The sequence below is a fragment of the Leptospira ainazelensis genome (genome assembly GCF_016918785.1).
In the GTDB taxonomy this organism is placed as follows: Bacteria; Spirochaetota; Leptospiria; order Leptospirales; family Leptospiraceae; genus Leptospira; species Leptospira ainazelensis.
The window spans coordinates 1-57,671 of sequence record NZ_JAFFPT010000087.1 but is presented as its reverse complement, the minus strand read 5'-3'; the positions used below and the strand labels follow the sequence as shown (position 1 = coordinate 57,671).

General features: G+C 40.3%; 57 protein-coding genes (1 of these 57 running past the window's edge). 21 read left to right on the top strand and 36 right to left on the bottom strand.

Annotated elements, in window-relative coordinates; all coding sequences use genetic code 11:
* The 4 genes in view from JWG44_RS21980 to JWG44_RS21965 are tightly spaced (at most 29 nt apart) and all read left to right on the top strand, a layout consistent with a single transcriptional unit that may run on beyond the window.
* On the top strand, window positions 1-12 hold the end of the coding sequence (locus JWG44_RS21980) for a hypothetical protein (RefSeq protein WP_205277166.1). Its footprint begins 657 nt before the window's first position; 12 of the gene's 669 nt are visible here — the last part of the coding sequence; its start codon lies off the left edge, out of view; it ends in the stop codon at window positions 10-12.
* Window position 13: 1 nt separating this feature from the next.
* On the top strand, window positions 14-1,426 hold the full coding sequence (locus JWG44_RS21975; protein ID WP_205277165.1) for an efflux RND transporter periplasmic adaptor subunit: 1,413 nt from the start codon (window positions 14-16) through the stop codon (window positions 1,424-1,426).
* A gap of 29 nt (window positions 1,427-1,455) precedes the next feature.
* On the top strand, window positions 1,456-4,530 hold the full coding sequence (locus JWG44_RS21970; RefSeq protein ID WP_205277164.1) for an efflux RND transporter permease subunit: 3,075 nt from the start codon (window positions 1,456-1,458) through the stop codon (window positions 4,528-4,530).
* 16 nt (window positions 4,531-4,546) lie between these two features.
* Window positions 4,547-7,300: an efflux RND transporter permease subunit gene (locus JWG44_RS21965; protein WP_205277163.1), complete on the top strand. Its 2,754-nt coding sequence runs from the start codon at window positions 4,547-4,549 to the stop codon at window positions 7,298-7,300.
* A gap of 16 nt (window positions 7,301-7,316) precedes the next feature.
* Here JWG44_RS21965 and JWG44_RS21960 read toward each other — a convergent pair whose 3' ends face one another.
* Window positions 7,317-8,486, bottom strand: a complete 1,170-nt coding sequence (locus JWG44_RS21960) for a hypothetical protein (protein ID WP_205277162.1) — start codon at window positions 8,484-8,486, stop codon at window positions 7,317-7,319.
* A gap of 224 nt (window positions 8,487-8,710) precedes the next feature.
* Between JWG44_RS21960 and JWG44_RS21955 the strand changes: the two genes are divergently transcribed.
* The 9 genes from JWG44_RS21955 to JWG44_RS21915 all read left to right on the top strand — a co-directional run bounded on the left by JWG44_RS21955 (window position 8,711) and on the right by JWG44_RS21915 (window position 20,358).
* Window positions 8,711-14,899 (top strand): TIGR04388 family protein, encoded by a 6,189-nt coding sequence (locus tag JWG44_RS21955; protein ID WP_205277161.1) that lies wholly within the window; start codon window positions 8,711-8,713, stop codon window positions 14,897-14,899.
* A 14-nt stretch (window positions 14,900-14,913) separates the two neighbouring features.
* Complete coding sequence (locus tag JWG44_RS21950; protein WP_205277160.1) at window positions 14,914-15,579, top strand: hypothetical protein; 666 nt, start codon at window positions 14,914-14,916, stop codon at window positions 15,577-15,579.
* A gap of 48 nt (window positions 15,580-15,627) precedes the next feature.
* The gene (locus JWG44_RS21945) at window positions 15,628-16,248 is read left to right on the top strand and encodes a hypothetical protein (RefSeq protein ID WP_205277159.1); all 621 of its coding nucleotides are present in this window, start codon (window positions 15,628-15,630) and stop codon (window positions 16,246-16,248) included.
* 262 nt (window positions 16,249-16,510) lie between these two features.
* Window positions 16,511-16,993 carry an Ig domain-containing protein gene (locus JWG44_RS21940; RefSeq protein WP_232371801.1) on the top strand — a complete coding sequence of 161 codons (483 nt, stop codon included), beginning with the start codon at window positions 16,511-16,513 and terminating at the stop codon, window positions 16,991-16,993.
* Between the two features lie 62 nt (window positions 16,994-17,055).
* Window positions 17,056-17,373 carry a metal-sulfur cluster assembly factor gene (locus JWG44_RS21935; protein ID WP_205277158.1) on the top strand — a complete coding sequence of 106 codons (318 nt, stop codon included), beginning with the start codon at window positions 17,056-17,058 and terminating at the stop codon, window positions 17,371-17,373.
* A gap of 141 nt (window positions 17,374-17,514) precedes the next feature.
* Window positions 17,515-17,850 carry a hypothetical protein gene (locus JWG44_RS21930; protein WP_205277157.1) on the top strand — a complete coding sequence of 112 codons (336 nt, stop codon included), beginning with the start codon at window positions 17,515-17,517 and terminating at the stop codon, window positions 17,848-17,850.
* 123 nt (window positions 17,851-17,973) lie between these two features.
* A complete protein-coding gene (locus JWG44_RS21925) occupies window positions 17,974-18,609 on the top strand; it encodes a hypothetical protein (RefSeq protein ID WP_205277156.1) in 636 nt (211 codons plus the stop codon).
* A gap of 161 nt (window positions 18,610-18,770) precedes the next feature.
* Window positions 18,771-19,418, top strand: coding sequence for an LBL_2463 family protein (locus JWG44_RS21920; protein WP_232371800.1), 648 nt, complete (start codon window positions 18,771-18,773; stop codon window positions 19,416-19,418).
* Window positions 19,419-19,434: 16 nt separating this feature from the next.
* On the top strand, window positions 19,435-20,358 hold the full coding sequence (locus tag JWG44_RS21915; protein WP_205277155.1) for an LIC10906 family membrane protein: 924 nt from the start codon (window positions 19,435-19,437) through the stop codon (window positions 20,356-20,358).
* Between the two features lie 65 nt (window positions 20,359-20,423).
* Here JWG44_RS21915 and JWG44_RS21910 read toward each other — a convergent pair whose 3' ends face one another.
* The 3 genes from JWG44_RS21910 to JWG44_RS21900 are packed head-to-tail and all read right to left on the bottom strand — an operon-like array spanning window position 20,424 to window position 22,870.
* Complete coding sequence (locus JWG44_RS21910) at window positions 20,424-21,662, bottom strand: Y-family DNA polymerase (RefSeq protein WP_332460822.1); 1,239 nt, start codon at window positions 21,660-21,662, stop codon at window positions 20,424-20,426.
* A 28-nt stretch (window positions 21,663-21,690) separates the two neighbouring features.
* Window positions 21,691-22,104: a LexA family protein gene (locus tag JWG44_RS21905; RefSeq protein WP_205277153.1), complete on the bottom strand. Its 414-nt coding sequence runs from the start codon at window positions 22,102-22,104 to the stop codon at window positions 21,691-21,693.
* 52 nt (window positions 22,105-22,156) lie between these two features.
* Window positions 22,157-22,870 carry an SOS response-associated peptidase gene (locus JWG44_RS21900; protein ID WP_205277152.1) on the bottom strand — a complete coding sequence of 238 codons (714 nt, stop codon included), beginning with the start codon at window positions 22,868-22,870 and terminating at the stop codon, window positions 22,157-22,159.
* A 684-nt stretch (window positions 22,871-23,554) separates the two neighbouring features.
* On the opposite strand from JWG44_RS21900, the gene JWG44_RS21895 reads away from it, so the two are divergent.
* The 8 genes from JWG44_RS21895 (at window position 23,555) to JWG44_RS22410 (ending at window position 28,896) form a co-directional block, all read left to right on the top strand.
* Window positions 23,555-24,265, top strand: coding sequence for a hypothetical protein (locus tag JWG44_RS21895; protein ID WP_205277151.1), 711 nt, complete (start codon window positions 23,555-23,557; stop codon window positions 24,263-24,265).
* Between the two features lie 163 nt (window positions 24,266-24,428).
* A complete protein-coding gene (locus JWG44_RS21890; protein WP_205277150.1) occupies window positions 24,429-24,614 on the top strand; it encodes a hypothetical protein in 186 nt (61 codons plus the stop codon).
* A 358-nt stretch (window positions 24,615-24,972) separates the two neighbouring features.
* Complete coding sequence (locus JWG44_RS21885; RefSeq protein WP_205277149.1) at window positions 24,973-26,199, top strand: SIR2 family protein; 1,227 nt, start codon at window positions 24,973-24,975, stop codon at window positions 26,197-26,199.
* A gap of 164 nt (window positions 26,200-26,363) precedes the next feature.
* A complete protein-coding gene (locus tag JWG44_RS21880; RefSeq protein WP_205277148.1) occupies window positions 26,364-26,717 on the top strand; it encodes a hypothetical protein in 354 nt (117 codons plus the stop codon).
* Window positions 26,714-27,340 (top strand): hypothetical protein, encoded by a 627-nt coding sequence (locus JWG44_RS21875; protein WP_205277147.1) that lies wholly within the window; start codon window positions 26,714-26,716, stop codon window positions 27,338-27,340. The genes JWG44_RS21880 and JWG44_RS21875 overlap by 4 nt, the downstream gene beginning before the upstream one ends.
* Before the next feature lie 271 nt (window positions 27,341-27,611).
* On the top strand, window positions 27,612-27,950 hold the full coding sequence (locus JWG44_RS21870; protein WP_205277146.1) for an ArsR family transcriptional regulator: 339 nt from the start codon (window positions 27,612-27,614) through the stop codon (window positions 27,948-27,950).
* A complete protein-coding gene (locus tag JWG44_RS21865) occupies window positions 27,943-28,494 on the top strand; it encodes a hypothetical protein (protein WP_205277145.1) in 552 nt (183 codons plus the stop codon). Before JWG44_RS21870 ends, JWG44_RS21865 begins: the two co-directional genes overlap by 8 nt.
* A 219-nt stretch (window positions 28,495-28,713) precedes the next feature.
* Entirely contained in the window at window positions 28,714-28,896 is a 183-nt protein-coding gene (locus tag JWG44_RS22410) for a helix-turn-helix transcriptional regulator (RefSeq protein WP_232371799.1), read from the top strand.
* A 92-nt stretch (window positions 28,897-28,988) separates the two neighbouring features.
* Here JWG44_RS22410 and JWG44_RS21855 read toward each other — a convergent pair whose 3' ends face one another.
* The 32 genes from JWG44_RS21855 to JWG44_RS21700 all read right to left on the bottom strand — a co-directional run bounded on the left by JWG44_RS21855 (window position 28,989) and on the right by JWG44_RS21700 (window position 57,455).
* Window positions 28,989-30,743 carry a hypothetical protein gene (locus JWG44_RS21855; protein ID WP_205277144.1) on the bottom strand — a complete coding sequence of 585 codons (1,755 nt, stop codon included), beginning with the start codon at window positions 30,741-30,743 and terminating at the stop codon, window positions 28,989-28,991.
* 120 nt (window positions 30,744-30,863) lie between these two features.
* Window positions 30,864-31,079: a hypothetical protein gene (locus JWG44_RS22405; protein WP_232371798.1), complete on the bottom strand. Its 216-nt coding sequence runs from the start codon at window positions 31,077-31,079 to the stop codon at window positions 30,864-30,866.
* A gap of 146 nt (window positions 31,080-31,225) precedes the next feature.
* Window positions 31,226-31,444 (bottom strand): hypothetical protein, encoded by a 219-nt coding sequence (locus tag JWG44_RS21845; RefSeq protein ID WP_205277143.1) that lies wholly within the window; start codon window positions 31,442-31,444, stop codon window positions 31,226-31,228.
* A 62-nt stretch (window positions 31,445-31,506) separates the two neighbouring features.
* The gene (locus JWG44_RS21840) at window positions 31,507-33,654 is read right to left on the bottom strand and encodes a Kelch repeat-containing protein (protein WP_205277142.1); all 2,148 of its coding nucleotides are present in this window, start codon (window positions 33,652-33,654) and stop codon (window positions 31,507-31,509) included.
* 6 nt (window positions 33,655-33,660) lie between these two features.
* Window positions 33,661-33,972 (bottom strand): hypothetical protein, encoded by a 312-nt coding sequence (locus tag JWG44_RS21835; protein ID WP_205277141.1) that lies wholly within the window; start codon window positions 33,970-33,972, stop codon window positions 33,661-33,663.
* Window positions 33,969-34,865 (bottom strand): hypothetical protein, encoded by an 897-nt coding sequence (locus tag JWG44_RS21830; protein ID WP_205277140.1) that lies wholly within the window; start codon window positions 34,863-34,865, stop codon window positions 33,969-33,971. Before JWG44_RS21830 ends, JWG44_RS21835 begins: the two co-directional genes overlap by 4 nt.
* Window positions 34,865-36,814 (bottom strand): hypothetical protein, encoded by a 1,950-nt coding sequence (locus JWG44_RS21825; RefSeq protein WP_205277139.1) that lies wholly within the window; start codon window positions 36,812-36,814, stop codon window positions 34,865-34,867. Before JWG44_RS21825 ends, JWG44_RS21830 begins: the two co-directional genes overlap by 1 nt.
* A gap of 3 nt (window positions 36,815-36,817) precedes the next feature.
* Complete coding sequence (locus tag JWG44_RS21820; RefSeq protein ID WP_205277185.1) at window positions 36,818-37,657, bottom strand: phage tail protein; 840 nt, start codon at window positions 37,655-37,657, stop codon at window positions 36,818-36,820.
* A 1-nt stretch (window position 37,658) separates the two neighbouring features.
* Window positions 37,659-40,979, bottom strand: a complete 3,321-nt coding sequence (locus JWG44_RS21815; RefSeq protein WP_232371797.1) for a primosomal protein — start codon at window positions 40,977-40,979, stop codon at window positions 37,659-37,661.
* A gap of 228 nt (window positions 40,980-41,207) precedes the next feature.
* Window positions 41,208-41,558 carry a hypothetical protein gene (locus JWG44_RS21810; protein WP_205277138.1) on the bottom strand — a complete coding sequence of 117 codons (351 nt, stop codon included), beginning with the start codon at window positions 41,556-41,558 and terminating at the stop codon, window positions 41,208-41,210.
* A gap of 29 nt (window positions 41,559-41,587) precedes the next feature.
* Window positions 41,588-42,097, bottom strand: coding sequence for a hypothetical protein (locus tag JWG44_RS21805; RefSeq protein WP_205277137.1), 510 nt, complete (start codon window positions 42,095-42,097; stop codon window positions 41,588-41,590).
* Window positions 42,087-42,905: a hypothetical protein gene (locus JWG44_RS21800; protein ID WP_205277136.1), complete on the bottom strand. Its 819-nt coding sequence runs from the start codon at window positions 42,903-42,905 to the stop codon at window positions 42,087-42,089. Before JWG44_RS21800 ends, JWG44_RS21805 begins: the two co-directional genes overlap by 11 nt.
* 196 nt (window positions 42,906-43,101) lie before the next feature.
* Window positions 43,102-43,479, bottom strand: a complete 378-nt coding sequence (locus JWG44_RS21795; protein ID WP_205277184.1) for a hypothetical protein — start codon at window positions 43,477-43,479, stop codon at window positions 43,102-43,104.
* 47 nt (window positions 43,480-43,526) lie between these two features.
* Window positions 43,527-44,027 (bottom strand): hypothetical protein, encoded by a 501-nt coding sequence (locus JWG44_RS21790; protein WP_205277135.1) that lies wholly within the window; start codon window positions 44,025-44,027, stop codon window positions 43,527-43,529.
* The gene (locus tag JWG44_RS21785; RefSeq protein ID WP_205277134.1) at window positions 44,027-44,350 is read right to left on the bottom strand and encodes a hypothetical protein; all 324 of its coding nucleotides are present in this window, start codon (window positions 44,348-44,350) and stop codon (window positions 44,027-44,029) included. The genes JWG44_RS21790 and JWG44_RS21785 overlap by 1 nt, the downstream gene beginning before the upstream one ends.
* Window positions 44,347-45,456 carry a hypothetical protein gene (locus JWG44_RS21780; protein WP_205277133.1) on the bottom strand — a complete coding sequence of 370 codons (1,110 nt, stop codon included), beginning with the start codon at window positions 45,454-45,456 and terminating at the stop codon, window positions 44,347-44,349. The genes JWG44_RS21785 and JWG44_RS21780 overlap by 4 nt, the downstream gene beginning before the upstream one ends.
* A complete protein-coding gene (locus tag JWG44_RS21775; RefSeq protein WP_205277132.1) occupies window positions 45,453-46,109 on the bottom strand; it encodes a hypothetical protein in 657 nt (218 codons plus the stop codon). The genes JWG44_RS21780 and JWG44_RS21775 overlap by 4 nt, the downstream gene beginning before the upstream one ends.
* A gap of 197 nt (window positions 46,110-46,306) precedes the next feature.
* Window positions 46,307-47,434: a P22 phage major capsid protein family protein gene (locus tag JWG44_RS21770; protein WP_205277131.1), complete on the bottom strand. Its 1,128-nt coding sequence runs from the start codon at window positions 47,432-47,434 to the stop codon at window positions 46,307-46,309.
* 12 nt (window positions 47,435-47,446) lie between these two features.
* Window positions 47,447-48,286 carry a hypothetical protein gene (locus JWG44_RS21765; RefSeq protein ID WP_205277130.1) on the bottom strand — a complete coding sequence of 280 codons (840 nt, stop codon included), beginning with the start codon at window positions 48,284-48,286 and terminating at the stop codon, window positions 47,447-47,449.
* Window positions 48,287-49,819, bottom strand: coding sequence for a YlbF family regulator (locus tag JWG44_RS21760; protein WP_205277129.1), 1,533 nt, complete (start codon window positions 49,817-49,819; stop codon window positions 48,287-48,289). It lies immediately after the preceding gene.
* 142 nt (window positions 49,820-49,961) lie between these two features.
* The gene (locus JWG44_RS21755; protein ID WP_205277128.1) at window positions 49,962-51,362 is read right to left on the bottom strand and encodes a terminase large subunit domain-containing protein; all 1,401 of its coding nucleotides are present in this window, start codon (window positions 51,360-51,362) and stop codon (window positions 49,962-49,964) included.
* Window positions 51,359-51,787 (bottom strand): hypothetical protein, encoded by a 429-nt coding sequence (locus JWG44_RS21750; protein ID WP_205277127.1) that lies wholly within the window; start codon window positions 51,785-51,787, stop codon window positions 51,359-51,361. The genes JWG44_RS21755 and JWG44_RS21750 overlap by 4 nt, the downstream gene beginning before the upstream one ends.
* Window positions 51,780-52,403: a ParB N-terminal domain-containing protein gene (locus JWG44_RS21745; protein ID WP_205277183.1), complete on the bottom strand. Its 624-nt coding sequence runs from the start codon at window positions 52,401-52,403 to the stop codon at window positions 51,780-51,782. The genes JWG44_RS21750 and JWG44_RS21745 overlap by 8 nt, the downstream gene beginning before the upstream one ends.
* A gap of 101 nt (window positions 52,404-52,504) precedes the next feature.
* A complete protein-coding gene (locus JWG44_RS22730) occupies window positions 52,505-53,809 on the bottom strand; it encodes a putative antirestriction adenine methyltransferase (RefSeq protein WP_205277126.1) in 1,305 nt (434 codons plus the stop codon).
* Complete coding sequence (locus tag JWG44_RS21735) at window positions 53,809-54,201, bottom strand: DUF488 family protein, N3 subclade (protein ID WP_205277125.1); 393 nt, start codon at window positions 54,199-54,201, stop codon at window positions 53,809-53,811. The genes JWG44_RS22730 and JWG44_RS21735 overlap by 1 nt, the downstream gene beginning before the upstream one ends.
* Window positions 54,198-54,389, bottom strand: a complete 192-nt coding sequence (locus tag JWG44_RS21730; RefSeq protein ID WP_205277124.1) for a hypothetical protein — start codon at window positions 54,387-54,389, stop codon at window positions 54,198-54,200. The genes JWG44_RS21735 and JWG44_RS21730 overlap by 4 nt, the downstream gene beginning before the upstream one ends.
* On the bottom strand, window positions 54,386-54,862 hold the full coding sequence (locus tag JWG44_RS21725; protein ID WP_205277123.1) for a DUF6908 domain-containing protein: 477 nt from the start codon (window positions 54,860-54,862) through the stop codon (window positions 54,386-54,388). The genes JWG44_RS21730 and JWG44_RS21725 overlap by 4 nt, the downstream gene beginning before the upstream one ends.
* 98 nt (window positions 54,863-54,960) lie before the next feature.
* Window positions 54,961-55,269, bottom strand: coding sequence for a hypothetical protein (locus tag JWG44_RS21720; RefSeq protein WP_232371794.1), 309 nt, complete (start codon window positions 55,267-55,269; stop codon window positions 54,961-54,963).
* A 226-nt stretch (window positions 55,270-55,495) separates the two neighbouring features.
* Window positions 55,496-55,726, bottom strand: a complete 231-nt coding sequence (locus JWG44_RS21715; RefSeq protein WP_205277122.1) for a hypothetical protein — start codon at window positions 55,724-55,726, stop codon at window positions 55,496-55,498.
* Window positions 55,723-56,136, bottom strand: a complete 414-nt coding sequence (locus tag JWG44_RS21710) for a hypothetical protein (protein ID WP_205277121.1) — start codon at window positions 56,134-56,136, stop codon at window positions 55,723-55,725. Before JWG44_RS21710 ends, JWG44_RS21715 begins: the two co-directional genes overlap by 4 nt.
* Window positions 56,137-56,151: 15 nt before the next feature.
* On the bottom strand, window positions 56,152-56,385 hold the full coding sequence (locus tag JWG44_RS21705) for a hypothetical protein (RefSeq protein ID WP_232371793.1): 234 nt from the start codon (window positions 56,383-56,385) through the stop codon (window positions 56,152-56,154).
* Window positions 56,382-57,455, bottom strand: coding sequence for a helix-turn-helix domain-containing protein (locus tag JWG44_RS21700; RefSeq protein ID WP_205277120.1), 1,074 nt, complete (start codon window positions 57,453-57,455; stop codon window positions 56,382-56,384). The genes JWG44_RS21705 and JWG44_RS21700 overlap by 4 nt, the downstream gene beginning before the upstream one ends.
* Window positions 57,456-57,671 lie beyond the last annotated feature (216 nt).

Genomic DNA, 57,671 nt, shown 5'->3' with positions numbered 1-57,671 from the left:
ATCATTCGTTAAGATGGGAATTGGTATCGGATTCAAAAATCGAAAGACGTTATTCTGGATTATTGGTCTTGGGTTTCTCATTGCGTTTACCTTTTTCGTAATTTTTCCAAAAATTAGGTCCGGTTTAAAGGCTGCTACGAACAAAAAAGTTTCCGTAAAAGTCATTCAGGCCAAATCGGTCGAAGTTTTTCCTTCCATCGAATCTACGGGATCGATCGAGCCGGAAGAAAAGTTGGAACTCTATTTTAAAGTACCGGGAAGACTTGATAAAACCTTTGCAGAAGAAGGTGACAGAGTCAAACAGGGTAAACTTCTTGCGTCGTTAGAAAAATTCAGTTTGGAACAGGAGAAAAATAGATACGAAGCCTCTTTGGATTCCGCAAAAGCGAATTTAAAACTTGCAGGAGAAAAGTATGAAAAGGCCAAGAAGGGAGTTGAGGCTCGATTTATCGAAATAAAAAAACAGACCGAGCTTGTACATAAATACAAAGAAGAATATGAAAAGGCAAAAAAAACTTACGAAGCAAAGGAAGCCGTCGTCAAAGACGGAGGTCTTAGCCAGGAAGAACTAAACGTTTCGAGAGTAGAAGTTGTCTCCAGATCGGCGGCTTATGAAAACGCTAAGAGAGATTTAGAAATTTTTCAAATAGGAATGCGGGATTCGGATATCAAGGATTCCGGTTTCGAAATCCCGAAAACGGAGTCGAAAAGATTAACCGTTCTCAAAGAAATCGGGACAAAAATCGAAAAGGCGGAGGTCGAAGTAGCTTCCGCGAGTGTTCGTTCGACAGAAGCCCTTTTGACGTCCGCAAAACAAAATCTTAAAGAAGCAGATCTATATAGTCCGATGGACGGAACGATTATCCGTAAACTCAAAACAAGAGGTGAAATTTTAAACGGAGCTTCCGCGCAAGGGCAGGCAGTTTTTAATATCGCTAAGGTGGATAAGGTTTTTGCGGTTTACAACGTAAGTGAAAAAGATTCGGTACACATTCAAAAAGGTTTAAACGTAGAAGTTACCGCAGATATTTTCGAGGATAAAAAATTCGAAGGTGTCGTGTCTCGAATTCAGGAATTTATTGAAGAAAAAACTCATACACTTCAAGTAAGCGCCAAAATTTCCAACCAGGATCATTTGTTAAAACCCGGAATGTTCGTAAGAACAAAAACGTTCAAAGGTAAAAAAGAAAAGGTGATTGAAATTCCGAGATCTGCATATACCGAAGCTTCCGAAAAAGAAGGGTTTGTTTTTGTCGTAAGGAACAAAATCGCGTATAAAGTTTCGGTAACGTTACACGAAACAAAAGGGGAAACTCTCCTGATTTCCAAGGGAATCCAAGAAGACGAATTCGTGGTTGTAGACGGTATTTCTAGATTGAAAGAGGGTTCCGAAGTGGAAATAGAAGAATCTAAAAATGCTCCTTAACGAAACTTTCATTTTGAACCGTACGAACTTTGAGTAATTTTTTTAAAAATCTACTTTCGAAAAGAGCGGCGATTCTATCTTTTTTTTCATCCTTAGTCCTATTCGGAATCGTTTCCTTATTCGACCTAAAACTTGCGATTTTACCCGATATCGGATTTCCTAAAGTTCAAATCGAAACCAAATTTCCTTTTGCGGGTATCGAAGAAGTCGAAACCCTAATCACAAAGCCGTTGTCGGAGAGGCTTTCCGGAGCAAGGGGAGTCAAACAAGTTACCTCTATCTCGGAACCGGGTGTGAGTAGAATCACAATTACATTTGCATCCAATCAGGATCTTGATTTTAAAATTTTAGAATTGAGAGAGAAGATAGAACAAGTAAGAGAGGTGTTACCGCAAAATTCCGAAAAACCGATTCTTACCCGTTTTGATCCGTCGGGGAGTCCCTTTTTGGAACTAGTTTTTTTTCCAAAAAAAATGGAGAACCCGATCGGTTTACGCAAATATTTAACCGATCATTGGAAACCGGTTTTAGAAAGAATTGAGGGAGTGGCGAGTCTTCAGATTGGAGGCGGGTATGATCGTGAGATCCTTGCAAAAATCGATTCGAAAAGAATGCTCTCCTACAATCTTTCTCCCGAAATCGTTGGAAGACGAATCGTTTTGTCCAATCGAAACGTTCCGGCGGGAAGTGTTCCTTCCGGAGATAAGGAAGTTTTGGTTCGAGTCAAGGGTGAGTCGGAAAATCTAAACGAACTATCCGATACCGTTATTTCCGTGGGGCAGAACGGGGAAGTCGTTCGGTTAAAAGATTTTGTCGAAACCACGGTTCACTACAGAAAAAGATCCGAGAAGGCATTGTTTAACGGCAAGGAATGCGTAATCTTCTATTTTTATAAAGAATCGGGAGCCAATCCGATTGCAGTGTCGGAAAAAATTTTGGAAGAAGCCGAACTACTTTATAACTCTTCCAGAGAGGAAATAGAATATGTCAACGGGTATGACGAAGCCTCCTATGTAAAGGAATCTATCAAGGGTTTAAGACTATCTCTCGTTATCGGAGCTTTACTGGCCTTTATAGTTTGTCTTGGAGTTCTTCGAAACTTTTCAACACCTTTAGTACTTGTGAGTATTGTTCCGGTGGCGGTCCTTTCCAGTTTTTTCTTTTTTTGGATCTTCGGCCTTTCTTTGAACATGATGTCGCTTGGAGGTTTAGCTGTCGGGATCGGTATGCTTTTTGATAACAGCAACGTGGTTTTGTCCGCGATTGAAAAAAATCATTCATCAAAGGTGAACGCTTCGGAAGCGGCCGTGCTCGGATTAAGCGAAGTGTATGTTTCGGTTCTTTTAGCCACTCTTTCCACACTTTTTGTTTTTATTCCTATGATTTTTTTGAGATCCTTTATCGGATCGATTTTTAGCGAGATGGCGCTGGCGATTTCGCTTTCCTTGTCTTTGAGCTTACTGATTTCTTTGACTCTTACTCCTGTTCTTTATTCTCTCTATCCGAAAATGGAAGCCAAAGAGGGATCTCGGTTTGATCGTTTTTTCGAGATTTGCGCTCGATTCGAACATTCGTTTTCCAACTGGCAAAGAAGAAGTTTGGAGGAAATCCTTCTGAATCCGAAAAAACTTTTTTGGATTCTGATTACTTTTGTTTTTGTATCAGGATTTTCGGTTTGGTTTGTTAGAAAGGAAATTCTTCCTCAAATGGAAACGGGAGAGTTTACAGTCAGCGTTCGGTTTCAACAGGGTATGATGAGAGAACGAATCGAGGATTTAAGTCTGGGGATCGAGTCGTATATCAAAGAAAAATATCCGATCGAATTCAGTCTTTCGCGTATTGGACGGGAAGACGTTTCCAAAAGATCAAGCGGTTTGACGTTGGATCCGGTTACGGAGATTCGATTTATATTAAATTCTTGGAATAGACGAGAAACGGCAAAAATAGTCGAAGGTATTAGGACCGATCTTTTAAATGAGTTTGGAAATTTAGAAACGAGTGTAAAATTTTCAGGCGACGTATTGTCCTCCTTACTCGGAAAAAAGAACGAAATCGAAGTGGAAATACGAGGTGAGAATCTCGAAGAATTGGAAAAACTTGGGAAACAGGTTCAAACTGACATTGCACAGGTTCAAGGGGTCAAAAAGGTTTCCATGAGCCTCGATGATAAAACGAGGTCTTATTCGTTAAAGTTAGACGAATCGAAACTCCTCTTGTATGGATGGTCCACCGAGTCGGTGAGCGAATTCTTAAAAATCGGAACCTTGGGTGGATACTTTTCGGGATTAGAAATCGCAGGTGAAGAAATTCCGATTCGTCTTGTGTTTAGAGACGAGGATATTCCAAACGTTCACTCCTTTAAAAACCTATTCATTCCATACTCCGGAAAACTTGTCCCTTTGGGTGAACTTTCAACGATGCAAGAAACGAGCAACTTCCGGACTCTTTACGGAGTCGGAACGAGTAGGGCTAACTTTCTAAATGTTTATACGGAAAAAAACCAAAGAGAAAACGTAGAAAAAGAAATTTCTAAACTCTTAGAGAAAAAAGTTGTCCCTTCCGAAATTACATTGGGTGTGAAAGACAACGAAGATTCAAAGGACGTATTGTTTGAACTTCTTTTTACGATTTCAATGGCCTATATCATTTTATTTTTGCTCATCGCAGGACAATTCGAATCGATCACCGTTGCGTGTAAAGTTTTACTTACGGTGCCATTTGTCATTATGAGCGCTCTTCCGATTCTTGTCGTAACTGGGAAAACGTTAAATGCGAGTTCGTTTGTGGGTCTTATTTTGCTTATGGGAATTTCGATCGATTCTGCGGTACTTTTTTACGAATATTTTTTGATCGAAAAAAAGAAAACAAAATCCTCTCAGAAAGCTGCGAAAGACGCCTCATCCGTGATCATTAAACCCGTTCTTATGAATTCCGCGACTACGATTGCGGGGTTACTCCCCGTGATGCTCGAACTTACTCCCGGATCGGAGTTCCAATCCTCTATGGCTCTCGCCGTCGGATTTGGTATCATACTGAGCGTTCTCAATGCCCTTTTTTGGATTCCACTTCTTTTTTCCAAAGAAGAAGGATTTAAAAAAATCTAATTTAGATTTTGAAACGATGATTTCTTTTTTTGAATCACTTGCACACACGAGACCCGGTTTTCATCTATCCATTCTCGTTTTGTTTCTTTTACTATCGATCGTAAGTTTGACCAAAACGAATTTGGAAGTTTTTCCTGCTCGTGTTTCAGGAACCGTTATCGTTACGACTCAGTTTCCCGGTGCGGATGTGAATCAGATGGAAGCGGAAATCACGTTTCCATTGGAAGAGGTCCTCTCTAGTGTCGGAGGAGTTTCGGAGATGAGATCGATTACCGAGGCTGGAAGATCTGAAATACGAATGGGTTTTCAAAATACGGATAAGATCCTACACTATATCGCGGAAATCAGGGAGAAAATTGAAAGAGTCAGTTCCGGTTTTTCGAGAGAAGTACGAAAACCTACGATCGAATCATCCGGATCTTCGGAAAGTCCCGCGATGGTTTTGTCCATTCAAAAAGACGGAGCGGATCCGAGTGATTTACGGAGGTTTGTACAAAAACAACTGAAAGCCAAAATGGAAACCGATCCAAACGTAGGTCGGGTAATTATAGTCGGCGGGGAGATTCAAGAAATTCTTATCTCATCCGATCGGGATCGATTGGAGGCTGAAGGTTTGACAATCGACGATCTGATTCGGAAAATAAAATCCAACAATACGTATTCTCTTGTGTCCTCATTGAAAGAAGGATTCTCAGAGAGAGGAATTTTTCTAAATTCTAAAAAAAACGAACCGAGTGACTTTGCTAGAATTCCATTGAGTTACAAAAACAACGGAATTCTTTATCTAAGGGACGTCGCAAGTATCGAGTATCAACCCAAAGAAAAAGAAAGTTTTTTTAGAAGAAACGGTAAGGAGGGTTTGAGTTTGTATATATATCCTTCCTTTAAAGGCAACCTCGGTTCCGTGCGTCATGAAATCGAGAAGATTCAAAACGATTTGCAAAAAGAAGGAATCCGTTTGGATGTCGTTTACGATCGCCATTCTCAAACTAAAAGTGAGCTCTTTCGGTATTTTCTTTTCTCCATTTTATTGTTTCTTTCGGCAATTCTCTTTTGCGCTCAAGGAAATGTCGTTACAAACTTTCTTACGATGATTCCGACTTTTGTTATCGCGAGCGGAATATTCAATCTTTGTTTTGGAAGTATCAACGCGCTCTTTTTTATTTCTTTAAACGTATTTACTTTGGTATTTCTTTTTTTGCCGAAGTTTTTTTTACGTTTAAATCGAAGCCAGGGACTTTACTCTTTTTTAAAAAAATTAAAACTCGATCGAATCTTTGAAAAAAAAGGAGGGATTCTATTTTTTCAATCGATATGGACGCTTGTTATTTTTTTACTACTTCGATACGAATTCGGACTTAGTTTAATTCAAATTTTCTTTGGAATTACGATCTTTTTTCTTGTTTGGAATTTTACGATTTCCACGAATACATTTCGGTTTCCAGGACTCTCGTTTATTTCGAAAGCCGATCTTTCTGCAAATCATTGGTTCCAGTTCCGGAAGGGAAAAATTCAGAGTAGAATCGAAAATTTGTCGATTCGTTGGTCGCGAATTGGGTCCGATCTATTTGAAAAAAAATTCTTCTTATCTCTTCTAAATTTAGTAAGCGTTGGAACTAATTATTTTAAAAAAAAACCGACCTATTTTTTAATTTTCAGTCTTTGTACTTTGGCTTTTATTCTTTTTTATACTCATAAAAGTTATACCATTCGTTCCAAAAGACAAACTTTACTCGGTATGATCGAGCTACCACCCGGAACCGGGGTTCTGGCGACCGACAAAGTTTCTAAAAAAGTAGAGGAACTACTCATACAATCGAACTTCACGGAAGAGATTATCGCAAAAGTAGAAAAAGACCATTCGAGAATTTTAATTCGTTTGAAAGAGGACTTGAGCGCTGATGGTGATCTGATTTTAAAACTTAAAAAACAAGTGGGAAAACAAAGTCCGGCATTCGTTTATTTTACGGGCGATTCTGAAGGAAATCGATCGGAAGAAAGCACATTCGAAATCTTAGGGAGTGATTCAAAGGAAATCAATTCTCTCGTTCAGCAGATCTCAAAGGAAGTTACTGCTTTTCCCGAAACGGAAGAAGTGGTTTTGCGATACAAAGGCCCCAGGGAAGAGCTGATTATGAACGTGGACCCCGGGAAATCTTCACAGTCTCTTTTAGACGCATCCCGATTAGGAGAGGATCTAAGACTTACGCTTCAAGGTGGAATCGCCGCTAAAGCGTTTTTAGAGGCCCGTGAGTTTGATGTGAGAGTGAGAGCCAATTCTGAGTTTCGAGGTTCTAAGGATTCTATCGAAAAAATACATGTTCGCAATTCCGAAAACAAGTTTGTTCCTTTGGGTGAAGTAACTTTTGGCAAGGAAGACACAACTCCCGTTAAAGTTTTTCACAAGAATCGTACGAGATATCTTTCCTTTAGCATAAAATTTAGGGAGAAGAGTTCGGACGATACCGATCGTTTGGAAAATAAGATCCTCTCGCTGCCTCTTCCTTCGGGGTATCGAATCGAAAAATCGGAGCATAAACAATCCAAAATTTTCGGTAAGCTGGGCGATTCCAATTTCGGTTTTTATTTTTTTGTTTTTGTTCTGATATTTACGAAAGGAATCGATCATTGGAAAAATGATCATTGGAAAAAACTAACAGGTCTTTATACTCTGAAACTCGGGATCTTGTTTCTTTTGGTTCGAGTTCTTTTAGGGGAGTGGAAACTCGACTCGTTTTTGTATTTTATTTCGCTCGGTCTTTTTCTTTAAAAGAGTTCGAGTTTTTTTAATTCACTTCCACCTTGCGGCCATTGTAAATAAAGTATTCGGGATATTGACCTTTGGGGTATTGGAAGTAGTAGATCCTTTTCATGGAACGTCTCGGTTCCAATACGAAACGATCGCTTGCCTCCCTAAAAATCAAAAGGGTTTTAGGATCGAAAGGTATAAACGTTATATGCTGCGGTTGTCCCGTGTGGATTTCCGCGCCTGGAAATTGAGCAGGGTCAGAAATTCTACGCTGCAATTCCCAAAGGCTGGGGAAGGGGATAAAATAAAACGGATGGACATGGGCGTTTGCATCGGATTCGTTTTCATATTCGACGGTTACTTTTACAAAATCGTCCGTTTCTGGGTGAGTGGGTAGTATCTTGGCCTTTCTAGGTGGGCCTCCGCCTCCTATCACACTTTTATAATACGAATCGACCTTTTGTACATCCTTTATCTTTGCCTTGAGTACATATGTTCCGAAATCCAATGGAGCGGTTTTGATCACTTTGTAATCCGCGATTATCTCTTCGGATAGCTTGGAAGAATATATAGAAGTTTCGGTTACAATCCGGACCGCTTTGTAGATGTTTGGATCTATTACACTTTCATTTTTGGAAAACCAATAAAACGGAAGTAAAAGTATTTCGGTCCAGTTTTGCACATAGATCGAATTTTCGGTGATTTCGGGAATCAATATAGAATTTCCATCCTTATCAAAGAGTTCTCCTGTCACTTGGAAGTCGCGGGTTTCGACTCCCGGTATTAGGAATAACGTTATTAAGGATGCGTAGAAAGACCAGTTTAATCGATTTGCGAATCTCGATAATCGCAGAACCAGTACGTTTTTTAATGTCCCTTCCGTTTTTGCATAACTTTCAGTCGAATGAATTCCGAGTAGTTTAAGTTTTGGATGTTCGCTAAATTCAGCGACGAGGTCGTCGCTTACGCTTAGCTCAGCTATGGGGCCGGGCCTATATACCACGGGGGAAGATTCGTAGATTACAATAACCCCCAATTTTGGAGCATTTTCAGAGAGTTTGGGTATTACGAAGTCAGCTTGTTTAGAATTTCTGAATACCGTTAGGCAAGATAGCGAGATGAATGTTACGGAAATAACTAAAGTATGGGATACGCCGAGAAGGAGCGCGCGTCTTTTTGAGTTTACGTTTGTTTGATTCAAATTCACGGATTTTTCCTACGTTTGAATATTTCACTCTTTGAAAAGAAATGAACTTACGATTTAATTAGTTTTGAAGCTAAATCTTTTGTCGCATCCGGCCAATCGTTGTGGTCCCAAAATGATTCCCGGAATTCTTTTCGATTTTTTAATTTAAAAAATGTTTTTTTGTTGTGTCAAATCTATTTGTGATATTAATCTAGCGAAAGCATCACAATTTGGATGGTTTTCTTATGTCGGGAACAAAGAAGAGAAGCAGTTTTAGGTTTTTAATTATACTTTTTGGGATCATTATTTTTTTTAGCCATGAAAAATCCAGACTTTTTGCTCAACCTGTCGGTCCGATTGACTTAAATACTACCGCTTATCAAGCAAACGACTGGGATTCTCTTTTCGAACAGGTTTTTCATTTATCCAATGTGGCTTCTTGGGATCAGAACGTGAATCAACAATTCACCACTTTCCGAGCGGATTGGGAAACTCAGGCAAATCTTGAATTTTCAAATATTCTTTCTTCGATCACTCAAACCGACGGCGTTTTGGGTAATCAGGCATATATCGATTACGTCACAAATTATCTGAAAATTGAGAAGGAAGACGCGGCAAAGGACTGGGAAGTTTTAGCTTCCACACGGATTCAGCAAGAAAGGACTTATTTTTTAACGAGTCTGCAAAATTCTCAGGTAGATGCCTTAGGGAATTCGATTCCGAACCAAACAAGAGCCGAAATTTCACAAGCGCTTGCCGAGTGGAATGCGAACGCTCAACAAAACGTTCAAGTCGGTCTTTATGAATTTCAAAAAACTCTTACCGATCTTCAATCCACATTTCAAACGATGTGGAATTCGATTTCAGCCACGGATGCGGAGTTTGCCGCCAATCTTCAGCAAATAGAAGCGTTTGAGGCTCAGGTTCGAGATACCATCAAAGGAAATAACGACGGCTTAAAAGCGTATCTCCTCCAACAGTCGCTTTTGCATAACAGAGACGCTACGGGTGTTTCCCAACTTGGGGATTTTAGCGCTCTTACAAGCGCGCAACTTTTGACTGCGTTTAACTCGATCGACGAGACAAAACTGAATACTGCCGGGAGAAGATTAAAGGATTTGATCGACGACTTGAGCACGGCCTTAGATCCGGCGAATCCCGCTTCTCTTACCGATATCGCCGATACGATGCAGGACTATCTTCAAGAACAGCTAACGTATGCAAATACAACCGCACTCGGCTACCGTGCCGCAGAATACAATAACTGGTCCTACGCCGATCCTGATAGTTCGGTTCACAATTACAATATCACGAATACTTTTTCGGATATGGTCAATCCGGGGAACGGTTGGACAAACAGCATCGCCATTGCCGCACGAAATTACATCGATTCTCCGTCTACCGCAAACAAAAACGCGCTTATGAGTCAATTGGGGACTCTTTTGGGAAACCCGAGTTTAGTGGTGAGCGATGTGAGTAACGTGGATTTAGTCGCAACTTCTACCGCAGCCCATTTGAGCGGTATCGATGAATGGAATTCCGATATTGGAAATCCTTTTTTGAGGCTGGGTGGAACCTATCGTAACGACGGAGCTTCCTTTTGGACTTTGGAAGGTCTCTATTGGGCCGTTTGGGGTCCGGTTGCCGTACCATATACCATAACCTTTGCTGAAAATCACGTTTATTTCCAAGGGAATATTCAAGTCCACGATCTCAACGCTCAGAACAACGCGGTTTTGTATGAAGGATACAAAGACGAGCTAAACGGGAAGTTCAATACTTGGCAGGGGACGTTACTTCCCGCGATTCAAAATTGGGAACAACAGGTCACCGATTACAAGGCTCGATACACCGAGTGGCAGACAAAAAAATTAGATCTTCAGGCAAATCTCCAAACACAATACCAATCTCAATCGGCTGAGTTATTTAAAAACAGAGACGAATGGCTGATCCAAGTTTCCAATCTGCAAGCCGATGCAAATGCGATCGCGAATAACACATCCGTTCCCACGTTTTCTTCAAACGTCAATACAAGTTCGCTTCAATCCATTTCCGATCAGATTTCTTCGTTTCATAATACGAATTTGCCCGACTCGAATATCATAAACCAATTCTCGACAAACATCAAACAGACGATCAACGGGGCCTATAACCTGAGTTTGATCGAAGCGAATCAGATCTCCGCCTTAGAAAGTCAAAAGGAGGCGTTGGAAGGTTTGGCGAAAAATCTCGAAAAACAAAGAGAGATGAACGACAACGTTTCCGAAGACGTTTATATCAAATTTACAGGTTTGAATTTCAAGGGTGATAAGTCGAATGCGGAAGGGGCGGGGATGTGTTCGGGAGATAATTTCAAAGCGAACAGATCCGCATGTGAAACTCTTCAAGGGGACGATAAGAATTTTCATAACAAATACAAGGATGTTTACACGGACGCTTCCGGAAATATCCATGTCGTTCAAGAAGTGAAAACCGGAGCGGCGATTTTGCAAGCGGGTAAGGACGCGGCGGAATACGACAGTTATCATCATGAAACCAGTATTGAAGATCGTGTGATCGGAAATGCGGGTACGGTGAAACTTGCGGATACGAGCAAACTCGGAGGGATTTTTAATTCGAACTGGTTGTCCGAAGAAAACGACGACGCGTTAGTCGCGTATATGAATCAATCTTATACGAATCGAACTCAAGATTATCTCAACGACGCTTTTATCGACTCTATAAGCAAGAATATTCAAAGTATCGATACAGCCGTCGCCGTAAATAATAAGGACGCTCAACAGAGTGCGGTCGCCCAATCGAGTACCGCAAAATTGGCGGTAAGTCTTGTTCAAACCATGTTTATGGGTGGAAGCGGAACCGCATGGGCAAAACAACAAGTACACGACATGACCGTTTCGGCGGTTTCGAAAGCGATTTCAAAAGCGTTCCCGAATCTTCCTCCCGATTTGATTGCCGCCTTTATCGGAAGTAAGGAAAACGAAAAGGCTCAAAGAAAAGCGCAACAAGAAATGCAGACCCGAACGATCGTTACCGCCGGAGTGATCGGAGCGGGGTTAACGGTTTTAGGTCCACTCGCTCTGATGGGGGGAGCAGGAACTATGTCCTTAGGAGCTGTCGCTACTTTTGCTGGAGCCGGGGTCTTTTCAGGCGTCGTTACCGCTTCCGCGCTGACATATGTTCCCGGTCTAAAAGAGATCGGCAAACCACTTGCGACGATCCTGAACAAAGGGACGTCGGAGCTTCTTGTAGGGACGACAAAACTACTTACCTCTTCGGATTTTGCATACGGGATGGCCGGTCTTGGACTTGTCTCGAAAGACACTTTAAAACATTATAATACGGAAGGAATGGAAACTGCGGAGTATGTTCGCGGTAAAGATCTACAAGCGGATCTTGCCAAAGCAGATTATCAAGCTCAGTACAAGGCTGCGTTTAAAGACCAATGGTATTTAGAAATTTCTAAAGTAGTTTCCAAAGCATCCGGCGGGGAAGTTGATCCGAAGCTACTCTCTAAACTTTGGCAGGACTATGATGCCAAACAAACGGCTAAAGCTGCGAAGAGGGAGCAAGAACAGCAAATGCTTTCCACCGCGGCATCAATAGCGGCGGCTGTCGCCATGCAGTTTCTTCCCGGACCCGGAACGGTTGCGGGAGCAAGTATGATGACTCAAATCGGAAATTTTTTCAGCTCTGCTCAAGGTTTTGTAACACTCGCAAACGCGGCTGTCCAAGGTGCGATCGCTTCCAGACATGGAAATATGAACGAAGTGTTTGCAGGAGTCGCGAACGGATTATTACTCGCAGCAACCGGACCCGGCGGTCTAGCAGGGAATATCAGCTATACCCCACCGACCAAGGTGAGCGGCCTGGGCGGTTTGATCGACCAAGGAATGAACGGAAGCGCGGCGTTTGGATGGGGCGGTGGTTTTGCTTTTGGAAGCTCCGCACTGAACGGAGGAATTGGCTTTGTTCCAGGAAGTGGAATCAGTATCAACGTAGGCGGAACCATCGGTAACGGCGGCGGTTTTGCAAACATATCGTACAACGTAGAAAGCGGTCACACAAGCGGCAGTGTTGGTATTGGTCAAGAATACGGAACAAACATAGGAGTGAGCTTTAGCACAGACCATAGCGTTCCCCCTGGAATCTTTGCCGGATTTGGTTGTGACGTAAAAGGCGACAACTGCGGAGGCGGAAGAAATGCTCTCGGAGCCGGAGGTTCGATCAATATTTCGGGAGACGGTAACGTAACGTTCGGAGCTGACATCTTAGGAAACCAAGCAGCGAGTATCAGCTACAACGTAAACACTGGAAGCTGGAGCGGAGTAGAAGTGAGCACAACTTGGGCTCAAGACTTTACATATATGAACGCCCAACAAGTGATGGATGCGAAGATCAAAGCTCAGGATGCTATACGTTCGGGTAAGGAAGCGGGCGTATTAGCGGATCCGAATATCATCAACAAGAGTGAGAAGCTGAAAGGATTTGCGTCACAAATGGGCCTGAGTCCAGAGCAGTTTAGTTCAGCGATGAGTCAGCTATCCAGTGATTTGAAGAATGGGAAGCTGAGTGGTAAGGAACAAGATGCCGCAATGGGACTAGTCAACCAGGGAATGAACTTGATTCACGGAGAAGCATACCCTGGAAAAGACAAGATCGGGAATGCCGCGTTACAAGATGCGATTCACGATTCCCCTGCGGTGTATGGAACTAACAACAACTCCGTTGATCCATCAAGTCCTCTGAGCCAGTTTCTCGGTCAGGCCACGATCTACTTCAATAACTTGGCTGGGAATGCGTTCGGTGAGTTCACATATGTAGATCAGAATGGTCATTTAGTGTTTCAGCAATGTTTTGTTGCCGGGACGTTAGTGCATACGAAGAGCGGTTTAGTTCCAATTGAAGAAGTAAGAGCTGGGGATATGGTCCTTAGTTACAACGAGTTTGGTGAAGAATTGGAATACAACCGAGTTCTCAAGACGTATGTTCGGCAAACAGAGACAATCTTCAAACTAACGTATGAAAACGGGAGAGTCGTAGAGACGACGGCGAGTCACCCGTTCCAGATTGAAGGGAAGGGTTGGATCGAAGTTAAAGATTTGCGAGTAGGAGACAGATCAATCCTTTCGAATGAATCTTCACTTTCTATCTCTTCGATTGAGATTTCGGAGAGAGAAGAAACCGTTTACAACTTAAAAGTAGAGGATGCTCATACTTACTTTGTTACTGAAGACGCGATTTTGGTTCACAACGCGAATTACAATGAGCAGACCGGCCTTTTTGATACTAATCGATTTACGTTAGAGAAAGCAGATCCGGCGGTGCTGAACAAGTTGTTTATTTCTTCTCAAGAAAGTCCGAGTCTATTTGACAAGTTAATGAACAAACTTGGAATGAAAGATATACATCAGGATAACGGGATACTGGAGAACAAGAGGAAAGCTGCTGCAGAAGCAATGGCCCAGTTCCCAGCCGATCACAAGTTTGAATACAAAGATGCTAGAGGGAATACCAAGTATATTACAAAAGCTGAGATATTAAAAGACGATAAACTTTTTTCTGCAAATAACCCTAAGAAATATACAGAGACCGTGCGAAGGGCATTCGATGTATTCTCGGCTCGAAGTATCAATAGTCTCCCTGAAAGCGAAAGAGGAGCCACCAGGGAAACACTTTACAACAAGTTAACTGACGTTGTTCATACAACGCAATGGGGAGCTAATAATGGTCTCAAACTCCAAATGATGGGAACAATCGAATACATGAGGGCTAAATATGGCGAGAACGGTGCCGGTTTTACTTACGATCCAACTGCACACGGAGCTGCTGGTGAGAAATACTTTAACGAAGTGAAGGCATTTATTTTTAGTGGAAAAGATTCTTCTGAGTTGGCAAACTCGTTCGGGAGCCCGGTTTGCAGAATGTATTCCAACTTCGTTCAAGGGGTTATGAACGGTTCATTTGAAGGAAGTTTTGCAGAATATGCGATGACGAAGTTCAGGCAAGGGGATGTGAGTGCTACCGACAAGCCCTATCCAGTCCATGACGCGATGGGTGTTCCACGACCTTCCAGTGTTTCATTGGTTTTCGATCGAGGTGGAATCAACGCTGGATCGAGTGAAAGAAGTGTTACATTACCTCCACCAAATATTATCGATCTCAATGCACCCTTGACAGAGGGAGAGATCCAAAACTTTATTAAAAGTGGAGTGGACAAAGGTGATATAAAAGAAGGTTCTGTAGTTCAGTTTTACGTGGACAATGACCATACAGCTGGTGCAAATCACTTTTTGACTGGAATAATTGTGAAGAACATAGATGGGACTTATGGAGTTAAGATTTCTGATCACACTGATGCGAATGTGCAGGGTAAGGATTTGAGCGATTATTTAAACAAGTTGAATAAGAAAATACATAAGGTTTATTTTTAATAACGAGGAAACAAATGAAGTTCAGAATTTTTATAGTGAGTATTTTGATTTTACAATTTAGTTGCAGAGAATCAAAAGGAACGAATGGTTCTTCGGAAAATCAAACTCAAAGCGAAATCCAAAAAGAGAAATTTGGGTCTCAAGAGAAAGCAGTATTTACTTTTGAAATGGGGCCTAATAAACTATTGAATGATTTATTCGAATTTTTTGGCGCTCCTGCGAACAAAAAAGGAGCTTTTTTTTGCGTCGAAGTTGATAGTTCGAAAAACCATCTTCAAATTGCTTATGAAGGTTTAAAGATTAATAGTAAGTTGCTGAAAGACGGCACAGATATTGATGCTGAGAAATCAATGGTTGAAGGTTCAATCCATTTACCGTTTGAGTATAAAAAAGAAGATCAGTTTTTTATGATCTCTAAAAACGGGAAAACTCTCTATTTTAAAAAATACTTGGAAGGCAAGCAGGAGCGACTTTATCTGTCTTTTGATTTAAATAGCATTAAAGATCAAATCGCAATTGAATTAAGTAGAAAAAAATCTTTTGGTGTCTATGACTATGGTACGAGAATTAATTCCCCCTATAAGATTGAACATATTGTAAATTGTATGATCGAAAGAGAAAACAATCGGCAATTCGAAGAAGAAAGCGGTTCAACTCCACAGGAAGATTTGAATCCATAGGCTCTATCCTCATTTAAGAAACTCACACAGAGCTAAAAGGAAAAAGGAATGTATCGATTGGTTTTAATATTCGTAATTGCTATTGGCACAGCGATTGGTTGCGAGAAGAAAGAAGATGCGTCACATAATATGTCTGTAACAGAAAGTAAAAAACGAGAAAGGTTAAAGTTGTCCGATCCGAGTATTTCCGGAGTTTATTGGTTAAAAGAAGCTGGCGCCTTGTATGAGCTTTTGGATTTGGACAGCAAGAATATCAATCCGGATGTATGTGGAGAGGTCGATTCAAAAAACAAAACTTTAAAAGTAAAGTTTTTTGATCATAATGAAAAGTATACGGTTAATATGGAAGAAACTTCGGAAGGACTGGTGCTTTTTAAATATCAAGGCAAAGTTCTCGATAAGGGATTCTTTAACTTAAGAGACAAATATTCTCCAATAGAATTGAGAACATTTAGACCGGATGCAAATCTCGATGATCCTAAAGTAGGATCTACGCGCGCAAGTAAAAAGGTTATCCCAAATCACATCAAAAGTTTTCGTAATGCTTACGATTGCGAAATGGATTTGAAGATTGCAAGATGCATTGACGACATTCCGCATGATGTAATAGAAGATCGAGTCAAGGCCGAAAAGGCTTGTTTCCCAAAGGGTTATGATAATTACAAATAGCCCACTTACACTAGACTAACAGGTAAAAAATTAAAAAACCCAGCTATCCTTGCGATAGCTATACCCGGTGAAACAATTGTAGTCCTTAAACTGTGTCAAAATAATAAAAAAACGGAATATTATGAAATTAAAAGGTAAGATAATGAATCAAAAAAGAACAAGTGCAATAGCAATTTTGGGAATGCTGGTGCTGTTATCATTTTCGTGTGAGGACAAGAAAGAAAAAGAAAACACGGAAGATGGGACGATTTTCTCATTACTAATGAGTTTGAGTAGGGCTCAGTCGGCCCAGTATTGTCCTACTAATATAACTATGATTTCGGGTAAGGCTTCTGACGGTCAAGTAGGCAGCGCGCTGTATCCTTTCGGAATTGAGTTTACAACGAATGGTTCGACTTCCGAAACGATAGCGTTGAGTAAAAAGAACTGTCAATTCAACGAATTTAAAGTGAATTCAATTTTACCGAATGGACTGACGTTTGATTCATCGAGCGGTAGAATCAATGGAACCCCCACGGCTCAAGGTGGACCCTATACGATTTCATTTTCCGCAACCGTGACGGAAAACGGAATCCCTAAGTCAGTAAGTGGAACTCGAACCTTTACGATTTTTGCGGCGGGTGCGTTGACTTGCAGCAATGTAGGAGCTGGTGGCGGTTGTAACGATCCCACGAAACCATATAGCTGTACAAATTCTGCGTTTTGTTTCAGTAGTTGTGGAGCCGCGTCCGAATGCGGGTATTAATTTTTCTTTCGGTCATTTTAAAGAGTAAGGTATTTGCATAATTTTAGAGGACGAAACGAGACATGGATTTGTTTAATCCGAAAGAAAGACAAATTTACGAAGAATTGAAACAGGTTATGGAACCTAAAATCAAAATGTCGTTAGTCGACTTAGGCTTGGTGTATAACATTCAAGTGGATAGGTCTTTCGCTAAAATCGAGATTACCCTTGCTTCTCTTGCTTCGCCCTTTGGAGAGTATTTGAAAGATGAAATTAAGAGCCGAATTCTTCTGATAAAGGGAATTCAAGAAGTTAAAACTCAAATCGTCTGGTTTCCGAGATGGAACTTTGAGTTGATGGCAGGAGACGACGTAAAGGATAAATTAGGAATTCATTATTAATCAAAAAACAAAGGAGAAAATTTTGTGAGTTATTTAAAGAAAATGAATTTTAAGGGAATTTGCTTGGTGTTCGCATTTTTGTCGTTCGGGACATTTTTGACGAACTGTGAAGACAAGAAAAAAGATACAACGGTTGACTCTTTGATGCAACTTCTTGTTTTAAATTCAATGCCGGTCGATTTGGGAGTGGAGGTCAGTGGATGTAATACAGGCGGAATCTGTAATTCAATCACTGCTCGTTTGTATAACAATTCGGATTGTTCGGGAAGCGCTTCGCAAACACTGATAAGTCTTAAGTCCGGAAGTTATACAAAATTTCCAACACCGCTATCGAGCGGAGTATATACGGTGCAAATTTCGGACACTGTAAGCACGCGTTGTTCAAATGCGGTGAATATGGCTTTTTTGAGCGGGTCTGGAGGTTGCACCGTGGTTTACAACACTGGCGTTTTTGCAAGTATTTCCTGCATCAATTAAACTGGTATCCATACTGATTTGTATCTTTTGATCGAAGCACTAGCCCGGCTCTTTGAAAAAGGGGAGCCGGGCTATATTTTTTTGAATGAAGACTAAAATTTAATAATTAAGGAGAAAATTATAATGAAAGGGAAAAATGTAATCCATACGTTACTTGGGGTCGCGGTTTTGATGATGTTCTCAAACTGCGTAAGTTTTGGACAAGATAGGATTGAATCGGCGAAAATTCTGGCGCCTCAAAAGAAATTGGAAAAAACATATTTCGTCTATACGATCAAGAACTACAATGCCTTTGGTGTCGATATTGGAGTTGGAAAAGGTGAAACGGATACTTTTGAAAAAACGATAAAGAGTGAAATCGATTCTTGTTCTTGTTTTAAAGAGTATGAAGTAGTTTATTTAAAAGAATACAGCAAGGAACAACTTCCCAAAGATAAGAATGTGATCTTCTACGATATAAACTACAGAGTAACTTCGAATGCCGGCTTAATGACTTTTTTGAACTTCTTAAGCATGGGGACGATTGGGATTATTCCAACCGGATATCGATTTGAAGTGACGGCGGACATTAAACTTTTGGATAGAAAACAGCAGGAAATTAAGACCGAATCCTACAAAAATCAGGCTGTACTGGTCGGCGGAACGCTGATGATATTTGTTGCCCCGTTTCGAGAACAATATCCGTATATCCTTGAAAAGATAACTACTAACTTCTTAGCCACCATTGTCGGTTCGAATATGATCGCGTTAGTTAAGTAGACAAACTATTGATAAGATCAATGTTCGATGTTTTCATCTAAACGGCTAAGCTTTTATTTTCACAGAAAATGATTGGGACTCCAATGTGAATTCAAAAGAATTTTAAAGACAATTACAAAAAAATGCTGGAACCAATGTAAATAATGTGACATAATATAATTATGTCACATGCAGTTATAGAAAAACCTCAGTCACCACCAGGAAAGGCAGAGAAAAGGACTGAACTTCACTGTTATCGGATCGTCGGATTGGAAAATCCGGAGCAACTGATAAGAGTGAAAGAATTTATTCGATCAGTTTTTGTAGCGGGCGGATATACGAAGTCAGCATACACGGCTGTTGATCTGGACCCTTGGTCAACCTGGTTTTACGTTAAGAATTCTGCGGATGAAATTCTTTCAGCAATGAGGGTAGTTGAGAAGAAGCCGAATAACTTCCTTCCCCTTGAAATGGCTGTAATAGAAGGGAGCTATCCCCCTAAGCGTTATGCCCTTATCGAAGAGAATGTTGCCGATTGGAATAATGTCGCATTCCTAAATACTCGAAGCGGCTGGCGTGCTGCGGTAATTAATTTTTGCTCCGTCGCAAAACACTGTTTAGAAAAAAATTATACGACAACTTACGGGTTTTACGACCCGAAAATGAAGTCCATTGTCCGTATTTATAGTTCAGCGGGAGCAAAGTTATCCGAAAAATATAACCAGCTTGTATTTTTCCCTGGCTCTTCGCTCAACGGCGAACCGGTCTTTTTGAACATAATTGAAATACCTAAAGCTAGTTTACAAATAATTGCGTCAAAAATACCATAATTTTTGAGGAAAAATTATGGATGTTGTTTTCTGGGTTAGTCTTTTCTGTTCATTGGCGGTCCTTTTTTTGGGAGTTTATGTTTTTCGTGTTGGGGAAAGGGTTTCTTTCGAAACGCGAAAGACCTTTTTAACGTTAACCGCAACATTGAGTATCTGGGTTTTTGGTTCCGGCGTTAGGGAATATATTCCCGAATCTTTAAGTCGATTGGCCCCGAACTGGATTTTGGCAGCAGTAGTGTTTGTTCCTTTTTATTTAAAAGAGCTTACGCTTTCGATTTTAGAAGAAAAATACGAACCCTCTCGCGAATTTCGCACATTTGAATATTTTCTTTTAGGATATCTCGTTCTCTCCTGCTTTTTCTCCGCGACGATCAACGTAATGGAAGAGGGGATATCCGTTTATAAACCTTTATTTGCATATCATGTTTTAATAGCGTATTCTGTTTTGTATGTGAGCGCATCAATTTTCTTGATGCTTAGGAAAGCAATTCGGTATAGAGGAATCGTTCGGGTAAGGTCCACTCTACTGATGCTTGGAACCTTATCCGGATTTATAGTATCCATTCTCTTCGTTTATATATTACCTATTTTTGGAATCTATAAAGGTTATTTCTCGGTCTTCGGAATTTTAAGTTGGGTGTTCTTTTGGTCGGTGGCCATAATTCAATACAATGCTTTTGAAATAAGAGAGCTAATTCTAAGAAATCCATTTACGGCTAAAAGAGAAATTCCTTTCTTGAGCAGAATATCTTTAAAGCCGGTTCTTGGACTTTATTTTTTATTGGACCCTTTAGGTTATCGTTTGCGACTTCGAAAAAGCCGGATTGAGATCGTGCGTTATTTGCTTCAATATCAAACTGCTTTGATGAATAATTCCGAAATGAATCAAGATACGCAGCTTCGTAAAGTAACAAAGATTTTTGAACGATTTCTGAAATAAGATCCAAATTCTCTATTCATTATTATCCTATTAGGCGAAAGCGGTAGTTCTTACATCTTAATAGTTTACACTTTCACAACCGGGATCTCATCCCAGTTATGAAGCGGGCTTTTTGACTGAAAGTCCCGCCGCATTCTCCAGTTCCGGGATCCGAATCCGGTAACGGCGGTTCTGATTTTTCCTGAATAGAATTTAGAGTTTATCCCAATAACGGCTTCGGTAGCACAATCGGCGTTGCCTCTGTAAAACAAATCCTGTTGACGTTTGTTTTCGTTGGTTAATTCAGAAAGCATCACTCCACTCTTTTTGTATCTGTAGCCTTCTTTGAAAATTGTTTTCACTCCGGCTATGCAATAGGCTTGGAGTTCAAAAAGATCCCGTGTGGCAAAAGGAATTTTCATATAAATTGTTTCTTCATATTGTTTATCTTCTTTTTGAAACGGATCAGTTCGGATAAAAACGGACAAGGCTTGTGCGTATCTATTTTCTTTCCAGAGTTTCTCCACTGCGCGAGAGAGATAGGTAGTAGTTGCTTCGATCACGCTTTGTAAATCGCAAACGTAGTCTCCGTATGCCCGGCCGACAACGATTTCTTTTTTCGGAGGAGGGGAATGTTCCATACCATAGCAAACGGTTCCACGGAGTTCATAAACTAGCCGAAGGCCAACCACAGTCATTTGTTTTCGAATCCAGTCGTCGGGGAGCCTTGAGAGCTCCAGCGCGTTCTTTATATTACAATCTTCCAAGAAACTTACGTAGGCCGGTCCGATCCCCCAAACGTCGGAAGGTCGAATTTTTGATAAAATGGATTCGCGCTTTTCGGGTTCAATTCTAAAGACCCCTTGGCTTTCTAAATTTGATTTTGCGATTTTGTTTGCGACTTTTGCAAGAGTTTTGGTTGGACCAATTCCAACACAGACGGGAAGTCCTAACGTCCTTTGAATTGTTTCTTTGATCTTGTGTCCGAACGCGACGGAATTCTCTTCCTTGATGAATCCAGTGAGTTCCAAAAAACATTCATCGATTGAGTATTGCTCCACTTCCGAACAGAGTAGTTTAAGCACTCCTCGAAACCGAAAACTCATCTCTCCATAAAGAGTGTAATTACTTGAGAGGGTAGCCAAACGGCCTGTCGCCACGAGGTCCGTCGCTTTGAATATTGGCATTCCCATTGTGATCCCTAATGATTTTGCTTCTTCGCTTCTGGAAACAGCGCAACCATCATTATTTGATAGAACGACAAGAGGAACCTTTTCTAAATCCGGACGAAAAACCCGTTCACAAGAAACATAGAAATTGTTCACATCCACTAAGGCAAAGAGGTGTTTGCCGTTAATACCTGTGAATGACAAAGGTTATAATTCCCCAAATTTGAAATTCGGAACTCGGTTCGATGGAAAGAATCATTCCCGTTGAGTCTTGTGTAAGAAAACAAAGTTGTCCGTCGATCTTACCTAACATCCTCAAAGCGAAGCTCCCTTCATACGTTACAATAGCCAGTTTTCCGGAGGAAGGTGGTATCGAACGATCGATGACAACGATATCGCGATCGTGGATATTAAACTCTTCCCAGGAGTGACCTGCGATAAGCATATAGAATGTTGAAAGAGGGTTTAATTCGAGGATATCTCTTGGATCGAGTTTCTTTCGTAAGTAATCGTCAGCTGGACTTGGAAAACCAGCATGTAACGGCGTTCGGAGAAGTGGAATCGTCCTATTGAGCTTTAAATTTTCTAAAAGAAGCATATATTTGTATGCTAAACAAATATATGTATTTATAATTTCGGATCAAGCCTTTTTAGAAAAGCGTATCTCTTTTTTCTTCCAGGGAAATTTCTTTCAGGCATTCCTCGCCCTCTAATTTCTTCTTAGGAGACAATAATAATTTTGAAACAGGGTAGGCGTGCATTAAATCCGAAGGATAAATTTGAAAAAATGGAGAGATCTGAAGCTTAGTATTTAATTTTGAATCAAGCCAGGCTTCGTAATTCTCCGGAGGAAGAATTACAGGCATTCTTTGTTTTGGGTGATATTTAGTAAAAAGCTCGTTAGAGGGAACTGTGATGATCGAAAAGGTTTGGATCCGTTCGCCGGTTTCCGGATTTTTCCAACGAGAGTAAATCCCAGCCATTCCGAATGGTTCGTCATCATTTAATCTAAGCGCGTAGGGCTGTTTCGATCCACTTTGTCCGATGGATTCAAATACAGCATCACAAGGGATAATACACCTGGAACTTAAGATAGGCTCCTTGAAAGATTTGAGTTCGAATATGGTTTCTGATTTCGCGTTACCGGTCGCATACTGAAAAGAATCCTTTAGGCTCTTCGACCAAGGGGCAACCAACCAAAACATCGCATTCTCAACGGTGTAGTCGGTGCCAGGTTTTAGAATAATAAGAGCGCCTTCCGTATATACAATATTGAAACGACTTCTGCTTTCATTTATATCCTTTGCGAATTGGAAAGCTTTCGCCTTGGACCAGCGATTGGATTGAGCGAATCTACTACACATAACGGATAAAAAGAATATCAGAATCCTTTAATAAAACTGTAAAATAAATTCCTAAATCAAATAAACTGACGAATTCCATTGAGATTGTCGGTAAATAATTCTTGAAAATGAAACGTCGAATTCAAAAATATTGAGACGAGTAGAGAAGATATAACTGTAATCCTAGTTAAATAAAAAGAAAAATAAAATGAGAAAAAAAGTCCCGAAGTTCGAAGAGATAAAACTGTTATATGAAACAAATTATGACGAACTTAACAGATCGCGCGATTGGCCCTTAAAGGTGAACGTATATATATCCATAGTCTACGCCGGACTAATTACCGCCATTGGACAAAATTGGTTTACATTCACGCAATCTCCTTATTGCCCAAAGATTATTATTACGCTTCTTGCGTTGATTACATCAGGTCTCACCGGCTACGTCATGTATCGTCAGAATAAACAATACGAAATTTATAGGGTAGTTCAAAGAAAATTGCAAAATTTATTAGAAATACATAATTGGAAGATTTGCGATAAGCCTATATTTGATTATGTTTGGACTGATTTTGCGAGAAAGCCAAAGCGCGTAAGTTATGGCTGGCTTTATTATTTTTACTTAGTTCTCATATTGACAATATTGGTATTATTAATTACTTGGGCAAAATAAGAAGTTCAAGGCCGGCGTTTGGATAAATATAATTTATGCTGATTTTAGATAATCCTAATACTTACTCAAAAGAAATTCTGGATCAGCTTAAAGCGACGGATGTGATGGAACTCCTAAAGAACAGGACGTCAATAGAGCAGATCCAAAGAAAAAAGCCGATTATTGAGCTTTTTGAAGAAATCGAAAGTTATGCGCGTAAGAATGGGGTAGTCGGTTTTCATTGTACAAAAGAAATACCGAGCAAGCCGTACATAAAAAATGGCCTAAGAATTTTAAATATGCAGAGCCATCATTTAGAGTTTATTGAAAATATATCACAAGAATTGAAAAACACGGATGAGGAAATATACAACATAAAAAATAAATTAACTGATTTTCGTAATCAGGATACTGGACGGAGAGACGGGTTGATATGGTTTTGTTTAAATCGAAATTTAGTAAATAGTAGAGGGACGGAAGGTTTTTTTGAATACTATGGAGGGGAAGCGATAAATTTCTGGTATCGGAAAGATCCAATTATTGGCCCACTCTGTAAAAAGATAGGAAATCCAGTTATTGTTGAAGCCATAATTGAATATTCACGACTTACACTCTATCTTGAGTATGGTTTAGGGAAATGCCTAATTAGTTGCTATGCGAATTCTATAAATAATAATTTTATAATAACAGATCTCCAAGGGCACTCTAAATCAAATATATCCAGTATGAATATCAGAAAAGTTCATCCTAGAGAAAGTTTCCTTTAAATAATCAAGGATATTACAAAATCGATGAATGTTTTAAGAACCAGAAATTGAGATAGCGGCCTCTATATGTTTTCTGTTTGCCGCTTTCGAGAAAAGAAAAATAAGGATCAAAAATAATTCTGGAAAAGTTGACAAAGATTCGATTGAAATTCAAAATAACGGTATGGCACTCACTGAAGAAGAACTCACATATTCAAAAAAGAAAATCGAAGAGTTGCAGAAGATAATCAGCGACCTGAAAAATTTGCGCGAGGAAGTCCCGGCTCCAGTGTCAAGCAAATTGAACGACGGCTTAGGCCACTTAGAGAGCGGGCTTCATCGATTTTTGGATCTCACGTATGCTCAATAGTGGCTGATAGCGTTTCTTAATCACTTCCGTATATTTCAAAGCCTTGCATTGACTTTAGGATCAAAGTTGGAAATAATTTATTGAGTGGATTTGAAGGTCGTGAAAGTAGAGTGACAGAATTACATATTATCGGAAGTAGGAAAATGGTTTTAAGTTTACGATCTAAAGAGTGGTTTGATTGCTCATTGAAGTTGAAGAACAAATCATAATAATTTGTCGATTTTGCACTTGATTTGAAATTCGCTTTGCTTAATTTATGTTAGAATATGATGATAATCGCATGTCTCATACTATAATATTTAATTTCATAATCAGAAAGCAGTTAGAAGATCATTTTTATTGAATAAATTATATGGCTATGAAAAAAAAATTACTGATTGTCGTTGGAGCTGGAGCATCCATTGAATTTGGAATGCCTTCAGTGTCAGCGGTGGATACACTATTTGAAAAGTGGGCTTTAGGTAAGTTTGCATTGGACAATCAAGTAGATAGCCTATATTCATTTCTCAAAGAAAGGCTATCAGAATATTATAAAAATCAAAATAATAACAATTATGTTAATTTTGAAGAGTTGCTTTATGTTATTTTTTCTTTGTCATCTCATTTGAATCCTTTGTCGAATAATTCGTTGAAAGCCTTTTTAAATCCGATTAATTTTCCGAAAGTTAACCGGTATAATAAATATATAGCCCCGGATCAATCGACTTTTAGGGATCTATACGTTAGTCTAATCGACGAACTATTAAATCATTTTCGAGAGCAATGTATTGATCTAAATAACAATAAGCAACCCGAACTTTCATTATTAAAAAAATTTATCGAAAAGTTAAAAGATCAGTTTGAAATTGCAATTATCTCTTTGAATTACGATAATATATTCTTACAAGCAGATCCATCGCTCGATGTTGGATTTAATAAATATTCAGGTGCGTTCGATAAAGATTATTTTATCGATTCTGGGAAGTGGAATTATTTAATTCAACTTCATGGATCCGTTCATTTTGATATGAAAATGAATGAAGGAAGCATGCACTCGATAAGTTGGGAAAATAATTTAAAAGCTTCTTTTTCACAAAACGCTTCGGGTCGAAATGAAATAAAAACTTCAGAAGGGATTAGTCTTCCGACTTCATCGATAATCTCCGGATATTTCAAATTGAATCAAATGCTTCGAGACCCTTTTTTTACGTATTATAATAAATCATTTAATTTTCCGAGGATGGCGGATTCGATATTGTTTATCGGTTACGGTTTTAATGATCATCATTTAAACTTTTCTATAAGTAGGCTTGATCCAAACGTAAATCAAAAAATCGTTTTGATAGATTTTAGTAGCAAAAATCAAAATTCGATGCATTTTAGAAACGACTCTTGGGCGGGAGGAGTTTGTAGCTGTCTGAAATTAAATGGCCATAATTTTAGTTTCGATAATTATAATCATCCCGCTGATATTCAAGAATTAAAAAAGGAGAATAAATTTGAAATCTACAAAAATGATTCAAACCCAAGACACGTTTCTATCTGGCATAATGGATTTTTATCGGCACTACAAAACGGAGATAAGATCTTATCCCAATTAACTTAATAGGGCTACTATTTGTATAACTTTGTAAAGTTTCGCGAACGCGGAGCATAGCAAAACGTTAATAATAAGTAGTCATAATAATTCTCATTCTATCAACGAACCTGAATTTTGCATTTCAGGTTCGTAAATTGGAGAGCCTCTTTTTTATGAGATAAAACGACATTATGATTAAAATAGAAACAAACAATTTAAAAATATTTCAAGAGAGATATCCATATCTTTATCAGGACTCAAAAAATGGAATATCAGGTTATGAATTAATAGAAGATAATATTGTATTCGGAAACGATGAAATTCTCATAGTAGGTATTTACTTTATAGTCGAATCGCTTAAATCAGGAATAACATACGATATTATTAAAGAAATTGTCTTGAGTCTAACAAAAAAGGGCAAAAGGGAGAATACCAAGATAAGTTATTATAAAAAGGATAAAAATAATAATGTGAAAAAGCTTTCTATTGAAAATATTTCAAAAGGGAAAATAAAAATCGACGGAATCGAAATTGAAATAGAATGAATTATCCAAAGTATCGGTCGTTCCTTTGGTGGATATATGCGCTTTTTTCTTACGTAAGTAGTAATTTTTGGATTTATATCGGTAATAAATTTATAAAAAGAAAAAATAAAGAATTCATAGCGAAACAATACGAATACTCTTACGAAAATCAAGATTTTATCTTCAAAAAACTAATTAAGAAATATAAAGAATTCTATTGGATTGAAAAATATCTGGAACATGGTTATGCACCTATGGCTAGCGAATTTGGCATGGTCAGTTTTCATTTCTCTACCGGATGTATTTCATACTGGTCTTATGAATTTACGATAGAAGACTGCAAAAGAATAATTCGATTTGGAATACCGTTTCGAACTTCGATAAGGCTTCGGAACGGTAGCGGCCATAGCATAGTTATTTTTGATTATAACGATAAATTAAATTTATTTTATGCACACGATTCTTTAGGTGATTATTTTTCTAATTATAAAATATGGTATGGAGCAAATGTTGAATTTAAATTTGAAGCGTTCTTAGATTTGGTGATTGGAAATCCAATTAGTGTGTATTTGTTTTTCCCAAACAAAACGGCTTATCACCAGTTTATAAAAGAATTTAATAATAAATTTTATTCATATCCGTAATTGGCCTCATACCTCTATTATACTGTGTTACCGATGTGCCAGAACATACAAATGAGACATAATTCGGATGCGACAGAATTTACATTATCGGAAGTTAAGCAAATTTTTGTAAAGTATAATTAATTTGTGTAATATTCCTCCAGACCCCCTATTGCTGATCTGGATTCCGTGTAATATGGAGAATCAAACCGCTTTCTGTATTGACTAAAAATTGGTCTATATAGACTAAAATATAGTTGATAAGGAAAAGAGAATATATGATGCTTTAAGAATGATCCTCGACGGAATTTTTGGAAATAGGACAGCCTCAAGAGTTTTATTGCATCTCTATCATTATAATGAAATTCACTCATCAGCGATCGCTGCTGATTACGGATCGGCAGTTACGCCAATTAGACTCCAACTTGAGCGATTTGAGAAAACTGGAATTATCGTCGCAAGGAACGTTGGTAAATCTAGAGTTTTTGCATTCAATCCAAAATCCCCTTTCGTCAAACCGATTAAGGATATCCTGGCTATTTTCTATAATTCTTTATCTATCGAAGAAAAAGAATTAATTTTTGTAACAAGGAGAAGGCCGAGACAAAAAGGAAAACCTGTTTATGGATGAACCGGATTGGGCTAACGTAGATGAAGAAGAACTTTGGAAATTTGTGGGATGGCATTTAGCTAACAAAGGTATTCAGTCTGTTCTGGTAGGTGGTGCAGTTGTCGCGATTTATTCAAGAGGTGCATATCGTTCAGGAGATATAGACTTAGTTGAACCGCTTATATCCAAAGCGTCAGAAATAAAATCAGTAATGGAAGAATTAGGGTTTTATAAAATAACTCGTCATTATGTTCACCCAAAATGCAATCACCTTTTTATTGAATTTCTTTCCGCCCCTGTTTCAATTGGTGACGATTATAAGATCATCCCAGATGAAAAAGAAATTGAAGGTAAAATTTTAAAAATATTTTCACCAACTGATTGTATAAAGGACAGGCTCTCTTCTTACATACATTTCAATGCACGAGAATGTCTCGATCAGGCTCTTTTAGTAGCAAGGAGCCAACGTTTTGAGATGAGAATGGTCAAAGAATGGTGTCTTAATGAAGGTGCTTTGGGAAAGGACGCATTTGAAGAGTTCGAAACGTTATTAAGAATGACTTAGATAATGGGTTTCATCATTAATTGAGGTATATTATGCCGGCAGTCGTGAAAACTCCCCATACTGAACTACAATTAAAGGAGAAATTCTTCTACCCTTCTGAAAGCTCTCAAAAAGGAATTTGGTAAGAAACTTCGTATTGAAAAGTCTGAAGAATCAATTCCCTGGAAAGATACGGAATTTTTCAAAGAGAATAAAGAGTTCCTTAAACCAGCATCAAGAATGAAATATTATAGAAAAAAGGCTGGATTTAGTCTTTCGGAACTTGGGGTAAGATTAGGTGGTATCCCGAGACAAAATCTTACGGCTATAGAATTAGGCAAAAGGCCAATTCCAAAAGAATTGGCTAAACAACTTTCACGAATCTTTAAAAAGCCAGCTGAAATTTTTCTTTTTATAGAATGAGTTAATTTACAAAAGTATAAACTAAGATTTATTGCTAAAAAAGACGATTATGACATCGAATGAATATATCGTTATCCAGGAGAAATAAGAATCTATATTATTTCATTTTTAAAGCTCTTGTAAAGATTCATTATTGGCCAGCGATCAAATTCGATTCTTTCCGCTTCCGTTAATTTCATATACAGTGAATCAGATTCATAAATATTTTTTAGAAGAATATTTGCACACAAACACGTTGGGATCTGATCTTTAAAAGCTTCTTTTACTTTAATTACCTCTTCCGCTTCTTCCGCACTCAAGTTACGAGTGCGGAAAATTATTTGGTATTTATTGATTATGAAGGGGGTGCCATAGCTATCATCTTCGGCGTTTTCTATTATTATCTGATTGAGCCGATCGGCGAAAGATAAAATGCGTGCATCTTTTGATGTGTCGAAATATAGAATGCAAGACAGCATTAGAAAAGTATATTCTAATCTCAATTTTTCATCGTATTTTTCTTCGATGTCTGAGATTGCAACATCGCAATGATTCAAGATTATAGGAATTAATTCTTGTCTATCTAAGATCAAATATTTACTACATTCAACCCTTGAATTCGATCCACGCGGAGAACACATATACTGTTCACCAAGGCCGATCTCGTCCGTAAAATTATATACGGCATAATCGCCATCAACCATTGGTAAAAATATTAAAATCAAAACTTTAGAGGAAATTTTATAAACTTTATTAAATCCCTTTTCGCAATTATCAATCTGGACTTTCATCCTTTGATTAACGATATATATAATTTCCTCTATTTCTTGGTAGCTATTCTCAAGGTCTTGAATAATAATCCCGGTCGTATCAAGATTTAAGTAGGAAAAAGCGTTATAAGTGTCTTCATATAGAATAACTTGATCTAAAATCGTTTCCGAAGCTTTATAAGATTCGAATGTAAAAGGAAGATTACCTAATACGAAAGAATTCGAATTTTCTAAATCACGTAGAAAACGCAAAGCATTCAGCGTTTCAACAAAATCACTATCCGGTTTCCATGAAAAATGTATCTTAATATTCTTTGCATCGAACTCAATAAAGAGTCTTTTATTTAAACGAATTGTACGGATTCCGTTATTTTTTTCTCCAAGGAATGCGTTATGGAAATAGACTATTTCGTTAATTTTTATCTCTACTTCCTTATCAACTCCGATTTCTGATAGAGTAGCTTCAACGGGAACTGTAATATCTGTGTCCTTCAATTTAAAATATAAATAACTATCGTCTGACAGGGCAGATTTATAAATATTATCCTTTTTTAAAAATTTAGTAAAAAGCGTTCCTTGTGTTAAATCAACTTTATCGATAGTAATATGATTATTTTGATTTCTTTGTAGCGGTTGATGTTCGAGAAAAAATATACATTCATTAATAAAATCTTCTATGTTACTATATTCTTTTAATCTTATTCTGATTGTTTTACTTTTTCTTTTTGTGCTTAATAAATAATTCTTAATCGTTAGAGGGAGCAAAATCTTGCCGAAGAATTTAACCGAAGAATCATCGAATATGGGTCTTATAAAAATTATTCCACCATCATTGAGATAATTGATAGCATCTAATTTATCCAAAGAATATGATTCTTTTAATGGAGGTCTATCTTCCTTTGATTTTATCTGTATCGGGATTCTTCCAAGTAAAAATTCTTTTTTGTCATTATGATCTGGACGATTATATACTAATATGCCTCCGTCCCAAGACGGAGATTTATCATTTTCATTTGCATCAGGGATTAAAATTTTACTTTTTAAGATAAACGATTTAAAACGGGCAATGCCATCCATTTCTATTCTTGATTTACTCATACAATATTAGTCTCTTCTGTTATTCTAAATTCCAAGTTGATATGAAAAAATCAAGAATAAAGAATATTCCTTGTCGAGTATATATTTTTTCGAGCAATTTAATTGGATATAATTTAGAGTCTAATCCAAAACATAAAGAAAAATTCCCACAAATAACGAAATCGCTCCGCCGACCAAAAACGCAGTTATCCAGTTCTTTATACTCCTCCCGAATTCAGCGTCGGATTTCCTGTCTTCTGCTACTTTTTTCCAATAATCGGCGACATCTTTCATTTTGAGATAGGCGTATAACGCCAATTTTCTGCCAGCTTCGTTCTCCAGACAGATTTGCTCCATCTCACCCGGATCCGTAGTTTTCTTTCTTTAAGAAAGGTTGTCTTTAAAATTTTGGGACTCCGCTTTGTAATCGATTATTGGTTCTTGCAGAGAAGCGAAAGAAAACGAAAAGAAAATGAGTAAAATAGAATAACCTAAAACTTTCTTCACTCCTTGTCCTCCGGAAATCCTTCCCTCTTCCCCATAAATCCAATCGCAGCAATACCGGCGGCAATCGCGATTGAAGCTTGCGACCAGTCTGCTTTTTCAAAGAATACACTGACTACAGCTCCAATTACGATTAGAATCCCGAGAATCGTCGTTATGATCCCTTTCGTCGCGTTATCAAGTAAGTATTTCCAAAAAGACTTTGCGTTCGATCCCATAATCAAATTCCTCCTTTTCGTAAGGTTAAAATTGAAAGCATTCTTCCCCACGTTTTGTTTTCCTAAAATTTATTAAAATACGGTGAAAGTAAAATTGGTAAGCTAAAGTTCATGGAAGCGTTTCTCGTAGAGGCGATTCCCATCGCCGTCGTTGAGTTATGAGGAATACAAAAGACCCTTGCATCGGGTAACAAAATTCCACCAGCAAAGGATCCAAATCCAGGATAACTTCCTCCCGGAGTGATTACTGTATTTGTAACTGGATCAAAAATTCTTGAAGTTGTGGATTGAAATGGAACACAAAAAATTCGCCCATCCGGCAAAAAGACTCCACCCACAAACGCATTGCCGCCGGGATACGATCCTCCTGGAGTTGAAACGGAATCCGAAACTGGATCATAAATTCTTGCCGACGTTGAATTGTTAGGAACGCAGAATACACGACCATCAGAAAGTAAAACCCCGCCAGAAAATGCACCAGAGCCGGGATAGTTTCCATTTGGAGTTGAAACCGTATTTAAAACCGGATCATAAATTCGAGCGGTGGTTGAAGAATCCGGAACACAAAAAACGCGGCCGTCCAAAAGTAAAACTCCTCCCGTAAACGCATTTATTGTCGGATATGTTCCATTAGGAATTGAAACTGAATTTGTTACTGGATCATAGATACGAGCTGAAGAAGTGTTTCTTGGAATACAAAAAACCCGGCCGTCTTGCAATAAAACCCCACCTGCAAACGCCGCAGATCCGGGATAGGTGCCATTGGGAATTGATACTGAATTTGTTATCGGATCATAAATTCTGGCAGTAGTTGAGTAATTAGGAACGCAAAAAACTCGACCATCCGAAAGCAGCACTCCTCCCGCAAATGCAGGTCCACCATCGGGTGGAACTTCTCCTGGATAGGATCCGTTTGGAATGATTACAGTGTTTGTAATCGGATCATAGATTCGAGCTGAAGTGGAAAGATAAGGAACACAAAAAATTCTTCCATCCGGTAGTAAGATTCCTCCGAAAAAGCCATTGCCTGCCGGGAATACTCCACTGAATGAAATTTTCCAAACAAGATCTGGCTCTGCGGCTGAAATTACTTTTTGAAGATTTGGTAATAACTTTCCAGTCCAGTTCCCGGCAAACTTCGGAACTTTTACGTTCAAATTTGAGACGATCGAGTCTATTTGATTTTTTGTATAATACAGTGAGTTGTGCTCATGAATCGCTTGAGAAGCGCCTACATCCGAATAATCAAGAACAACATCTCCGATTTTTGAGTTTACACTTGTGACCGGCACGTCTGCATACGGAGGAAGATAAATCTCTGGTATTTTCCCGGCAACAAGAGACGGGATCAAATTTCCAATTTCTGAAATCGAAATCTTTCCATTTATTAAATTGATAATCGTTGTCGCAAAATTTGGATCATCTCCGAGTGCTTCTGCTAGTTCATTGAGTGTATCGAGCGTACTAGGTGCTCCGTCTATTAAATCCGAAATTGCTTGCTCGATTTTAGAATTAATTTCAGAAACCACCCAATCTCTACGAGTCGCATGTTCCGGATTTGTCGGTGAATCAAGCAAAGAAAGGGTTTTTACATCTGTTACGTTATCATTGGAATCAATTTCAATTCCTGATTCTGTTATCTCAAGATCGACGGATCCGGACTTGATTAATTTTCCTCCTGTGTGTGGGTTTAACCGATAAATTTTATTCTGATCGAGCCACTGAAGACATTTTTCTAAAACGAGATTACCAATTCCTCCGAGTTTTTCTAACCAGTAATCAGAAAATACTCCGATCATCCAAGAACCGCGTCCCATTCCGGTTCCAGCGAGTCTTGTTTCTAAGTCATTGATAACAATCGGATCAACCGATTCATTGTTTCGGGAAATAGTTCCGATGAGCGTAAAAGTTCCCCAGTAAGGATATTCAAAATTTCCCTGCCGGTTTACGAGTAAATCCCATTCATAAACAGACGCCTTTAAACCCCTTGTAACGCCGGGAGGGATTCTAATTACAATTTCTTCATGTTCCCAATCAGCTCCTATGTCGGAAGCAAGAGGTTCGATTGAAATTAAAATTTTGGGAGAGGAGGAATTCTCTTTTACTTGAAAGAGAATTTGGGCGGGAGGTGAGAATATATTTTTAATTCCCCGGAGGTGAATTACTACAGTCTCATTTTGTCTTACTTCTAAAGGTAAATTGACTCTCAAAATACGCTATTCGACTTTGAGTATTCCGCCATACTCAAAGATTGCGTTTTTTCCTTCCGGCCAGGTAGAGTCCGGTCTTTCGACTAAAATATCAAATTCGATTACTTCTTTTCTAAGATTTGAAGTATCCGTTTCACTCATACTCAGAATGTATCCGTCCGTTTGTACTGTAACTTCAAACTGTCCTCGTTTTAAAAAGTGACCGTCACTTTTGATTGTACCAAAGGAAGCGAAAACAGTCGCCTCTTCTACATTTGCCGAAGGAAAGAATTTTTGAAATGCCCTTCCTCTTTGGATCGTAATCGTTTGAAGAATCATGGAGCGAAATCACTTACCCACTGGATTAAAATCCAGCGCATGAGCGCGTTTGAGGGCGAAGACCATCTAAAATTGTACTGTCCAGCTCCTTGGTCATCTATGATTTGAAAGTTACTCGATGCGTCTCCGTAGGCGCCAACTCCTCCAATTTTGGTTCGAACATTGTACCAAAGAAGAATTCCTTTTTGTCCTGCATAAGACTCCAAACCTAAAGTCCCGGAGGAATTGTCGTTTGCGTAGTCGCGTTCTAAGAGAGAAAACTTTGTAAACTTCACTTTCGAATCGAGTGGGTTTAGTCTTGAATTGATCGTAGAATCTGCGTTTATTCGTTGTGTGGTTTCTGTCGTGAGCGCGTTTGCAAGAGAGCTTAACTGAGCAAAGTTAATACCATCGCCTGGGTTACTTCCGTTTGCGAGATTGATCGCTTTGTAAGAATTGAAATTGAGATTTCCCTCCATAGGAAGGGATCCGTCTCTGGAAAGTTTTGAATTGAGTGCTACGTATTGGATATAGAGATCGTTCTCGACGGTTTTACCTCCCCCGACTCCGTTATATGCGCTGATATATTGTGTTCCAAGATCGACTGTGTTTGGAACAACAATTTTCATAGTGGAAGGTGTAATATTGACTTGGGGTCCAATGGGTTCGGAAGTAACCCTCGATTGAAGATTTGCCGGGATCTTGTCTCCCAGAACACTTCCCTTGTACACTCGAATTGAACCGTCATCGACCGGCCTTTCGTTTAACCGGAAACCTCGTCGTCCGTCAAGTTCTGGAAATTCAATGACCTCGTGAACTTCTCCTAAGATTTCCTGAAATACAAACTTTCCCGTAATTTCATCGTATCTCCAGTTTATATCCTGTCTTCCCGAAAGAATGGGAGGAAGAGCCATTACCTGTTCCTTGCAATGTAGCGCAGCGTTTCAATTTGTGCGAGATACCCGGACAAATACTTTTCAAGAGTTTGTTTTCCGCCGAATGTGAGTTTGCAGTTTTTCTTTGTGGGAGGGTTATTGTATTCCACCTCAACAAGCGGGACCGTGTGAGTAATCGAAGTATCGGAGCGAACTTTTAACTCATCAAAATAGATTACGGAGTCAGGAACGTTCTTAAACTGAAAACCTACTTCTACGATTTGTTTGATCTTTAAAGAAGCAATGTTCCAAGGACAAGGGATCCATTTGGATTCTATTGAAATCGGAAAAGATTTTTCGTGTTTTGTTCCGGTCGAATCGATGATATAAAACTGAATCATTCCGTCGGGATTGGTATTGAAATCATCGATCGCCGAGGAATAGAGATAGAAGTGAATGTCGGTTAAACCATTTTTACGAACATTAAAGATTTTTGAATACGTGACTTCATCACAACCTGTAAAGATCATCTTGTGACACTTCGAGCCTGAAATCAGAGTGTCGTTTGAAAGGACTACGGAAAGTTTTGAATTGTCTGAAGAGCTCCAGCCTCCAAGGGAATCCAAGTCATCTAAAACTTCGTAATACGGTTTTGCAGGAAACGCTATTTTGTAGTCCCCGAATTCGTAGAACTTGTAGGGTGCGTTTTTGATCGTGATTAGAACCCTTGGTTCTTTGTGAAGTTCGAGTAGGTTTCGACAAATCAGGATCGCGATTTCCTTTGTAAACGATGCGGGGACTTCAATTCCTCCACCCGGCGGAGTCCTTCTTCCCCACTTTTTCTCGGAAGACTCGTTTAACTCAGAATAGAGTTTAACCGTTCCAGATCCTTCTTCACTTTTTGCAAAGATCTCGATATAGTTCCAAACCCAGTCTCGATCGATCTTTATATCTAGATCGTTGTAGTCCCAACCAACCGCAAACTTGTCGATGGGTTCTGACTTTTTCTTTTCGAGGAAATAAAATCCATCTGCATTGACTCCGCAGTACCAAAGACCGCCGAGCATATCGACAACTAGCTCGATGAATTTGAAGAGCGACATTCCTTCGAGATAGAGTTCTCCAAGAGTTGTAATTCCGGGAGTGGGTTGAATAAGGTTTGCAGAATAAAGAATCGGAACTCGTTGACCGTAGGTTTTAAAAACTTGATCTACGAGTTCGGAAACAAGGGTTAAAGGATCTCCCCACTCTTTTGGTAAAATTTCAATCGTTCCAAGGATGATATTTTGAAGAACTACAGACGGGTTGTGAATTCGAAGAGTGAGGGCACCCGTCACCTCCACTACTCGAAATTTACCTTCGTTGTCGGAGTCTTCGGTATCTCGAATATAGAGAACCTGATCCGGTTGGATATCAGCGGAGTAGAGGTTTTGCGGAAAGTTTACATTGGCTCCTAAGGTGAGAATAGCGTCTGTTTCGTCCGGACCACTGACTTCGATTTTGTGAATCGTCCACTTGTTAGAATTGGAGATCGTCTCTCCTTCTAACCGCTTAATCATTCCGTATGATTTGTAAGAGAATCCTTTTTTGGAAGTTGAGGTTTGATCGGGAGTATCATAGAGATACGCTTTCATAACGGATCGCGAATCGATTTTTAATTTGTAAGAAGCAAAATCCGGGAGCGGAACTTCCGGCATTTCTGCAAATATGAGTTCTCCTGAAAGTGGACCAAATTGGTTCACCACGTTTTTCATCGAAGAAATTTTCGGATACTGGATCCCTAAAGGAAATTGAGAAAGAATAGAACCTGCGACGGAAGAGAGTTGAACGTTTGCGTCTTCTCCATTCCCTCCCGAGTATTCTTGAAATATCGTCGCGTCTGTTGGTTCTCCTTTGCAGGAGGTTCCATATACGGATCCAAATCCTTCCGGAAGACCTGACTTTTCTCCGTGTCCGTAAACTGCTGAACTGTCTACAATGTATCCCAAGTATTATGATTCATATCGCGTCCTGTGTCTGATCCTAAGACTTACAGGTGCATTCACCGCCGAAGAATAGATCACTCGATTTTTACCCGGACGAAAGATTAAAAAACTTCCTCCGGTCCAAAGAAGATTGTTGTTCGAATATGTGATTGGTTTTGAAGTGTTTGGTCTTCCTCCGATCATGACTTCTCCGTTTACGGAGCTTATCGTCATATACTTGTTTAGTTCGTTTGCGTTGGAGAAGGAAAGACATTGGATTCTTTGGGTCGCAAATCCGTTTCCTTCTTCATCTTCGAGGTCTAAAGAAAAGTCCGGGTTTGAATTACTTTCTGCGATGAGTTCAAATATCGGATACCCGTCCATTGAATATTCAGAAGAAAGATAGATATCAAAATATCCGCCCGAAGCGAGATACAAAAAATCGGTATCTGATTCTTCAAAGTCTTCAAAGAGAACATCCATAAGAATCAGTTCTATGTTTGCTTCGGTAACGATTCTTTTTTCAGAACCTTTATCAAACTTTTCAGGAAGACTCGAAATTTCTATACTCGCGCGTCTTCCATTTTCAACATCGATCAGATAGATTGGTTTTTTTCCGGTGAGAAAGAAGTTTGCGAGTTTACTTCTAAAAAGATTGTATTCGAGGTCGGATTGGAATGTTTTCGAATAAGGGAGAGAGAGTTTACGTGTGGAGATCACGTTATCGGATTGATTTTTAGATCCCCACTGACTGTTTCTTGCGACTAAGGATTCAGGCACGTCGAATTTCGTTGGTGAAATTCTCCACAACTGATCTAAGGTTTCTGTTAGTGTTCTTCCATTCGAGTCTCGTAAGATAAACTTCAAACTACCCCACAACGCCTGCTTGCGTAAGGCGTTTGAGGAGTTCATCTAAAAGATAATCAAGTAAGGCTTCCTTGTCTATCTGCGTATAGTTTTGGGAATAATCCATCCATTCGATGTTGATGTTTGGAGAACCGGGATTCGATTTTGGAATCAGACTTTCTGAAATGTCTTTTCGAATGTCTTGCCAGCCGGTTTCGGGAACAACTACCTCGCGCGGTGTAAGCATTGCCGGCACAGAATCTTTTCCTGAAATTCCACCTTCGACAAGTCCACCGATCGAAAATCCCATCCAAGGAGGATATTGCTGTGACTGAGCGGCGGTTAACGCAAGTCCGCTAGCAGTTATTCCAGCTCCGGCAGCTAAAGCGCCAAGAACCGTTCCTTCAGCCACACCAATTGCGGGCATGGTGAGCATCGATGCGCCCAATGTTGGTGCTGCAAGTGCGGCACCGGCGGCCGTGTATCCCGCAACCGAAGAAGCAAAAGTAATCGCACCTTGCACAGCAGACTGAGCGATTCCAAACGCGGCCTGTGCAACTTGAGCTTGTTTATTTGCTTCGAAGGCGGTTCTACCCGCTTGCCATTCTATATACGAAGTTAAACGTTTTGCATTTTGTTTGTCGGTTTCCGCTTTTGCGGTTGCGGCGGCCTTATCAGCTTCAATTTTCTTTTGTTGTTCTGCAAGAGCCTTGGCCTTTTCTTCTTCCTCCTTTTTCTTTTTCTCGTCGGCTGCGTCCTGGTCCTTATTTGCTTTCTCAATATCACTTTGAGTTTTTTTGTCGTAGCGATCCTTTAAGTCTTGTTTGTCTTTTTGAAGTCGATCAAAGAGTTCTGCTTTTTTTTGATTAAAGAGTTCTTCATCTAAACTCTCTTGTTCTAGAGAGGTGATTTGTGAGCTGTATTTTTCTTCAAGTTTGAGTGCGTCTTCGTTGTAGAGGGCTTCGTTTTCTTCCCTGATCCTTTTTGCTTCTACGTCTCTTCTTTCTTGTTTTTTCTCTTCATAGGCAACCTCGGCGGCCTCCATTGCGTCCAAAGTTACTTGAAGTTTTGCAAGTTCTGAGTCCTTGGCGGCAAGAAAGGACTGCAAATTTGCATCGATGACTCGATCAAAGATTTGTCCGTAGTATTGAACCTGCTGGATTTGATTCTGAGTTTGTACTTGAACAAGTTGCGCCTGTGCCTGCAAAACTTGAGTTACTGGAGCGGTAAGAAAGGCAATTGCACCGGCGGCGGCTTTTCCCCAAGCTGTGACAGATTGTAAAAAACCTTGAGACTTGTTTGTTGCTACATTGATCTGTTGGGAAATGTCTAGTATTTGGGATTCGGTTTGAGTTAAAGGTCCGGTATTTTGTTCCCAATCGGATTTGAATTTCTGGATCTTTGCCGAGATCTGGTCAAAGGTTTTTGCGTCCTCTAACTGAGCGTGAAGCTTGATACCTTCTTTCGGAGTGAGCGCACCGGACCGAACCTTTCGATCGATCTCATCTCTTGCACCGGAAAGAAGAGAATCCAGTTCCTTTAAGTTCTCGGGTTTTAGTTTGAGTACAACGTCCGGGGAAATATTGTATTTTTTTGAAATTTCATTTACTACCCTCGATAGCTGTTCTTTGTTTTGAATCTTGTCGAGAGTAACTGACTTTCCATCGAGGGTGAGCGGAATCTTTGCTCCTTCTTTTTGCGAAAATTCGGTAAGTTGTTTTTTTAGATATTCAAAGGATTGCGATTCTAGTGAACCGATGAGTTTGACTGAAGTCGGATTTGCTTTCCAAAACTCTTCGATGATTCTTTTTTGTTCTGATAGGTCTTCTTTTAGTTTCCCCTTCCCTCCTCCACTGGTTGACACCGGCGAGGCTTTGGGTCCGGTCTCTTCTTTGTTAATTTCTGAAAACGCTTTTCTCCAACGATTGACCTCTTCACTTGAAACAAACTGTTTTCCTGTGAGCCAATTTCGTTTGAATATTTTCTCCGTTTCTTCTGCGCTAAATCCAAGATCGTTTAGTTTTTTTCGTAGCTTCTCTAACTTCTCTTCACCGACCGCGTATCCAAGAGAAGAAGCACTCGCAAGCTGGTTGATCGCCTGATTTGCGGCCTCCATATCTTCTTTGAATCTTTCTTTTAACCTCCTTCCCTTTTCTTCTGTATCTTTTTGTTCTCCTTCTCTTCTAAATCTTTCTACAATATCGATTGTAAAAACCATTGCTGTGATTCCAAGACCCAAAGGACCAAGAATCTTTGACCAGTTTGCAGCTCCAGCAACACCCGCGAGTTCGAGTCCTTTTGAGATCGTTAGAAGTGCTGTATAGAATGTAAGACCGGCGGTTGCGGCTACGATTACGGATTTGCTGATATTTCCAAATGAAAGTCCTAAGTGAGAGATTTGGTTTTCAGTCTTTTTTATCTGTTCATCGATTTTTTTCCACTCGTCACTTCCTTCCGGGACACGATCGAGTTTTTCTCGAAGTATGGTCAGATCTTTGTCTAATTCTTTTAGTTTTTCTCCGTTTGTAAAAAGACCGGAAAGAAAAGAAGCTCCGTCACTTCCCAAATTTAAGATCGGAAGAAGGGATTCTTGATAGAGTTTACCTAAAGAGACTTGTGTTTCATTTGCCGACTTGTCAAGACGTCCGAGCGCTCCAGCGTAACCTTGTGCTTGTTCGGCGGCTCTTCCTTGAAAGGCTTCCGTTTCGAGTAACGTTTCGTTTAAAAGAACCTGTCTTGCAGCCGCGCTTTTGGTTGCATCGCCTAGGTCGTCGAGTTTCATCCCATGCTTTTCAAGCATCTTGGAAATATTCGTCTGGATCCCCGTCGCATCGGAAAGAACCGAGTTACCGGCCTTGTATCCTTGCGATACGACTTCGATGGATTCCGCAAGTGTGTAGTTGGATTGTCGTAATACAGATCCAATGTCTGCGTTTGCTCGAATGAGTTTTGATGCCTCGACTACACTGTATCCCATCGAGGAGAAATTTCGCATCGCCGCCGTGATCGCTTCTTTGTTTATGTTCAGCTCTTTTGAAATAGAGCTAACGGCGGATACGGCTTCTGGTACTGCTTCTTTACCAAACTTGTATTGGATGACAGCAGAAAGACCGCTCATTGTGTTCTGAGCTTTTTGGGCTTCATCCATGAAGTTTTTTACTTCGGATGTTATAGCCCGCGTTGTGAATCCACTCGCAAGAGAGGCAAGACCGGCTCTTAGAGAAAGAGTTTGTCTGTTAAAATCCTCTCCGGAACGTCTTGCTTCATCGAGCTTCGAACGAACAGACTCTACTGCGGATTTGAGGCGGTTAAAAGAATCGCTTCCAATTTGGCCGCGATTCATTCCGTCTTGGAATTTTTTTAATCGATCTTCCAGACCATTGATTGTGTTTAAGGAGGCGCGATATACTTTCGGATCAATTGCGATCGCATTGTTAACCGCTTGCCCGACACCTTTGATCTGGGTTACAAAGGTTCGTCCGTCTGCGAGGGCTGCGTCAAAAGTTTTTTGAAGCGGCCTTTTATCACCGACGATTGCAACGTTAACTGTCGCTGAGTTATTCCCCAGTCGCTACTCTTCGCGTATCACGATTCCGTTTTTCCTCTCAATATGTTCTTCTTTTAGTTTTTTCCAAAAGTCCGCAGATTCCGATTTCGCCTTCCAGAACGCTTTTTCGTATTCTTCTTGTGTCATTTTCTGAGACGCGCGAACTACCTTTAGAGATTTCATCTCCTTGTCTAAATCTGCGATTCTCCCTGTGATCACTTCTGCGAGCTCCGGTTTGAGATAGATCGCGAGAACGAGACGATTTCTGTATTCTTCTAACTCCAAATACTGAAGAGCTAAAAGCCTTGCGGTAAGTCCGTGATAGTTTAATGTTTTTACCGTTTCTTCCCGAACTCCGGAGCGGATGAGTTTCATCTGTGCAAGAAGCATCTCCGAGTCGGGGTCTACTTTTTTACCCTTGAGTCTCCGGGATGGCGTTTGGTTGCGAGTTCTACTTCATTCAAGAATTTGAATACGAAGGTAAAGTCGGGATAAAAGAAGGGGATTCGGTTTAAAACATCGATGTGTTTTTCCGGTTCAAATACTGCGATTTGAAACTTTTCTCTCAGGTAGGTGAGAATTCTATCCCCGTATTTCTTTGCTTCTTTTTGCTTTTTGATAAACTGAGCACAGTCATCAGAGGAAACATACTGAGTCAGATCCTTACAAAAATCGACAAAGGAAACCGCGTCTTCTAAGGCTACGAGCTTGTAAATTTCATAGAGTTCTGAAATTGCGTGATTCGTTTCATTAAAAGCGTTTGAGTGTTGTTCAATCGCGAGTTCCAACTTGTCTTGAATTTTTGAAAGTCGTTCGTGAAGACCAATCGTTGAAACATTTACTGGGATTGTAACTTCACCCCCACCCGGAATCAGGATAGTGGTTTCGTTGTATTTGCTTAGGTTATGCGACATTCAAATCTCCTAAATAGTAGGCGACCGGAAGTCCTCTAAAGGTTGTGTTTGGATCCACAAGACTTTCGAATTTGAGTTCCACAGAGAGCGGAGTCTTTCCATCGAATTCCCATTTCGGTTCGGGGTAGAGCATCGTATTCGGAAGGATTAAAAGATCCATCGGATCTAGGGAGCGAGTTCGAGGTGCGATAAGACCTGTTAGGTGAAGCTCTTGACCATTGCCCGCTTCGATGCTATCCCACATCTTCACGGTTCTTGCGGCACCCTTGATGTTTCCCGTGAGTGAATCATAGTTTATCAAATATCCTCTGATAACCTTTTGGATCACCTCTTGCACGGGTTCGATGATCTCGATACTCGTCGTCACCATGTAGCTGTTGAGAGTTTTTTTAAACGCTTGTGCTCCCATCTGCATGGCTACGTGTTCTGCGTATCCAAGAGACTCCTGCATCGTCGCCTTGAGACTCATCCCCAAATCCCACATATCGGCGACTTTGAATGTGACGGCTGATGCGGCCACCGCTCCGATCGGTTCTCTCAGTTCAAGTGCTGTCGGTCCCGTTATGGTTTTAATTTTACGAAGACCGGCGAGGGATCCGATCTTTAGATACTGTCCTACTTCCAGTTTCGTAAAATCCGTCCCGGTTCCGGTGACGATCGTATCGTTAGCCGCAACCGTTATCGTTCCCGGTTGCGTTAGAGTTTTAGAAAGTGGTTTTCCGAAATCGGTTGCGATAGGACTAATCGAACCCGTCGGTCTTCCAATAACGGCGGAACCTTCCGGCTTTATTAAATCTTCAATTGCCATTTACAGCTCACTCGGGAGAGCTTTGTTTCGCGTTTTGTTTTGGTTTCTCCGGATTGGCTTGTTTTGGCTCGAAAAGTTTAAATAGAGGATCTTTTAGAAAATTCTCTACTTCTGATTTTGGAACTCGTACTGTAACGTCTCCGTTTCGAGTGGACCGGAGGAGCGTTACTTGCTCTTCTTCATTCATCTTCCCTCCTTAGGAAATGACAAAGCTCGCGTTGTAACGATACTCACCGTTCAATACTTGGCCGATGAGTCGAATCTCTCTTCCTTGAATGACTCGCAAGACGATTGGAGGAAGATCTGGAGGGGTTTTTCCTTGCGGAAGATTTTGTGGAGTGGGAAGCGTAACGTTATACTTTTCGTTTAACTTTTCATACAAATCAAATGCGATGTCTTTGGACCGGGGAAGTGTTTTTGCTATACACAAAAAATCAATTTGAGTCCTTCCAAAAGGATCGGGGTTTGTAAATATATTGTGAATGACTAAAATCTTCTCTACTTGCTCTTTCGGGGTCTCTACAAAGGGTTGGAGAATGTTTGTATAAGAAGAAAATTCCAGTTGGAGTTTCATCCAGTCGACCAGGTATTCAACCAAGTATTTGTGAGTCGTTACGTCACTCATTTGAACGTCTCCTGAAATAGGTCGTTAAAATGATCCGATACCTCTTCCACGATGTCGTCTGAATTGACCGGTTCTTGGAGTTTTCCTATCCAGCCCGGTCCGGTTCCAGGTTGCCTTCCCTTGAGAGTGATTGTATTTCCCGCGACTTTACTTTCTCCTCCTTGTTGCACTTCCGCATACGGAGCCTCGTAAATGGTTCGCGCTTCTAAGTCTCCGATATCAGAAATCACCGGAGGAAGTTTGAACTGCCCTTTTCCTGGACTCACCTCTTCTTCGTCTTTTACAAGTTTGTCGCCTACATAGATTGAGTAAGCTCCTTGCATGTAGCCTGTTTGTCTTTGAGGTTGAATCCCTGTTTTTGCACTCGCGACTTTTGCCGGGATTCCGAGAGATACGATCTCAAACGCTTTCTTTGCGATCTCTATTATTTTCTCAGGAAACTTCCTTCCGATTCTTTCTTTGTATTCTGTGTCGTCTACTTCCCAGTCTTTTCCCACTACGCCTCAATCTCGATATGATGTACGTTTTGATTTGCGTCGGGAGCTGGATAGAAAAAGAGAATCGAAAGGTATCTTCCCCTGAAAGAAAAGTCTTCGCGGGTGATTCCTTGCGGCCACTTGATTAGATCTGTAGAACGAATATCTTGGTCAGGTAAAATATCAGCATGAACGGAAGTATATGCGATCCCGTTGTCTGTCGTTCTCAGTCTTGTCTTTGGTTTCCAACTTTCCGCAAAGACTGTTAAGTGTTCGGACAATTCTTCATCAACAGAATTGTCGGCTGCGTTGTAGCGAGGTCTTAGGATCTCGAAAGGAATCACAATGCAACACTCCTTTCAGGAATCGTTTTCCCTTGTTTTCTAAACCACTTACGGGCAATTTTTTCATTCGACCGAGTTGCTATGAGAGCGAACAGTTTTCTGTTGGATAAAACGAGAGGGAATATCCTGTGAGAACATCTGGGATGATAACCAGGTTTTTCTTTTTCTGTAAGAAATTTAAAAACTCTATTCTTTGCAAGTAAGGGATCGGTTGTATATATCTCGTCTTCGTGTGGCTTACAAACGTTTGCCGTTGTGTTGTGTCCGGGAACAGTATAGAGTGCGATTCCGGCTCTTTGTCCTTCCTCGATCGCGGCCGTAACCTGGCTATCAGTGATCCTTGATCTTGCGACAAGTTCAGCGTAGCTATCGACCTTGAAGTGAATCGGATCTCCATTCTTGTCAAGGATCTGGATATACTTCTTTTCTAAGAGTTTTGAATTGAGTCTTTCTAACTCTTCAAATTTCTTCTTTCCTATCTTCTCTAAAAAGAACTGTCTTGTCTCTTTGTCCCGAGGGGAAAGGATCTGGGTCGTTCTACTCTTTGAAAAATCTGTTTTGTAGAATAGTTCGATTACGTTCTTTCTTACTGAGGTGGGAGTTCCCGATTTTAAAAGTCCTTTTGCCACTGCTTCGGAAAGCTCCGATTCTGTCAGTACACCTTGTTTTGAAAGTTTGAAGTAGGTTCGAAACATTTCCTTGGATTGAATGGTTGCAATTCGAAAGTCATGCGCTGCGTCTCGAATGAGAACCGGCAAGGCTTTTGAATCAATGGAAGCGCCGGTGATATTCATCCCGGACTCTAAAATCAAACTCTCTGTGATACTTTTTCCATATCTGTAACTTCGAGTAAGGGCCTGTCCGATTCCCGCGTAGAAAGTGTTTAGAGTATTGTCATAGAGGGAGAGGATGTTTCTGTATCTTCTTTCGATAAAGGTAAGATATTCTTTTTGATCGGGGACGATCACGGCAAAATGATTCGTGGTCCTTCTTACGTATTCCTGAACCGCAAGATCGAGTTGGTTTTTAGCGTCCGAAAGAAATTCTTTTAGAATTTCAACCTGGCCCTGACTCATTTCCCGTAAAAGATCATCGTGGTATTTCATTTAAAAAAGAGAGACGGTTCTACCCTGAATAGTTTACCCGATTCCCGACTTCCTTCCTTTTTAACAAAGTCATATACGACTTCGGGAATATCTCGAACAGTTCCGTTTTTGTAAGTATAACTTTGATCGGAAATGGAGTAGGACTGAATTCCGTTTGCGCGGTTTTCATCGTGTTTGTTTGTGGGAGTTTTAAAAAGCTCTAAAGCAAAAACGATCTGAGCTTTTTTTAGTGAGTTTTCCGAAACACTTACTAAAGAAAAGGAAGTAGAGTTTTGGAGTCTTAAATACGCGGTATTCAGAGCTTCTCTTTTTCTTTGATAGATAGTGGTAAGAGACGCGACTTTAGTTTCCGGGATTCTTCGAAACCGAACGGGTTCTGTAATATCATATTCTATCAAAGAGATTTTTGCGCGCGAATCATCGATTACGGAAACAACTTTCACAAGTTGGGAGTCGATATCTAAAGTCTCACCGGCCACTAAAGGAATGTTCGATGAAAATTCAGTTCCGATTCCAAGTAAGTCTTTACCGATTGCGGTAACACTCCCAACTTGAAAATAATCTTTTCTCTCAGTATCTCTCCAGAGTTGTCCCCCGGAGAAATACTGTAGAAAATCATCGGACTCTCTTATTGTCACAAGCCCGACTTTCATGGTTAAACCCCTTCCCCTCCTTCTTGTGTTTGGCTTTTGTTTTTGGGTGAACCTGGAATACTCTTTTCCTTTAATTCTGGGATTTTGAAATCCGGGTGTTTGGAAAGAGCTTCGAGTTGAGAGGAGTCGGCAAGTAACTCGACTTCACTTCCGTCTGAGAGTCTCTTGTACACTTTGATAAGGTCTTTTTTCATACTTTAAGCCGCCGCGAGAATTCTTCCGATTCTGTTTGCGTTTATCACCTCTCCTCCATACAAAATATCATTTTGCACTTTGACCCTAAGTCCATCCGACCAAACCGATACTCTCACGGGAAGTCCCGCGAGCATAGCGACGACTGATCTTACTCCTGTTCCTTCCGGCATCGCTTTGTAGGCTCTTGCACCAAACGCAATCGCAGAAGGAGCGAAGGCCACCATGGAACGAGAAGCAATGAAAGTGATTACCGCATCATCCGCAACCGAACTTTTTAAAGGTCCGTCAAAGGTGATCTTAGTCGTTACACCCAAAGTCTTCTCCGTTCTCAATACAGTATGAAAGGGAGAACCCGTTTCACCGGCCACGGTAAAAACGTCACCGGGTCTAATCGGTGCGAACGTATCGTTAAAAGCATCGACTACCATTTCCGAATCCCCGGCCGCGTATCCGCTTGAGTGATTTACCGCTCCTGCAAGGTCGGTCGGAGTATATGTTTCGATTGCGTGGTTTTCAGATACGTTAAACCCCAATGCTCTTGTGATTTTCCCGTCCCGAAGTGCGCTTGTATCACCCGACTCATTTGCTTTGAAAAACTCTGGGATCGACAAAAGACTTCCGTAATCATCCGGCGCACAAACGAGCTGTTTTTCACCCGTTACTTTGTTATTTGATAACAAGGTTCGAAGCTTCACCATCGTGTTCTTGTCTATCCCACTTCTTCCATCGATGATGTTTTTCGATTTTAAAGAGAGGTTGTAAATAAACTTGTTTACGGTTGTATAGAGAGAAAGCGCCATCGGGGCCGCATACTTTTCAATCAAATCATACGGGCTTAAAGACAACTCTGTAGAGGTTAAGATGATTGTCTTTTTTTTAGATTCGGTAAGCTCTACCTTCTTTGCCTCTTGATGAACATCTGTTGCATCCGGATCTTCGTTTGGATCGTAATCGTCCGCGTCTCCGAAGTTTGGAGTGATTGGCACCGTTACTTTGTCTCCCACTTCTGCGAGCTTTTGCTCGATCGATCTTGATACTTGATTTTGAAAATTCAAAACGCCTGAATCTAATTGATCCCATCCATCAAACCAAAACTCAGGATACAAAACATCCTGTCCTGTATTCGACATCTTACCTACTCGTTAGTCAACGATCATCGTTTGGATTCCGGCTTTCATCTTTTCGAGCCGTTCTTGTCTTACCTCGGGCTTTGCTAAGTCAGCTCGCTTGTATGCAACTTGTCCGGTTGTAGTTAAGCGGCCTCCTTTCACAGAAGTTCCTGATCCTGGAATGAGATTACTTTTTAAGAGATTTGCGTTTGAAGGATGAGCGAGCCACTTTGATGCCGCGTCTTCGGGTTCTAATTCTTGAACTCCTGCGCCGTCGCCTACATCGAGTTTTAGAAGGACTTTGAAAGTTCCTTCGTCTTTGTTCTCAACAACGACCGGTTGGCTGATCGCTTTTAGAAGCATGAGAGCCTGTTTTTGGTCATAGAGGTTGTGTTTTGATAACGCGGAGTAGAGTTCGGTGTTGATTGTTTTCTCTCGAAAGAGGAGTTCATATCGTTCCCGATTTCTTTTTTCGAGTTCTACTAAGTTATTTACCTTCTTTAACTCAACGTTTAACCTCGCGGCCTCCCGTTCTTTCTCCGGAAGTTTTTCAAGTTCAAGCTGGTGTAACTTTTCTTGAAGTTCTTTCAAAGCAGGACTTTCCCCTTTTGCCGCTTCTTCCAAAGCTTTCAGTTTACTGGAAGTTGTTCTGTGTTCTGCGGAAAGTTTTCCGAAACCTTGTGCGAGTTCTTTTGGAATATTGTATGTGTTTCCTCCGAATTTAAACTCTGTGAGTTCAGGTTCGCTATTTTGTCCTCCAGACTCCCCACCTGCTTCGCTACTTTCGCCGTTTGTTCCTTCACCTCCTCCCGATCCGTCTCCCTCTCCTACTGGACTCATCACTCTGTAAAGTTGAGATATCCATATCTTCATTTAATTCACCTGTTCTCGGCTATTCACCGTTCGCGTTTGTGTCGGGGCCGCTCCCCGTGCGTTTTTTCGTTCCTGATTGTTTGCTCCCATATCGGAGGAAGCGGCCGTAGGATTACTTTGATCTGTGAGAAACTTCTCCAGAAAACCGGGGAGAGCTTCTTCATCGGTAAAATCGATGTCTGAAAAGAGTTTGTCTTTTTCCTTTTCGCCTAGTTCTGGAAAGGCTTTGTTTACAATCTCTTTTGCGATTCGCTTTTTAACTGCGGAGTATTTGAGAGTTTCGAAAATAGAAAGAAGGGTTTTTACGGTCTCCGCGATATCAATGGTTTCGAATTTTTTCTGATACGTGATCTTTATCTGATCTTTTGAAATTTTAGTTTTTAGCCAGAGTGAAAAAAGTTCAAAGATTTCAATCTCACACTTTTCAAGTCTTGTCGCTCCTGACAAAAGAAATGCTTTTGCTTCTCTAAACTCTAAGGACTTTGCAATTCCTGATTGCGGACCTGTCTTTTCTTGGTCTTTATCAAGTCCTACTTTTTGAAGAATCTTTTTAGAAAGACGATCTACAACAATTCCAAGTCCTGTAAGATCCTCGATTCCAGGGCCTATGAAGTTTGGAGCGGAACCGGATTCTTTGTCGTACGTGATAAAGGAAAGACTTCCAATTCCTTCTTGTTCTAACTTTTCTGGAAGAGTGCCGGGATATATGAAGATCTTAAAAGCACCGGAATAGATGACCTCATCTTCTACCGATAGAAGGTTATATATCTTCCGATCAATGATCGCGATGTCTTCAAATACAGTTTGATTGATGGGACTTGAGTCATTGTCAGACCAGGATACAAAGAGAAGCGGAACCCGGTTTAAAGAATGTGGTACTGGCTCACTTGCGATGACCTTTCCATCTTTGTTCCGAGTGAAGTCTTGATAGAACGACTTAGTCCAAAGCCTGAACTCTTGAATCTTCTGACGTTCTTTAAACGGATCCTCATCAGCAAGATACGAATTGTCGAGTAACACCCAAAGAAGAGATCCCTTCTCGTCTAAAGAGAAGTCTCGAATCTGGCCCAGTTCATACAATACGCAGTATGGTTTTAATCCTTGCGCATTTATATCGGCCTGGGTTTTGATTTTCTCGGGATCAAAAGTTGGAGAATCGACAAGTATCGCGCAGGTGCAAAGAAGAGATTTTGTCGCGACCTCTTGCATGAACTCACCCAAACTTTGGCGTTCATTTGCGTGTTCGAGGAAAGGTTTTAGAGAATCAGGAATATCCCTGGTTGGATTTGTATCAAAGATGAGTCCGGTTAAGGTTTCGACGACTGGAGACGTGTGGTTTAAAAATACGGATCTCTTCTTTCTATTTTCGTAGGAGAATGTATTTTCTTTTGTATATTGGAAGAGATGATTTTTTCCAATATAGGCGAGTCCTCCAAGAAACGAATCAGTGATGAGTTCCCAAGCAGGAATCTTTGATTCTATATCCGGGTGTCTCCTTTTTAGTATGATTTCGTAGTCTTGTGTCTCTGGCATGAGTTTTTAAAAATCAGTTTGTTACCCCTTTTTCGTTGAAGGATCCAACGTGAGACCAATTCGATTTTAAAAAATCCAAACGGCCTATTTTTACTATATCTTCTCGATGGAAAACAGTCAGTAAAAACGCGCGTTTTGTTTTTTAAGAAGCAAGGCCGAAGGATGCAACAAAGACTTTTTCAATCGACATGTAGTAAACACCCGAACCTCCATCTACGATGTCGTCGTGACCTTTTCCATCTCCGATAAAGTTGTGAAGAGTGGAGAGAATTGTTTCGATTGAAGTGTTAGGACTGTGGACGATGACCACTTTTCCAATGCCGGCGAGGCCCGCCCAAGGAAGTGCGCGTGAGAGTTTATCTCCATGAGGGGGATACGATACACACTCAACTCCAATCTCGGCAAGAAGCGAGATGATATCTTCTGCGGCCCCCTTACCCGTTGCACCGGGTTCTTTTTCAACGCCTACTTTTACTTTGCCGTATTTTGCGTATTGAATCTTGTCGAGTTCGGATTCTCTCTGGATCCATTTCTTTACGTCATGCCAAGCGAGCCGGTTCTGATCGAATTTTAAGTAAAGGATCCCGTCTTTGAATCCACCGATTGCGGTTGCGGTAAAATCGGGATCGTCTTTCGCAGTTTTTTTTACAGTCGCAGCCAAGTCCCAGAAGCGAAATAGCTTCATGTCATTTGGAAAATCCGGTGCGTGTCCAAACCAGTGACGGTTAAAAACTTTTCCGGCGGTCGGCCTTGCATTCCAATTGCCTTCTAAGTAACGCTCACGCTCATAGTCGGCCATTGACTTGAGGTTTGCCAAGTAGCCAGGGTTTTTCTCTAAAAGGATTTTGTTATCATATACAGAAGACCTAATAAACGTAACCGACCGTATATCCTGTTCTGTGAAGTCTCGGAAACTGTGTGTGAGTTCTTTTTTAGAGTCCGCGAAGTAAAATTCATTCTTCACCCGAAGAAAATAGCGGATCTTTCCATCTCGTTCAGGAATGGGAAGACCGGTATCTCGGTCTATCCACCAATCAAGGAACCTTCTTATCCAAGAATCTGGATCCGGGTTACACGTAGCTCGAACGTATGGTAAAACCCCACTTCCCGATCGGTTCCGGGATCCCATGAAGAAAAATGTGTCTTCTGAAAACTGGTTACACTCATCAAAATAGAATCCGGCAACTTGCGAACCTTCCCAACTAAACTTTGTTTTCTCAAGTTGGAGGTGGTGATATTGGATACTTGCTTTTTTGATTCTGTATTCAAGAGCCGGAGACTCGCGAGCGATTCCACCCAGGAGAGGATAAAGGTTATTTGCTTCGTCCCAAAGTCCTCCGGGCTTACGAAGGTCCGTTGAGTTCTTCCGAAAAAAGACTGCGGTGAATTTTGGTATGTGGATGTATCGTAACGGATCAATCGTAATCGCATACGACTTTCCTCCGCCTTTAGCTCCTCCAAAAAAAGCAATGTCAACAGGAGTTGCTAGAAAACTTTCTTGCGGTCCGGGTTGGGCCTGGATGATTCGCGAACCTATATTCAAGTAGAACTTTTAGAATCGTTTTGGTTTACATCAATCGGAGTTCTTCCATTGTCGGGTAAGTAAACTACAACCTGTTGCACTTCTTTCTCAACAGAGACTTTGTCTTTTCTCCCCCACTCTTCCGGCCATCTTCTTTCGAGTATCCATGCCTTCGCTTGCCAAGAGTCACTCTTTTGGATGTCGCTTAGGAGTTTGATCTTTGCGAGTGCTTCTTTTTCCGCAAGTTCCTGCACAAATTGCACATATTCGGAATTTCGTTTCTCGGTTGGCTCGGTCCCTTTTGCTTTCCACTGATAGAAGGCACGTTCTGAAATTCCCGCGAGTGCACAAGAAGACTCGTATGTATGACCGTTTGAGATCGCGGCGAAAAACTTTTCTTTTACCTTCTCGCTTAACTTGGAAGGTCTTCCGCTCTGTTTAGGCACAGGATTCGTTATCGTTTTCGCGGATCCATTCTTCACAGATCTCGATCATCTTGATGAACGCGACAGAATGGTTTTTTACGTTGAGTCTTCTTTTAACTTCCGTCATCGTCTCAACGAATCTTTCGAAGTCCCCGAGGACAACGCGGTCTCTTTTGTCATCGATGATCTTTTTTTCTAAGGCTTCTAAGGTGAGATCGATTCTTTTTAAATCGAGGTCTGCATAGAAGAGTCTGATTTCGTTTAACTGAATGTCGGATTCGGAAATCGGGATGAGCTCCGGGATTTGGTAGTTTAGGAGTGCTTGCTCGTCAATTCCTGAGTAGGCTTTCCAATCGAGTTCTTTGATTTGGAGGTAGAGGGTTTTTAGGATTCCTAAATCGTCCTGTCCTGAAATGGAGTTGTGAGAAAGTTGAATCGCTAGTTCTCTTTCCGAATCGATATCCTCTATATACAAAACTAGAATCGCCGGGAGTTTTGCTTTGATCGATGCGGTAACTCTGTGGTTTCCTGAAATGATTTTGTATTTCTCATCTATTTTTACCGCAAAGGGAAGTTGAGAGAGAAACCCGTCCCTTTTTACGTTCTCAACGAGTCTGTTCATTTGATCCGGCGTCATGAAACGAGCGTTTACCGTGAGAAGTTCGCAGTCTTTTACCGGATCTACCCAGGCGAGTTTGTAAGGAGCTATGAACTGATTGATTTCCTGAAGTTTTGCATTTATTTCCTCTTTGTCTGGAACCATGTTTTGAATATTTCAACCATTGACGCGTTTGAGAATTCTTGGGAGTAGACTAACTTCCCTTTTTTTCTTTCGGTGAGTTCATACACTCCCCTGTATTTCATCGATACCGGGTGTTCTGTATATACGGAAGTCTTCACACCTCTATACGCGTGTAAATAGTGGCTTCTAAGTAGTTTTTTTACTTCTTTGGAAAGTAAAAGCATGATGAGAAGTTTTGAGAGTCTTCTTTCTCCGGATTTCACAACAAAATCAGAAGATACAAACATAGAGTCCATATTGCTCATGAACTTTTTAAATCCTGCAAATCCGAAAACCTTTCCATCCACAAGAAACGCGATCCCAAAATCTTCTTTGTCTGAATAGTTTACTCTCGAAGACATGAAGATATGTTTGTAGTGAAAGATCAGATCCGAAGTTACCTTCGCAATTTCAATTTTAGAATTTTCTGTGAATTGGAAATCACTCGGAATAATTTTGAGGGTTGGGTTTTCGTTACTTTGAGCCGGAGAAAAAAAGTAAGTTTTGTGAGCCTTGACACTAGTGTAAAGTGCTACGTCTTTTTTATTTGAATACTTAACGATTCCTTTTTTGAAAGGTGCGAGTTCGGGGAAATCGATATCTGAATAGATTACTGATTCTCCTGTCTCCAAAAGGTTTAAGTAAGTTTTTTCTGCATTCTTGCTATCAAAAAGATTGTAAGTCGCTTTTTGGTATTCAAAGACCTCCTCTACGGTTTTGTACATCTTCTCATATCCGCCTTTGTAAGTCGGAGCAAATAGAAAACTCACTCCCTCACAATTCTGGATATGGTTTAGAAAATCTCCAAAGTAAAAGGATTCTATTTTAAAATCAAAAACCCCTCCTGTTTCGAATTTCTTGATTGTTCTTTCATAGAACTCATCCCCTTTTTCTAAATACGACTCCCACATCTCTCTTTGGAAATCATTGGAACAAGGTCGAAATTTCGAAGTTTTCAAAACATACATCACTTCAACTAGCTTTCTGTATCTGGAATTCTTCGGCCATTTTTGAAAAACTCCCTTGAATATAGGGTCATTACACTTTAGATCCGTATCCTGAATTAGAATAATGTCCGCGATGAGTTTTGAATAAAGGGAGACATCGTTTGAATGGACTTTGTATCCAAGTCCTGAGAGAACACGGTCGATCGTAAAATTGCCAGAGCATCCTACAAAGATATCTCGAGATTTTTCAACCTTCGATAATATATCTACGAGGATCGCTCTGGCTTCCGGTGGGACAGAACCGATGAAACCCACTAAAAGAGTTTTGGTTGTTTCGTTTCTTCTTTTTTTTCTACTTCTTTGTTTTGGTATTCCAAAACTTTCATTCCTGTTTCCTTTTCGATCCACTCAGCTACGAGTCGCCGGTGACAAAAGTCTCCCGGTTTTTCGTAACAAAGTAGAGCGATGTCCTTTCCTTCTGATATCGAAATCAACTCTTCTAAAACGCTTACCGCATTGAGTTTAGAAAGCTTTTTGTTAAATCTCAGCGTGTATTCACCAGTTTGTATTTTCAAAGTCTCGCTATCAGGAGCCAAAGGGAAGTATTTGAGTCCAGGCCAAAACTTTGCGTGTCTCGCAATCGAAACCGGAACGATTTCAACGGGAAGATTTCGAACATTTCCAAAGTAACTCGTGTATATTTTCATCGCATCATTCCTGTAAAGGTAATTGGGCAGTGGTTTTTATTGTATTTTTTTGCAATTTGCCTACCTATCTCGTTTAGGCTTTTGAGGTGAGGGGCCGCAAGCTCCCTCGCCTCCTTGTAGTCTATTTCCTTGCTGAGTAGTCTCAGTTTTATGATTTGGATTTGGTATCTTGCGTCTTCGGCGTTCATTTTTGACCGCCCTTTTTTACTTTCGATGCAGTTACAAACCCTTGCTGTTTAATATTCTTGTCCCACTGTTCGGCAAATCTTTTCAACTGATACAAAAGGTTTTGGTCGGTACGGACAATCTTCCCGTCGTCATCCGTTGTATATACCTCATCGTATCTCGAAAACCTACCTCCATCTTGAATGAAAAGATAAGGGACGAGAACATTTTCAATTACGACTTTCGACGCCCCTTTTACAATTTTTAAAATCTCAACGTCTCTTACTTCAAAACACATTTCCGGATCTTTCATTAGATCCCCGTTTTGTTCAAAGTAATGAGCAACGCTGACCGAATCGTATCCGTGAGGTCCTTCTCCTATATACTCGATGTGAAGATCCATATACGGTCCGTTCTCAACTTTAATAGACTCGTCACCCTCTTTTAACTTCTCAAGCCCTCCTTTGTTTTTGATAATCTGTAGAATCGTTTTCATACGTTAGTCTCCTTTGACTGATTTTGTGTTTTAACCACTAGAAAAAGGATCTACTAAGTAAACTTTTATTTTTATTTAATACTTTTTGAATATACATTTCATTTCCACCCACACTCCTCAAGATGTGTCCTTACAAATTCCGCGTCCGCGTCTTTGATATACTGCGTTGTGTGAACTGGGAAATAATCTCTATGCGTATAGAGAGTTAGAAAGGATCTCCAAGAACCCATTCCCGAATCGTTTTTCATCGAAATGAGTTTGTGAATATCGTCTCCGGAGAGATCAAAGATTCTTTGGTTTTGGGAATTGTATCGTTCTACGTACCTTATGAATTTGTATCGATGAACGAGTTTTTGAAGAGTGTTCTGGGAGATCCGCATTGCGATCGCGGCTTCTCGGAACGTCATTCTGAGTTATGGTTTTTCGTTTGTTTTTGATCGATTGATCTAGGTTTGTTTAAGGGAAAATTTCCCAAAGAAAAGATAAGGACAAGAGCAAGGACTGCGAAAACGAAAAGACAAGCTCCTAACCAAAAGGTGTAAATTACTAAGATTCCATTCATTGGATGATGCGACTACCCTCCCTATCCCTGCGACTGAATTGCCGCAGGGTTCACGTTTGATAAAATAAAATTCATGCTATTTTTCCGGTTTCCGCAAAGTGCGATAGAAGTGGCGCAGCCATTCTCGCCATTTCCTGATCGAATCGAATTCTGTCTCCGTTATCAAGTCCAAACCAGAAAGACGGCTTGTCTCCAAGTTCGTTTGTTTCTTCGATACTGGAACTTCTCCCCAAAGCGTCTAAAAACTTTGCTTTTTGAAATCCTCTCGGGGTTGTATGGATGTATAACTGTCTTTCCTTCATGCGGACTTACTCCTTAATTGCGCGTTTGTTTGATCTGGGATTATCTCGCTTTCTTTTTTAATTAGGAGTTTACGAAAGCTTTCATCGCTTTCTTGTTTTTCTTTGTATTCTTTGGAAATCCAACTCAAAAGCAAAGGGTCAGGGTTTGCGTCGATCGGATCAAAATCCGTTACCAACTCTTCTTGCCCTATCCACTTAGTCCGTTTATCCTTGTAGCGGATCACTTGATACGTTTGAATCTCTTCCATTCCGGAAACAAGCATTGCGATACAAAGGAGTCCGCTTTTTTTGGATCTCACTGTAAAAAACCTTCCTCCTTCGAGTAACTTCCTCATTTCTTCTTTTCGAAATCCTTCTTCCAAGGCTTCGAAAAACTCAGCCTTTAGTTTTGAATCTGAAATCTTTTTCACTTTCTTTACGACTCTCTAAGCGGTTAGAATCTCTCTTCGCACACCGGCTTTCGGAATCCTACTTTCAAGCTCGTCGAAAATTACTTTTACTTCCGCAAGTTTCAACTTAGGATATGACCACTGTTTGATCTCCCAGGTTTTCTCCTTCGAGTATCCATTTTCAAAATGCCAGACAATCGACTCCTCTAATTCCTTATTCACTTGTTTTTCCTCCTTTGCTTTTTTTCCCAAAAAAATAATACCAATCATACAGCGACCTTTTTTACCTGTGAATGAAGAACAGGCGTTCCACCCTCTTCCTTTACAAACTTGTCGTATATCATTCGGATACTGGATGGCAACTCATCTGGAGTTTGAACTTTTCTAATTACCCCGACGGAGGAAGGAGAAAGTTTTGTACAAGCCCAATCTTCGAAAGAGTCGTAAATAGAAAGATTCGTTCGTTTCACTTCTGTCTTTATATCTTTCTCGGTTGTGCGAGAATTCTCAGTTTGAATTTTCCGGGGTTTCGTTTCTGCCAAAAGTAAAAGTGCATTGTAAGCGTTTTTGATATGGTCCTTGTAGGAAAAGGCAGAAGAAATGTTAACCGGTCTTGATTGCCAAAAAGTGTCGGTCTTAAATTTTTCAGAGTTACGAATTTTGATTAATTTCTGAATCATTTCCAAAACCAGTTCGGGTCTTGTTCCTTCCAGATATGTTTCAAAAAGTTTTACCTTTGTTTTTTCAGTCTCTGGCGAGTGATCGTATTCTCCCCATTCTCGAAGGATGAGATCACGAGCTTTGTCCTGAACATTCAACCAAGTAAGAATGTTTGATTTCGAGAGAGATCCCTTTTCTATCTCTTTTTTATGTTCTTTTATTATTCCTTTAATATCTGTTCCATATTCTGTGGAGTGCATACATTCCACACCGTGGGGAGTGGCCTCCTTAATTTGTGGATCATTGTCCATACCGTATGGAGTGGGTTCCTCTGTTTGTGGGGTGGCTTCGGGGTTCGGTTGTGGAGTGGGTTTTTGTACTTTTACGTTCGCAAACATTACACGCGCGGTCCCAAATTTAGTTTTTGTTAAACGAATTTTGATAACTCCTTTTCTAACCATTCTTGAAATCGCTTCCGATATCGCTTTTTCCGACTTCTCCATAATTTCGGCGAAATACGCATTCCCAGCCGTGCACCCTTCTTTCCGTTTCGAAAGATTAAATATCATCGAGAAAAGAATTTTTTCCTGATCGGTAAGTCCTAGACCATTTACGATCGTAAAATCGATCCATGTCCCGTCCATTCCGGACGGGCGCACTTTTCTTTTTAAAGCACTCATATATGTTCCGAGATTTCCGAAACGAGACTGTCCGGTTGGTCTTCTTGGTGTGCGTTACACTTTGGGCATACGAGTAGTTCGCTTTTTTTGTGGATATAGTTCTTTTCACATTCACAGTCCCAATACGTTTCGTGGAAATTTAAGTTTTCAAAAAACGAATCCCTTTTAGCCTCTGGGATTTCTTGGAAAATTTTGTAGAACTTTCTTTCTAAGTTG

Coding starts and splice junctions, on each gene's coding strand:
- JWG44_RS21780 (WP_205277133.1), bottom strand. CDS start 45,456: ATGAAATACCACGATGATCTTTTACGGGAAATGAGTCAGGGCCAGGTT.
- JWG44_RS21915 (WP_205277155.1), top strand. CDS start 19,435: ATGGATGTTGTTTTCTGGGTTAGTCTTTTCTGTTCATTGGCGGTCCTT.
- JWG44_RS21965 (WP_205277163.1), top strand. CDS start 4,547: ATGATTTCTTTTTTTGAATCACTTGCACACACGAGACCCGGTTTTCAT.
- JWG44_RS21735 (WP_205277125.1), bottom strand. CDS start 54,201: ATGAAAATATACACGAGTTACTTTGGAAATGTTCGAAATCTTCCCGTT.
- JWG44_RS21975 (WP_205277165.1), top strand. CDS start 14: ATGGGAATTGGTATCGGATTCAAAAATCGAAAGACGTTATTCTGGATT.
- JWG44_RS21900 (WP_205277152.1), bottom strand. CDS start 22,870: ATGTGTAGTAGATTCGCTCAATCCAATCGCTGGTCCAAGGCGAAAGCT.
- JWG44_RS21920 (WP_232371800.1), top strand. CDS start 18,771: ATGTCACATGCAGTTATAGAAAAACCTCAGTCACCACCAGGAAAGGCA.
- JWG44_RS21705 (WP_232371793.1), bottom strand. CDS start 56,385: ATGATTGGTATTATTTTTTTGGGAAAAAAAGCAAAGGAGGAAAAACAA.
- JWG44_RS21955 (WP_205277161.1), top strand. CDS start 8,711: ATGTCGGGAACAAAGAAGAGAAGCAGTTTTAGGTTTTTAATTATACTT.
- JWG44_RS21905 (WP_205277153.1), bottom strand. CDS start 22,104: ATGCTTCTTTTAGAAAATTTAAAGCTCAATAGGACGATTCCACTTCTC.
- JWG44_RS21835 (WP_205277141.1), bottom strand. CDS start 33,972: ATGATTCTTCAAACGATTACGATCCAAAGAGGAAGGGCATTTCAAAAA.
- JWG44_RS21745 (WP_205277183.1), bottom strand. CDS start 52,403: ATGACGCCGGATCAAATGAACAGACTCGTTGAGAACGTAAAAAGGGAC.
- JWG44_RS21815 (WP_232371797.1), bottom strand. CDS start 40,979: ATGAATCGCGGCCAAATTGGAAGCGATTCTTTTAACCGCCTCAAATCC.
- JWG44_RS22410 (WP_232371799.1), top strand. CDS start 28,714: ATGAAATATTATAGAAAAAAGGCTGGATTTAGTCTTTCGGAACTTGGG.
- JWG44_RS21925 (WP_205277156.1), top strand. CDS start 17,974: ATGAAAGGGAAAAATGTAATCCATACGTTACTTGGGGTCGCGGTTTTG.
- JWG44_RS21730 (WP_205277124.1), bottom strand. CDS start 54,389: ATGAACGCCGAAGACGCAAGATACCAAATCCAAATCATAAAACTGAGA.
- JWG44_RS21935 (WP_205277158.1), top strand. CDS start 17,056: ATGGATTTGTTTAATCCGAAAGAAAGACAAATTTACGAAGAATTGAAA.
- JWG44_RS21895 (WP_205277151.1), top strand. CDS start 23,555: ATGCTGATTTTAGATAATCCTAATACTTACTCAAAAGAAATTCTGGAT.
- JWG44_RS21885 (WP_205277149.1), top strand. CDS start 24,973: ATGAAAAAAAAATTACTGATTGTCGTTGGAGCTGGAGCATCCATTGAA.
- JWG44_RS21765 (WP_205277130.1), bottom strand. CDS start 48,286: ATGAAGATATGGATATCTCAACTTTACAGAGTGATGAGTCCAGTAGGA.
- JWG44_RS21890 (WP_205277150.1), top strand. CDS start 24,429: ATGGCACTCACTGAAGAAGAACTCACATATTCAAAAAAGAAAATCGAA.
- JWG44_RS21715 (WP_205277122.1), bottom strand. CDS start 55,726: ATGAAGGAAAGACAGTTATACATCCATACAACCCCGAGAGGATTTCAA.
- JWG44_RS21870 (WP_205277146.1), top strand. CDS start 27,612: ATGATCCTCGACGGAATTTTTGGAAATAGGACAGCCTCAAGAGTTTTA.
- JWG44_RS21865 (WP_205277145.1), top strand. CDS start 27,943: ATGGATGAACCGGATTGGGCTAACGTAGATGAAGAAGAACTTTGGAAA.
- JWG44_RS21875 (WP_205277147.1), top strand. CDS start 26,714: ATGAATTATCCAAAGTATCGGTCGTTCCTTTGGTGGATATATGCGCTT.
- JWG44_RS21830 (WP_205277140.1), bottom strand. CDS start 34,865: ATGGCTCTTCCTCCCATTCTTTCGGGAAGACAGGATATAAACTGGAGA.
- JWG44_RS21880 (WP_205277148.1), top strand. CDS start 26,364: ATGATTAAAATAGAAACAAACAATTTAAAAATATTTCAAGAGAGATAT.
- JWG44_RS21945 (WP_205277159.1), top strand. CDS start 15,628: ATGTATCGATTGGTTTTAATATTCGTAATTGCTATTGGCACAGCGATT.
- JWG44_RS21795 (WP_205277184.1), bottom strand. CDS start 43,479: ATGAAACTCCAACTGGAATTTTCTTCTTATACAAACATTCTCCAACCC.
- JWG44_RS21805 (WP_205277137.1), bottom strand. CDS start 42,097: ATGTCGCATAACCTAAGCAAATACAACGAAACCACTATCCTGATTCCG.
- JWG44_RS21940 (WP_232371801.1), top strand. CDS start 16,511: ATGAGTTTGAGTAGGGCTCAGTCGGCCCAGTATTGTCCTACTAATATA.
- JWG44_RS22405 (WP_232371798.1), bottom strand. CDS start 31,079: ATGGAGCAAATCTGTCTGGAGAACGAAGCTGGCAGAAAATTGGCGTTA.
- JWG44_RS21775 (WP_205277132.1), bottom strand. CDS start 46,109: ATGAAAGTCGGGCTTGTGACAATAAGAGAGTCCGATGATTTTCTACAG.
- JWG44_RS21760 (WP_205277129.1), bottom strand. CDS start 49,819: ATGCCAGAGACACAAGACTACGAAATCATACTAAAAAGGAGACACCCG.
- JWG44_RS21720 (WP_232371794.1), bottom strand. CDS start 55,269: ATGACGTTCCGAGAAGCCGCGATCGCAATGCGGATCTCCCAGAACACT.
- JWG44_RS21855 (WP_205277144.1), bottom strand. CDS start 30,743: ATGAGTAAATCAAGAATAGAAATGGATGGCATTGCCCGTTTTAAATCG.
- JWG44_RS21800 (WP_205277136.1), bottom strand. CDS start 42,905: ATGGCAATTGAAGATTTAATAAAGCCGGAAGGTTCCGCCGTTATTGGA.
- JWG44_RS21950 (WP_205277160.1), top strand. CDS start 14,914: ATGAAGTTCAGAATTTTTATAGTGAGTATTTTGATTTTACAATTTAGT.
- JWG44_RS21700 (WP_205277120.1), bottom strand. CDS start 57,455: ATGAGTGCTTTAAAAAGAAAAGTGCGCCCGTCCGGAATGGACGGGACA.
- JWG44_RS21810 (WP_205277138.1), bottom strand. CDS start 41,558: ATGAAACTCATCCGCTCCGGAGTTCGGGAAGAAACGGTAAAAACATTA.
- JWG44_RS21725 (WP_205277123.1), bottom strand. CDS start 54,862: ATGAAAACGATTCTACAGATTATCAAAAACAAAGGAGGGCTTGAGAAG.
- JWG44_RS21770 (WP_205277131.1), bottom strand. CDS start 47,434: ATGTCGAATACAGGACAGGATGTTTTGTATCCTGAGTTTTGGTTTGAT.
- JWG44_RS21845 (WP_205277143.1), bottom strand. CDS start 31,444: ATGGGATCGAACGCAAAGTCTTTTTGGAAATACTTACTTGATAACGCG.